At 71.4% G+C, this 56,309-nt stretch carries 55 protein-coding genes, 4 tRNA genes and 1 pseudogene (2 of these 60 only partly in view); 36 read left to right on the forward strand and 24 right to left on the reverse strand.

Features of this window, described 5'->3' with window-relative positions:
* The 7 genes and pseudogenes from AB0D29_RS03050 to fahA form a co-directional block, all read right to left on the reverse strand.
* Positions 1–39: the 5' portion of a fumarate reductase/succinate dehydrogenase flavoprotein subunit gene (locus AB0D29_RS03050; RefSeq protein WP_362851899.1), read on the reverse strand. 2,763 nt of this gene lie to the left of the window's left edge; the window shows 39 of its 2,802 coding nt (coding positions 1–39); it begins with the start codon at positions 37–39; its stop codon lies off the left edge, out of view.
* Positions 40–50: 11 nt separating this feature from the next.
* Positions 51–794 carry an ABC transporter ATP-binding protein gene (locus tag AB0D29_RS03055; RefSeq protein ID WP_362851900.1) on the reverse strand — a complete coding sequence of 248 codons (744 nt, stop codon included), beginning with the start codon at positions 792–794 and terminating at the stop codon, positions 51–53.
* Positions 791–1,661, reverse strand: a pseudogene (locus tag AB0D29_RS03060) (ABC transporter permease). Before AB0D29_RS03060 ends, AB0D29_RS03055 begins: the two are co-directional and overlap by 4 nt.
* The gene (locus AB0D29_RS03065; protein ID WP_362851901.1) at positions 1,658–3,004 is read right to left on the reverse strand and encodes an ABC transporter substrate-binding protein; all 1,347 of its coding nucleotides are present in this window, start codon (positions 3,002–3,004) and stop codon (positions 1,658–1,660) included. Before AB0D29_RS03065 ends, AB0D29_RS03060 begins: the two are co-directional and overlap by 4 nt.
* A gap of 14 nt (positions 3,005–3,018) precedes the next feature.
* A complete protein-coding gene (locus AB0D29_RS03070; RefSeq protein WP_030710222.1) occupies positions 3,019–3,246 on the reverse strand; it encodes a ferredoxin family protein in 228 nt (75 codons plus the stop codon).
* A gap of 32 nt (positions 3,247–3,278) precedes the next feature.
* Positions 3,279–4,049, reverse strand: coding sequence for a GntR family transcriptional regulator (locus AB0D29_RS03075; RefSeq protein ID WP_362851902.1), 771 nt, complete (start codon positions 4,047–4,049; stop codon positions 3,279–3,281).
* Positions 4,050–4,199: 150 nt separating this feature from the next.
* On the reverse strand, positions 4,200–5,423 hold the full coding sequence (gene fahA / locus AB0D29_RS03080; protein WP_362851903.1) for a fumarylacetoacetase: 1,224 nt from the start codon (positions 5,421–5,423) through the stop codon (positions 4,200–4,202).
* 141 nt (positions 5,424–5,564) lie between these two features.
* On the opposite strand from fahA, the gene AB0D29_RS03085 reads away from it, so the two are divergent.
* Positions 5,565–6,383 carry an HAD family hydrolase gene (locus AB0D29_RS03085; protein WP_362851904.1) on the forward strand — a complete coding sequence of 273 codons (819 nt, stop codon included), beginning with the start codon at positions 5,565–5,567 and terminating at the stop codon, positions 6,381–6,383.
* Positions 6,384–6,535: 152 nt separating this feature from the next.
* Here AB0D29_RS03085 and AB0D29_RS03090 read toward each other — a convergent pair whose 3' ends face one another.
* Together AB0D29_RS03090 and AB0D29_RS03095 are read right to left on the reverse strand one after the other, a co-directional pair.
* A complete protein-coding gene (locus tag AB0D29_RS03090) occupies positions 6,536–8,539 on the reverse strand; it encodes a CocE/NonD family hydrolase (RefSeq protein WP_362851905.1) in 2,004 nt (667 codons plus the stop codon).
* A gap of 22 nt (positions 8,540–8,561) precedes the next feature.
* Positions 8,562–10,079, reverse strand: a complete 1,518-nt coding sequence (locus tag AB0D29_RS03095) for a peptide MFS transporter (RefSeq protein ID WP_362851906.1) — start codon at positions 10,077–10,079, stop codon at positions 8,562–8,564.
* Between the two features lie 190 nt (positions 10,080–10,269).
* Here AB0D29_RS03095 and AB0D29_RS03100 point away from each other — a divergent pair, with 190 nt between their 5' ends.
* The 4 genes from AB0D29_RS03100 (at position 10,270) to AB0D29_RS03115 (ending at position 13,459) form a co-directional block, all read left to right on the forward strand.
* Complete coding sequence (locus AB0D29_RS03100; RefSeq protein WP_362851907.1) at positions 10,270–11,280, forward strand: polyprenyl synthetase family protein; 1,011 nt, start codon at positions 10,270–10,272, stop codon at positions 11,278–11,280.
* Positions 11,281–11,511: 231 nt separating this feature from the next.
* Complete coding sequence (locus AB0D29_RS03105; protein WP_362851908.1) at positions 11,512–12,726, forward strand: sigma-E factor regulatory protein RseB domain-containing protein; 1,215 nt, start codon at positions 11,512–11,514, stop codon at positions 12,724–12,726.
* Between the two features lie 116 nt (positions 12,727–12,842).
* Complete coding sequence (locus AB0D29_RS03110) at positions 12,843–13,046, forward strand: hypothetical protein (protein ID WP_234323499.1); 204 nt, start codon at positions 12,843–12,845, stop codon at positions 13,044–13,046.
* The gene (locus tag AB0D29_RS03115) at positions 13,043–13,459 is read left to right on the forward strand and encodes a hypothetical protein (RefSeq protein ID WP_362805829.1); all 417 of its coding nucleotides are present in this window, start codon (positions 13,043–13,045) and stop codon (positions 13,457–13,459) included. The genes AB0D29_RS03110 and AB0D29_RS03115 overlap by 4 nt, the downstream gene beginning before the upstream one ends.
* Positions 13,460–13,549: 90 nt before the next feature.
* Here AB0D29_RS03115 and AB0D29_RS03120 read toward each other — a convergent pair whose 3' ends face one another.
* The 7 genes from AB0D29_RS03120 to AB0D29_RS03150 form a co-directional block, all read right to left on the reverse strand.
* Positions 13,550–14,866, reverse strand: a complete 1,317-nt coding sequence (locus AB0D29_RS03120; RefSeq protein ID WP_362851909.1) for a M28 family metallopeptidase — start codon at positions 14,864–14,866, stop codon at positions 13,550–13,552.
* A 224-nt stretch (positions 14,867–15,090) separates the two neighbouring features.
* Positions 15,091–16,035 (reverse strand): EamA family transporter RarD, encoded by a 945-nt coding sequence (gene rarD / locus AB0D29_RS03125; protein WP_362851910.1) that lies wholly within the window; start codon positions 16,033–16,035, stop codon positions 15,091–15,093.
* Positions 16,036–16,333: 298 nt separating this feature from the next.
* On the reverse strand, positions 16,334–17,410 hold the full coding sequence (locus AB0D29_RS03130; protein ID WP_362851911.1) for a 2-oxoacid:ferredoxin oxidoreductase subunit beta: 1,077 nt from the start codon (positions 17,408–17,410) through the stop codon (positions 16,334–16,336).
* On the reverse strand, positions 17,403–19,346 hold the full coding sequence (locus tag AB0D29_RS03135) for a 2-oxoacid:acceptor oxidoreductase subunit alpha (RefSeq protein WP_362851912.1): 1,944 nt from the start codon (positions 19,344–19,346) through the stop codon (positions 17,403–17,405). Before AB0D29_RS03135 ends, AB0D29_RS03130 begins: the two co-directional genes overlap by 8 nt.
* 152 nt (positions 19,347–19,498) lie before the next feature.
* Complete coding sequence (locus AB0D29_RS03140; RefSeq protein ID WP_030710237.1) at positions 19,499–20,158, reverse strand: response regulator transcription factor; 660 nt, start codon at positions 20,156–20,158, stop codon at positions 19,499–19,501.
* 323 nt (positions 20,159–20,481) lie between these two features.
* Complete coding sequence (locus AB0D29_RS03145) at positions 20,482–21,792, reverse strand: sensor domain-containing protein (protein ID WP_362851913.1); 1,311 nt, start codon at positions 21,790–21,792, stop codon at positions 20,482–20,484.
* Between the two features lie 398 nt (positions 21,793–22,190).
* Entirely contained in the window at positions 22,191–23,372 is a 1,182-nt protein-coding gene (locus AB0D29_RS03150; protein ID WP_362851914.1) for a sensor domain-containing protein, read from the reverse strand.
* A 147-nt stretch (positions 23,373–23,519) separates the two neighbouring features.
* Between AB0D29_RS03150 and AB0D29_RS03155 the strand changes: the two genes are divergently transcribed.
* The 13 genes from AB0D29_RS03155 (at position 23,520) to AB0D29_RS03215 (ending at position 35,608) form a co-directional block, all read left to right on the forward strand.
* Positions 23,520–23,927 (forward strand): NADH-quinone oxidoreductase subunit A, encoded by a 408-nt coding sequence (locus tag AB0D29_RS03155; protein WP_030710243.1) that lies wholly within the window; start codon positions 23,520–23,522, stop codon positions 23,925–23,927.
* Positions 23,918–24,505: an NADH-quinone oxidoreductase subunit B family protein gene (locus AB0D29_RS03160; protein ID WP_362805843.1), complete on the forward strand. Its 588-nt coding sequence runs from the start codon at positions 23,918–23,920 to the stop codon at positions 24,503–24,505. The genes AB0D29_RS03155 and AB0D29_RS03160 overlap by 10 nt, the downstream gene beginning before the upstream one ends.
* A complete protein-coding gene (locus AB0D29_RS03165) occupies positions 24,502–25,848 on the forward strand; it encodes an NADH-quinone oxidoreductase subunit C (RefSeq protein ID WP_362851915.1) in 1,347 nt (448 codons plus the stop codon). Before AB0D29_RS03160 ends, AB0D29_RS03165 begins: the two co-directional genes overlap by 4 nt.
* Entirely contained in the window at positions 25,845–26,813 is a 969-nt protein-coding gene (locus AB0D29_RS03170) for a complex I subunit 1 family protein (RefSeq protein WP_362851916.1), read from the forward strand. Before AB0D29_RS03165 ends, AB0D29_RS03170 begins: the two co-directional genes overlap by 4 nt.
* Positions 26,810–27,418, forward strand: a complete 609-nt coding sequence (locus tag AB0D29_RS03175; protein WP_362852147.1) for an NADH-quinone oxidoreductase subunit I — start codon at positions 26,810–26,812, stop codon at positions 27,416–27,418. The genes AB0D29_RS03170 and AB0D29_RS03175 overlap by 4 nt, the downstream gene beginning before the upstream one ends.
* Positions 27,415–28,011, forward strand: a complete 597-nt coding sequence (locus AB0D29_RS03180) for an NADH-quinone oxidoreductase subunit J (RefSeq protein WP_362851917.1) — start codon at positions 27,415–27,417, stop codon at positions 28,009–28,011. Before AB0D29_RS03175 ends, AB0D29_RS03180 begins: the two co-directional genes overlap by 4 nt.
* The gene (gene nuoK, locus AB0D29_RS03185; protein ID WP_362851918.1) at positions 28,011–28,367 is read left to right on the forward strand and encodes an NADH-quinone oxidoreductase subunit NuoK; all 357 of its coding nucleotides are present in this window, start codon (positions 28,011–28,013) and stop codon (positions 28,365–28,367) included. The genes AB0D29_RS03180 and nuoK overlap by 1 nt, the downstream gene beginning before the upstream one ends.
* Entirely contained in the window at positions 28,364–30,430 is a 2,067-nt protein-coding gene (locus AB0D29_RS03190) for an NADH-quinone oxidoreductase subunit L (RefSeq protein WP_362851919.1), read from the forward strand. Before nuoK ends, AB0D29_RS03190 begins: the two co-directional genes overlap by 4 nt.
* A gap of 38 nt (positions 30,431–30,468) precedes the next feature.
* Entirely contained in the window at positions 30,469–32,022 is a 1,554-nt protein-coding gene (locus tag AB0D29_RS03195) for an NADH-quinone oxidoreductase subunit M (RefSeq protein WP_362852148.1), read from the forward strand.
* Positions 32,019–33,560 carry an NADH-quinone oxidoreductase subunit N gene (locus AB0D29_RS03200; RefSeq protein WP_362851920.1) on the forward strand — a complete coding sequence of 514 codons (1,542 nt, stop codon included), beginning with the start codon at positions 32,019–32,021 and terminating at the stop codon, positions 33,558–33,560. The genes AB0D29_RS03195 and AB0D29_RS03200 overlap by 4 nt, the downstream gene beginning before the upstream one ends.
* Before the next feature lie 216 nt (positions 33,561–33,776).
* The gene (gene htpX / locus AB0D29_RS03205) at positions 33,777–34,640 is read left to right on the forward strand and encodes a zinc metalloprotease HtpX (RefSeq protein ID WP_351290608.1); all 864 of its coding nucleotides are present in this window, start codon (positions 33,777–33,779) and stop codon (positions 34,638–34,640) included.
* A complete protein-coding gene (locus tag AB0D29_RS03210) occupies positions 34,637–35,029 on the forward strand; it encodes a YccF domain-containing protein (protein ID WP_362805857.1) in 393 nt (130 codons plus the stop codon). Before htpX ends, AB0D29_RS03210 begins: the two co-directional genes overlap by 4 nt.
* 54 nt (positions 35,030–35,083) lie before the next feature.
* Positions 35,084–35,608 carry an SMI1/KNR4 family protein gene (locus AB0D29_RS03215; protein ID WP_362851921.1) on the forward strand — a complete coding sequence of 175 codons (525 nt, stop codon included), beginning with the start codon at positions 35,084–35,086 and terminating at the stop codon, positions 35,606–35,608.
* Here the strand turns inward: AB0D29_RS03215 and AB0D29_RS03220 are convergent.
* From AB0D29_RS03220 to AB0D29_RS03230, 3 genes are all read right to left on the reverse strand, one after another.
* Positions 35,592–36,824, reverse strand: a complete 1,233-nt coding sequence (locus AB0D29_RS03220; protein ID WP_362851922.1) for an APC family permease — start codon at positions 36,822–36,824, stop codon at positions 35,592–35,594. The two genes, AB0D29_RS03215 and AB0D29_RS03220, sit on opposite strands and share 17 nt — an antisense overlap.
* A gap of 18 nt (positions 36,825–36,842) precedes the next feature.
* On the reverse strand, positions 36,843–38,270 hold the full coding sequence (locus AB0D29_RS03225; RefSeq protein WP_362851923.1) for a SulP family inorganic anion transporter: 1,428 nt from the start codon (positions 38,268–38,270) through the stop codon (positions 36,843–36,845).
* Between the two features lie 199 nt (positions 38,271–38,469).
* Positions 38,470–38,958 (reverse strand): YajQ family cyclic di-GMP-binding protein, encoded by a 489-nt coding sequence (locus AB0D29_RS03230; RefSeq protein WP_030009008.1) that lies wholly within the window; start codon positions 38,956–38,958, stop codon positions 38,470–38,472.
* Positions 38,959–39,157: 199 nt separating this feature from the next.
* Between AB0D29_RS03230 and AB0D29_RS03235 the strand changes: the two genes are divergently transcribed.
* Positions 39,158–39,239, forward strand: a tRNA-Tyr gene (locus AB0D29_RS03235).
* A 110-nt stretch (positions 39,240–39,349) separates the two neighbouring features.
* On the opposite strand, the gene AB0D29_RS03240 is transcribed toward AB0D29_RS03235, so the two are convergent.
* Complete coding sequence (locus AB0D29_RS03240) at positions 39,350–40,510, reverse strand: hypothetical protein (protein ID WP_362851924.1); 1,161 nt, start codon at positions 40,508–40,510, stop codon at positions 39,350–39,352.
* Positions 40,511–41,023: 513 nt separating this feature from the next.
* Between AB0D29_RS03240 and AB0D29_RS03245 the strand changes: the two genes are divergently transcribed.
* Both AB0D29_RS03245 and AB0D29_RS03250 read left to right on the forward strand, forming a co-directional pair.
* Entirely contained in the window at positions 41,024–41,986 is a 963-nt protein-coding gene (locus AB0D29_RS03245; RefSeq protein WP_362851925.1) for a hypothetical protein, read from the forward strand.
* A gap of 124 nt (positions 41,987–42,110) precedes the next feature.
* Positions 42,111–42,551 carry a DUF3574 domain-containing protein gene (locus AB0D29_RS03250; protein WP_362851926.1) on the forward strand — a complete coding sequence of 147 codons (441 nt, stop codon included), beginning with the start codon at positions 42,111–42,113 and terminating at the stop codon, positions 42,549–42,551.
* Between the two features lie 126 nt (positions 42,552–42,677).
* On the opposite strand, the gene AB0D29_RS03255 is transcribed toward AB0D29_RS03250, so the two are convergent.
* Complete coding sequence (locus AB0D29_RS03255) at positions 42,678–43,334, reverse strand: SDR family oxidoreductase (protein WP_362851927.1); 657 nt, start codon at positions 43,332–43,334, stop codon at positions 42,678–42,680.
* Positions 43,335–43,387: 53 nt separating this feature from the next.
* Entirely contained in the window at positions 43,388–44,656 is a 1,269-nt protein-coding gene (locus AB0D29_RS03260) for an amidohydrolase family protein (RefSeq protein WP_362851928.1), read from the reverse strand.
* A 451-nt stretch (positions 44,657–45,107) separates the two neighbouring features.
* On the opposite strand from AB0D29_RS03260, the gene AB0D29_RS03265 reads away from it, so the two are divergent.
* The 10 genes from AB0D29_RS03265 (at position 45,108) to AB0D29_RS03310 (ending at position 51,245) form a co-directional block, all read left to right on the forward strand.
* Positions 45,108–45,180, forward strand: a tRNA-Thr gene (locus AB0D29_RS03265).
* A gap of 48 nt (positions 45,181–45,228) precedes the next feature.
* Positions 45,229–45,301: transfer RNA gene (locus AB0D29_RS03270), tRNA-Met, on the forward strand.
* Between the two features lie 88 nt (positions 45,302–45,389).
* Complete coding sequence (rpmG, locus tag AB0D29_RS03275) at positions 45,390–45,554, forward strand: 50S ribosomal protein L33 (RefSeq protein ID WP_003956487.1); 165 nt, start codon at positions 45,390–45,392, stop codon at positions 45,552–45,554.
* A gap of 151 nt (positions 45,555–45,705) precedes the next feature.
* Complete coding sequence (locus AB0D29_RS03280) at positions 45,706–46,158, forward strand: MaoC family dehydratase N-terminal domain-containing protein (protein ID WP_362851929.1); 453 nt, start codon at positions 45,706–45,708, stop codon at positions 46,156–46,158.
* A gap of 1 nt (position 46,159) precedes the next feature.
* Entirely contained in the window at positions 46,160–46,588 is a 429-nt protein-coding gene (locus AB0D29_RS03285) for a MaoC family dehydratase (RefSeq protein ID WP_362851930.1), read from the forward strand.
* Positions 46,589–47,096: 508 nt separating this feature from the next.
* Positions 47,097–47,666: a TetR/AcrR family transcriptional regulator gene (locus AB0D29_RS03290; protein ID WP_362851931.1), complete on the forward strand. Its 570-nt coding sequence runs from the start codon at positions 47,097–47,099 to the stop codon at positions 47,664–47,666.
* Positions 47,667–47,742: 76 nt separating this feature from the next.
* On the forward strand, positions 47,743–49,188 hold the full coding sequence (locus AB0D29_RS03295) for a DHA2 family efflux MFS transporter permease subunit (RefSeq protein WP_362851932.1): 1,446 nt from the start codon (positions 47,743–47,745) through the stop codon (positions 49,186–49,188).
* A gap of 113 nt (positions 49,189–49,301) precedes the next feature.
* The gene (locus AB0D29_RS03300; protein WP_362851933.1) at positions 49,302–49,700 is read left to right on the forward strand and encodes a DUF3291 domain-containing protein; all 399 of its coding nucleotides are present in this window, start codon (positions 49,302–49,304) and stop codon (positions 49,698–49,700) included.
* Positions 49,697–50,812 carry a UDP-N-acetylmuramate dehydrogenase gene (locus AB0D29_RS03305; protein WP_362851934.1) on the forward strand — a complete coding sequence of 372 codons (1,116 nt, stop codon included), beginning with the start codon at positions 49,697–49,699 and terminating at the stop codon, positions 50,810–50,812. Before AB0D29_RS03300 ends, AB0D29_RS03305 begins: the two co-directional genes overlap by 4 nt.
* A 16-nt stretch (positions 50,813–50,828) precedes the next feature.
* Entirely contained in the window at positions 50,829–51,245 is a 417-nt protein-coding gene (locus tag AB0D29_RS03310; RefSeq protein WP_351295335.1) for a hypothetical protein, read from the forward strand.
* Here the strand turns inward: AB0D29_RS03310 and AB0D29_RS03315 are convergent.
* The gene (locus AB0D29_RS03315) at positions 51,235–52,254 is read right to left on the reverse strand and encodes an adenosine deaminase (RefSeq protein WP_362851935.1); all 1,020 of its coding nucleotides are present in this window, start codon (positions 52,252–52,254) and stop codon (positions 51,235–51,237) included. The two genes, AB0D29_RS03310 and AB0D29_RS03315, sit on opposite strands and share 11 nt — an antisense overlap.
* A 359-nt stretch (positions 52,255–52,613) precedes the next feature.
* Positions 52,614–53,840, reverse strand: coding sequence for a pyridoxal phosphate-dependent aminotransferase (locus tag AB0D29_RS03320; RefSeq protein WP_351295329.1), 1,227 nt, complete (start codon positions 53,838–53,840; stop codon positions 52,614–52,616).
* A 248-nt stretch (positions 53,841–54,088) separates the two neighbouring features.
* On the opposite strand from AB0D29_RS03320, the gene AB0D29_RS03325 reads away from it, so the two are divergent.
* The 5 genes from AB0D29_RS03325 to rplA all read left to right on the forward strand — a co-directional run.
* A tRNA-Trp gene (locus AB0D29_RS03325) sits at positions 54,089–54,161 on the forward strand.
* A 106-nt stretch (positions 54,162–54,267) separates the two neighbouring features.
* Positions 54,268–54,549, forward strand: coding sequence for a preprotein translocase subunit SecE (gene secE, locus AB0D29_RS03330; RefSeq protein ID WP_030825982.1), 282 nt, complete (start codon positions 54,268–54,270; stop codon positions 54,547–54,549).
* 84 nt (positions 54,550–54,633) lie between these two features.
* Positions 54,634–55,548: a transcription termination/antitermination protein NusG gene (gene nusG, locus AB0D29_RS03335; protein WP_362851936.1), complete on the forward strand. Its 915-nt coding sequence runs from the start codon at positions 54,634–54,636 to the stop codon at positions 55,546–55,548.
* 164 nt (positions 55,549–55,712) lie between these two features.
* Entirely contained in the window at positions 55,713–56,147 is a 435-nt protein-coding gene (rplK, locus tag AB0D29_RS03340) for a 50S ribosomal protein L11 (RefSeq protein WP_030710298.1), read from the forward strand.
* Positions 56,148–56,236: 89 nt separating this feature from the next.
* A protein-coding gene (gene rplA, locus AB0D29_RS03345; protein WP_030710300.1) for a 50S ribosomal protein L1 crosses the window boundary here: on the forward strand, positions 56,237–56,309 show its 5' end (the start). Its footprint extends 656 nt past the window's final position; the window shows 73 of its 729 coding nt (coding positions 1–73); its start codon is at positions 56,237–56,239; its stop codon lies beyond the right edge, outside the window.

The following is a 56,309-nucleotide window of genomic DNA, read 5'->3' on the forward strand; positions in this document are numbered from 1 at the left end:
GGAGAGTTCCTCGGCGTCGCCGATCGCGGGGATGTCCACGGTGCTGCCTTTCAGAGAGAGTCGATGATCTGCTGCCGCAGGGCGGCGTGGGCCGGCGCGCGCCCGCGGTCCCGGGGATGCGGTACGGAGACCACCTCACCGGTGCCGAGCAGGGCGACGCGGTCCCCGACGAACAGGGCCTCGTCCACGTCGTGGGTGACGAAGACGACGCTCGCGCCGGTGCCGGCGAGGACGTCCACGAGGAGGTCCTGCATCTCGGCCCGGGTCTGGGCGTCGAGCGCCCCGAACGGCTCGTCCATCAGGACGGCGCGCGGGCGCGCGGCGAGGGCGCGGGCCAGTTGCACGCGCTGGCGTTGCCCGCCGGAGAGCTGGTGCGGTAGCCGGTGGGCGTGGCCGTCGAGACCGACGCGCTCCAGCCACTGCCCGGCGGCCAGCCGCCGCTCGGCGCGCGACAGCCGGCCGGAGCGCCGGATGGCGAGGGGGAGTTCGACGTTGGCGCGGACCGTGCGCCAGGGGAGCAGGGCGTCGTCCTGGAAGACCAGGGCGCGGTCGGCGTCCGGGCCGGTCAGCGGCCGCGCGTCCTGTTCGACCGTGCCGCCCAGCGGGGGCAGCAGGCCGGCCAGGGTGCGCAGCAGCGTGGACTTCCCGCATCCGGACGGGCCCACGACGGCCAGCACCTCCCCGGCCTCGACCGTCAGGTCGACCCCGTCGAGGACCACGTTCCCGCGGTGGCCGAGCCGTACGCCGCGCAGCGCGAGGGTGGCGCCGCCTTCTCGGGTGGTCAGGGTGGTCACTTCGGTGTCCCTCCGGTGGTCGTGGCCTGCGGGCCGGTACGCCGCGCGGGCTGGATCGGGAAGCGGGAGGTCCGGGGTGCGGTGGCGGGGGACGAGGACACGGCGGTGCGGGGGAGCCAGGACGTCAGGCGGCGGCCCGCGCGTTCCACGGCCGTGGACGTCAGCCAGCCCAGGGCGCCGATGGTGACCATGCCGACGAAGACGCCGGGGTAGTCGACCACCGTGTAGTCCTGCCAGGTGCGGTAGCCGACCCCGTACTCGCCGGAGATCATCTCGGCCGAGATCACGCAGATCCACGACACGCCGATGCCGACCGACAGGCCCCCGAAGATGCCCGGCAGGGCCCCCGGCAGGACCACGGAGAACAGCACCCGCGCCCGCCCGCCGCCCATCGTCAGGACGGCCTCCTCCCAGACCGGGGCCAGCGCCCGCACCGCGTGCCGCGTCGAGACCAGCACCGGGAAGAAGGCGGCCGCGCAGGTGATGAAGACGATCCCCTGCTCGTTGGAGGGGGAACATCAGGATCGCCACCGGGACCAGGGCGATGGCCGGGATCGGACGCAGCACCTCCAGCAGCGGGCCGAGGACGTCGGCCGCGATCCGGGACCGGGCGACGGCCGTGCCCGCCGCCACGCCCAGGACGGCGGCGAGCAGGAAGCCCGACACGATCCGGCGCAGGCTGGAGGCCAGGTCCTGCCAGTAGTCCGCGGTCAGGGCCCGCTCCGCGAACGTCGACGCGATCTCGCCCACGGTCGGGAACTGCTCGAAGCGCAGCCACAGGTTCACGTCGAGCGAGGTCAGCCCCTGCCACAGCAGGAGCGCCGCCCCGAGCGAAGCCGCCCGCAGCAGCCGGCGGCCGCCCGTCATGACGCCAGGGCTCCGGCCTCGGCGAAGCTCAGGATCCGCGCCCCGGACCCCTGGTGCTGATCGACGTACGACTTCGCGCCCGCCGGCGTGACGAAGGCGCGCAGCTCCGGCCCCTCCGCCACCCACACCGCCTTGTCCGCGAACCACAGCGTGCCGGTCACCGCGTCCGGCACGTACGCCGCCCGGACGTCCGCGCCGCGCGCCGCCTTCAGCAGCTCGCGCGGGGAGTCGAAGGACTGCGTGCGGGTCTGGCCCTTCAGCCACAGTTCGGCGCGGGGGGCCGCCGCCTTCGGGTACTCCGGCGCGCCGGCCGCCACCCGCTCCAGGGGCTCGGGGTCCACGAAGGCGTCCACGTCCACGTCGCCGACCAGCTTGCCCGCCTGCAGCACCGGCACGTCCTGCTTCAGCGCGTCGATCAGCTCGGGGCGCAGGGCCGGGTCGAAGGTGGCGATGCCGTTCGCGCCGTTGTAGAGGTACACCACCTCCGCCGGCAGGCCCGTCTCCTTCGCCACCGACTCGGCGGCCGCCACCGGCTCCGCGCGCAGGTGGTCGGTGGCCTTGCGCTGCGCCTTCAGGAAGTCGTCCAGTACGCCCGGCCGCTCCTTCGCGAACTTCTCGCGCACGGTGACCCCGTGGAAGGTCGGCAGGTTCAGCTCGGCGCCGTCGTACAGGGCCTTCGCCCGGCCCTCGTACGCCAGCTGCCCCGGCCACGCCACGAACTGCGACAGCGCGTCCGCGCTGCCCGCCTGGAGGGCCGAAGCTCCCACGCTGGGCTGCTGGTTGAGCTTCTGGATGCCGCTCTCCGGGTCGATCCCGGCGCGCTGCAGGGCCCGTACGAGGGTTCCGTCGGCGGCGGAGCCCACGCTGGTCGACACCTTCTTGCCGCGCAGGTCGGCGAGGGACCCCAGCTTCGAATCCGGCGCGGTGACCACGGTGTTGAGGCCGCCGCGCAGGTTGTAGCCGGTCACGGAGACGAGGTGGGTGGGCTGCTTGAGTTCCCTGCCGCGCGCCGCGTTGATGAGGAGCGGGAAATCGCCCATCGAGCCGATGTCGATCTTCCCGGCGGTCATCTGCGCGGTGATCGGGGCGCCGGTGGCGTAGTCCTGCCAGTCCACCTTGTACGTGACTCCGTCCTGCTTGCCGCGCGCGGCGAGTTCCTGCTCGAAGTAGCCGAGGGAGCGCAGCAGGGTGCCGGCGGTGACGGTGTTGATGGTCTTGGACTGGTAGCCGACGGTCACGGTGACCGTCCTGGAGCCGGACGCCCCGGAGGCGTCGCCTCCGCAGGCCGTGGCGAGCGGGGCGAGCAGCAGGGCGAGCGCGGGCGCGAGGGCCTTCGTACGCATGGGGGTGGAGCCTTTCACCGGAGCAGATAGGGCATGTTGACGGTGACCGCGCCGGTGGGGCAGCGGGCCGCGCACGGGCCGCAGTACCAGCACTCGTCCACGTGCATGTAGGCCTTGCCGTTGTCCTCGCGGATCGCGAGCGAGTCGAGCGGACACATGTCGACGCAGAGGGTGCAGCCGTCGATGCACAGGGACTCGTCGATGGTCACGGGCACGTCGCCGCGCTGGGGGACCAGAGGCATGGCTGTCTCCAGGGAAGGGGTGTGGCGGTGGTTTACAGGGAGCGGCGCAGCAGGCCGCTCATGGTGATCCGGTCGCCGCGGAAGCGGATGAACTCCAGGTCCACGGGCCGGCCGTCGCGCAGGTGGGTGAGCCGTTCCAGCATCAGGACGGCGGCCCCGCGCGGGGCCTGCAGGACGGCGGCGGAGTGCGCGTCGGCGTTGACGGCCTCGAGGGTGATCTCGGCGTGGCCGAGCGGCTGCCCGGTCAGCTGTTCCAGGAGCCGGAAGACGTCCGTGTTCTCCAGGTCGCAGCCGAGCAGTTCGGCGCCGATGTCCATCGGTACGTAGGTGAGGTCGAGGGAGAGCGGCAGGCCGTTCAGGCGCCGCAGTCGTTCGATGTAGAGCACGTCGGCGTGCTCGGGCAGGCCGAGGCGTCCGGCGACGGGGGCGGGGGCGCGGACGGGCCCGACGGTGCGGACCTCGTTGGTGACCCGGCCGTGCTCGTGCAGGGTCTCGGCCAGGCCCTGCAGGCGGTCCAGGCCGTGCGGGTACTTCTCGCAGACGACGACCGTGCCGACGCCCGGCCGGCGCTCCACCAACCGCTCGCCGCGCAGCAGGTCGAGGGCCTGGCGGACGGTGTTGCGGCCGGCGCCGTAGTCGGCGGCGAGGGTGCCCTCCAGGGGGAGGACCCCGCCGGGGTAGCCGCCCGTCAGGATCTGGTGGCGGAGCAGGTCGGCGAGCTGTCGCGCCTGGTCCGCGCGCAGCCGCCGGCGGCGCGCGGCGGCGACCGGGACGGTGTGCGTGGCGGTGCGTTCGGCTGGCATGGCAGGGAACGTACCGGGGGAGCGGGGGTGGTGGTGTTGCCGCAGTGTTGCGCCACCTGACGGCGCATTCACAAGGCTCTGAGCTGCGGTTTCGGCGGGGTGGCGGAAAGATCCGCCACCCCGCCGACCGCGTGTGCCGCCGGCTTCGGGCTAGCGCCGTCCCACGATGCGGCCGGTGACCTCGCCGAGGCCGACGCGCGTGCCGTCCGGACCGGGGGCCCAGGCGGTGAGGGTGACGGTGTCCCCGTCCTCCAGGAAGGTGCGCTTGCCGTCGGCGAGCTCGATCGCGTCGCGGCCGTTCCAGGTCAGCTCCAGCAGCGAGCCGCGCTGGCCGGTCTCGGGGCCGCTGACGGTGCCGGAGCCGTACACGTCGCCGGTGCGCAGGGAGGCGCCGTTGACGGTCATGTGCGCGAGCTGCTGGGCGGCGGTCCAGTACATCGACGCGAACGGCGGCCGCGCCACCTCCTGCCCGTTGATGGAGACGGTGATGTGCAGGTCGAAGCCGCCCGGGCGGTCGAGCTCGGCGTCGTCCAGGTAGGGCAGGAGCGGGAAGTCCCGGGCCGGCGGGGCGACGCGGGCCGCGTCCAGGGCCTCCAGCGGGGTGACCCACGCGGAGACGGAGGTGGCGAAGGACTTGCCGAGGAAGGGGCCCAGCGGCACGTACTCCCAGGCCTGGATGTCGCGCGCGGACCAGTCGTTGAGCAGGAACAGCCCGAAGACGTGGTCCTCGAAGTCGGCCAGCGGCACCGGGCGGCCCAGCTCGGAGGGGGCGCCGACGACGAAACCGACCTCCGCCTCGATGTCGAGCTTGACGGACGGGCCGAAGACGGGCGCCGGGTCGGTGGGCGCCTTGCGCTGCCCGGAAGGGCGTACGACGTCGGTCCCGGAGACCACGATCGTGCCGGAACGGCCGTGGTAACCGATGGGCAGGTGCTTCCAGTTGGGGGTCAGCGCGTCGCCGTCCGGGCGGAACATCTTCCCGACGTTGGTGGCGTGGTGCTCGCTCGCGTAGAAGTCGACGTAGTCGGCGACCTCGTACGGCAGGTGCAGCGTGACCTCGTCGAGCGGCAGCAGGTGCGGCTCGACCGTGGCCCGGTGGCCGGGGTCGGTCACCCAGGCGGTGAGCGCGCGGCGCACGTCGCGCCAGGCGGTGCGCCCGGCGGCCAGCAGCGGGTTGAGGGAGGACTGCCCGAGCAGCCCGGAGTACGGGGAACCGAGCGAGGCGGCGGCCGCCCCCGCGTCGAGCACGTGCCCGCCGATCCGCACGCCGATGCGGCGGCGGTCCTCCGCGGAGGTCGAGAAGACGCCGTACGGGAGGTTGTGCGGCCCGAACGGGTCGCCCTCGGGGAGATCGAGGGGGCTCTGCTGGGGCATGGGGTGCTGCCTCGCTTTCGACGCGGTCCGGGGGTGTCCCGGGAGCTGGTTGACACGTTACGTGGCTGACGGGACGTGTGGGAGGCCGGATTCGGGCTCTATTTGTAGGACTTGTCCAAAGGGGTCCGTATCCTTGGCGCCGTGACTTCCGCCCCGCCTCCGGCCCTCCCCTATGCCTTGATCGCCACTGACCTGGACGGGACTCTGCTGCGCGCCGGGGACACCGTCTCGGCCCGCTCGTACACGGCTCTCGCGACGGCCCGCGCGGCCGGCGCCCGGCACATCATCGTCACCGGCCGCCCCGTCCCACAGGTCCGACACGTCCTCGACGACCTCGGGTACGGGGGGCTCGCGGTGTGCGGGCAGGGCGCGCAGGTGTACGACGCGGCGCGCGGGCGCCTGCTGCACTCCGTGGCCATGGACCGGGAACTGGCCGAGGTGGCCCTCGGCAAGATCGAGGCGGAGATCGGCGAGGTCTACGCGGCGGTCAACCAGGAGGGACTGGACGCGGAGATGCTGATAGGGCCGGGCTACCGGATGTGGCACCCGCACCTGCCGACGGTGTCGGTGCCGCGGCGGTCGGACCTGTGGGCCGCCCCGATCAACAAGGTGCTGCTCCAGCACCCGGAGCTGGACGACGACGAGCTGACGCGGGTGGCGCGGGCGGTGGTCGGCGACCTGGTGAACGTCACGATGGCGGGGGAGCACACGGTGGAACTCCAGCCGCCGGGCATCGACAAGGCCAGTGGGCTCGCGCGGGCGGCGGACGTCCTGGGGGCGTCCCCGGCCGCGACGATCGCCTTCGGGGACATGCCGAACGACGTCCCGATGTTCGCGTGGGCCGCGCACGGGGTGGCCATGGCCAACTCCCACCCCGAGCTGGTGGCCGTGGCCGACGAGATCACCTTGTCCAACGAGGACGACGGCATCGCGGTGGTCCTGGAGCGCCTGTACGGCTGACCGCCGCCTCCGGGGGCTCCGCCCCCGCACCCCCGCGCCTCAAACGCCGGCGGGGCTGGATTCTGCCGGCGTCAGCCCTCAAACGCGGCCGCGCGATTTCAGCCTCGCCGGCGTTTGAGCCCCGGGGCCGCCCGCCAGGGCGGTTGGACCGCTCAGCCCGCCGCCCGAGGCAACCGGCGTTCCCACGTCCGGTGGAACACCACCTCGCCCCCCTCCCGGCACACCACCTCGTTCGACGTCACGAAGCCGCCCTCGTCGCACGAGATCTCCGACCGGGTCTCCACCCGCACGTCCCAGCCCAGTTCGGGCCGGTGGAGCCGGATCCGCCACTCGGACCGGGCCCGCGCGGACAGCGCGTCGGCGTCCTGGATCTCGTACACCTCCTGCGCGTCCTCGCTGAACTCCAGGCCGTCCGGGTACACCCGCGTGCCCCCGTACCGCGGGTCCACCTCCAGCCGCCACGTCCCGCGCGCGACGTCCCGTACGACCAGCCGTTCCGGGCGCGGTTCGTCCAGCGTGGCCGGGAAGGCGACCCCCAGCGGCGGCGCCTGCTCCGGCGGCTCGAAGACGATCCCGCCCTCCGCGCCGGAGGCGGCCCGCACCGGCAGGGTCAGCGCGCTGCCCGCCGGGTCCAGGGTCCAGCCGGCCTCCGACCCGGCCCGCGGCCAGATCCACGGCCAGTACGCGGAGGACACGGCGAGCCGGATCCGGTGCCCGGGCGGGAAGGCGTGGCCGATGCCGTTCAGCTCGAAGGTGACGTCCTCGTAGGAGCCCACCTGCCACGGCACGGCCCGGTCCCGGCCCTGGCGGGCCGACAGGTTCAGCGCGCCCCGCGTGACCAGCGTCGAGGTCCCGTCCGGGGCGACGTCGCACAGCCGGGCCACGACCTGTCCGTACGGCACGTCGAGCCGCAGCCGCAGGGTCACCGAGGGCCGGCCCAGGATCTCCACCGGCTCCCCGCCCCCCACCGGGAACTCGAAGCAGGCCGACTTCGCGTCCTCCTCCCGCTGGTCCGGCGGCAGGTCGGCGTCGTTGCCGAAGGGGAAGAAGCGGCCCGCGTCCATCCCGGTGTGCTGCGGGGAGGCGACGTCCACCGGCGCGCCCTGGAACACGTACGGGACGGGGATCACGGACGCCGACGGCCAGGCCTTCTCGCCGACCCAGCGGCCCGGCAGCTCCTCGTACACCGTCGCCGGCGGGTGCGAGTCGCTGATCCAGGCGCGCAGCAGCGGCTCGTCCATCACCCCGTTGTCGGTGCCCCGCAGCCAGTGGTCCCACCAGCGCAGGGTCTCCTGGAGGAAGCCGATCGCAGGTCCCGGCGGCAGTCCGCGGTCCGGGTACTGGTGCGACCAGGGCCCGATCAGACCCCGTACCCGCCCGGACGGCAGGTGTTCGACCAGCCGCAGCACGGTGTCCCGGTAGGGGTCGTGCCAGCCGCCCACCGCGAGCACCGCCGCGCCGATCGCCCCGTAGTCCTCGCAGACGCTGCCGTGGCGCCAGTACGCGTCGCGGGTCTGGTGCGAGAGCCAGGTGTGGACCAGCGGTTCGACCGCCTCCAGCCGGTCCAGCCACTGCCGGCGCCAGCCGTCGCCGACGAACAGCGGGTCCGGCGGCCGGGAGGCGAAGGCCAGCATGGTCGCCGCCCAGGCGTGCATGTCCACGGCCAGCACCGAGCCGCCCATGTAGTGGACGTCGTTGTCGAACCGGTCGTCCGTCGAGCAGACGGTGACGACCGCCTTCAGCGCCTCCGGGGCGAGGGCGGCGATCTGGAGGGAGTTGAAGCCGCCCCAGGAGATCCCGAACATCCCCACCGCGCCCGTGCACCACGGCTGCGCCGCCAGCCACTCCACCACCGCGACCCCGTCGGCCAGCTCCCGGGCGTCGTACTCGTCGCCGGGACGGCCGCCGCTGCAGCCGTGGCCGCGCACGTCCACCCGTACGGAGGCGTAGCCGTGGCCCGCGTACCAGGGGTGGCGCTGCCAGTCGCGCGGCGCGGTCCAGTCGGTGAGCCGGTACGGGAGGTACTCCAGCAGTGCCGGAACCGGCTCGTCCGTCACCGGGCGCCAGACGCGCGCGTACAGCTCCACGCCGTCGGCCATCGGGATCCGGACATCCTCGTGGGTGGTCTCGTACGGGAAAGCGGTACGGATGATCATGCGTGAACCACCTCAATGGACCTCAGTGGACGGGGTGCATCGTGCGCCGCAGCCACGGGGCCAGCGCGATCACGGCGAGGCCCACCGCCACCGCCACGGCGCCGTTGAGGCCGAAGTACACGGGGTTCGACACCTGGCCGTAGACCTTGACCACCTGGGCCTGGATGCCGTTGGCGAGCGCGAGGGAGAGGAACCACAGCGCCATCGTCTGGCTGCGATAGGCCCTCGGGGCGAGCTTCGTGGTGGCCGACATGCCCGAGGTCTCCAGCAGGACGTCGCCGAGGCCGAGCAGCAGGTACGAGCCGACGATCCACCAGGCGGCCATCTCGTAGGCGTCCCCCTCGTGCCCCGAGGTCGGGATCACCATCAGCAGGAAGGACAGACCGCCCAGGATCACCCCGATCGCGATCTTGTTCGAGGCGTGCGGCTGGCGGTGGCCCATCCGGGCCCACAGCGCGGCGACGACCGGGGCGAGGGCCACCTCGAAGGCGCCGAGCGCGGAGGCGTACCAGCTCGCCGGGAAGTCGAAGCCCAGGATCGTGGTGCGGGCGTTGGTCGAGGCCAGCAGCATCATCGTCGAGTAGGCCTGGAAGAGGATGAAGTTGAAGGCGACCGAGGCCAGGAAGAGGACCACGTACGGGCGCAGCCGCCCGCGCTCCTCGCTCGTCACCCGCGGGCTGCGGAACATCACCATGAAGTAGACGACGGGCGCGATCACCGAGACGAGGGTGAGCAGGTCCACGAAGCGGTCCATCGTCAGCCAGCCGGCGGCCGCCAGAAGGGTGGCGAGCGCGGCGAAGGCGAGGCAGCCGCCGACGATCCGCCACACGGCCCTGCGCATCGCGTCGGGCGCCAGGGCGTACTCGGCGGAGTGCTTGCGTCCGGCCAGGTGGCGGCGGCCGAGGACGTACTGGACCAGGCCCGCGGTCATGCCGAGGGCGGCGGCGGAGAAGCCCCAGTGCCAGCCCTCGTGCTCGCCGAGCCAGCCGGTGATCAGCGGTCCGGCGAAGGCGCCGATGTTGATGGCCATGTAGTAGAGGGCGAAGCCGGCGTCGCGCCGGTCGTCGTCCGTCCGGTACAGCTTGCCGACCATGGTGGCCACGTTCGGCTTGAGCAGGCCGGTGCCCGCGCTGATCAGGCCGAGGCCGACCCAGGTCATGGCGGCGGTCGGCACGGCCATCGCGTAGTGGCCGCAGGCGATCAGGATGCCGCCCCACAGGACGGCCCGGTACGAACCGAGGATGCGGTCGGCGAGCCATCCGCCGGCGACGGAGACGAGGTAGACCATGGTCCCGTACGCCGCCGAGACCGAGGCCGCGGCGGCCGGGGACATGCCCAGGCCGCCGTCGGCCACCGCGTCCGCGAAGTAGAGGACGAGGATCGCCTGCATGCCGAGGAAGGAGAAGCGCTCCCAGACCTCCAGGCCGGAGAGCGTGGCGAGGCCGCGCGGGTGGCCGAGGAAGGCATGGTCGTCGCGGTGCGGCGGCTGGTCGTCCGCCGGATCCGCGGGCTCGTCCCTGTCGGTCGCAGTTCTGGACAAAACGTATGCTCCGGTTGTTTCGGCTCCTCCAGAACATACCGGTGTGCATCGGACAGTGCTCGGGTGGTGGCCGGGAAGGCGCTCTCGGTGATCGAAAACAGACCCGATACGCTGGCTTGAGTGATGGCAGCGACACATCGACAATCCATGTGATCGTCAGCGTGATCGTCAGCAGACAGGAGTACCCCTCGTGACCGTCGTCGGGCCGTTCGGACTGAGCGTGCGGGACCAGGCTCTTGAGACCGATGTCCAGGCCGGACTGGCCGCCGTCGAGGCGGGTCTGCTGGAGGCCACCAAGAGCGAAGTCCCCTTCATCACCGAGGCCGCACAGCACCTGGTCCGGGCCGGAGGCAAGCGGTTCCGGCCGCTGCTGGTGATGCTCGCGTCCCGGTTCGGGGATCCCTACGCGCCCGGAATCGTTCCGTCCGCCGTGGTGGTCGAGCTCACCCACCTGGCGACCCTCTACCACGACGACGTCATGGACGAGGCGGACGTGCGCCGCGGCGTGGAGAGCGCCAACACCCGCTGGGGCAACTCGGTCGCCGTACTGACCGGTGACTTCCTCTTCGCCCGCGCCTCGCACATCCTGGCCGACCTCGGACCCGAGGCCGTGCGCATCCAGGCCGAGGCCTTCGAGCGGCTGGTGACGGGTCAGATCCTGGAGACGGCCGGTCCGCGCGACGGCCGCGACCCCGTCGCCCACTACCTCGACGTCATCGCCGGCAAGACCGGCTCGCTGATCGCCGTCTCCGGCCGCTTCGGCGCGCTCATGGCCGGCGCCGACGAGTCGGTCGTCGACATCCTCACCCAGTACGGCGAGCGGCTCGGCACCGCCTTCCAGCTCGCCGACGACGTCCTCGACATCGCCTCCGACGCGCACGAGTCCGGCAAGACCCCGGGCACCGACCTGCGCGAGGGCATTCCCACGCTGCCCGTGCTGCGGCTGCGCGAGATGGCCGAGCGCGACGGACGCCCCGAGGACCTGGAGCTCGTACGCCTCCTGGACGGCGACCTGACGGACGACGCCCGCCACGCCGAGGTGCTGACCCGACTGCGGGCGCACCCCGCCCTGGAGCAGGCCCGCCGCGACACCGTCCGGTACGCGGAGGAGGCGCGGGCCACGCTCGCTCCGCTGCCCGAGTGCTTCGCGAAGTCGGCGCTCGAAGAGCTCTGCGACGCCGTGGTGCACCGCGCCGGCTAGCCCCCGGGCACGCGCAGCATCGGAACGGGCCCTTCCGCCCCGGCGACCCCTACGGGTCCGGGCAGGAGGGCCCTTCCCGTGTCATCCCACGGTCGTACGCACAGTTGCGTCCGGGGACTGACGCCCCGGCGCCGGTGATTTGGTCAGATGGAGTCATCAAACCCCACCAGATCGGGTGAGCGCGGCGACACGGCGGTCGCCGCCGTCGACACAAGAGGGCAGGGCACTGACATGGCAGCGAACACGAAGACTTCTCGCAAGGTCGCCCGGTACGCCGTACCGGTGGCGGTGGCGGGTGTGGCCGCGGCGACCGTGGCGATGGTCCCGGCCTTCGCCAACGCCGGCGGGCCCGACCTGCCGAAGGTGACGGCGCAGCAGCTCATCGAGAAGGTCGCCGCCTCCGACGTACAGCAGCTGTCGGGCACGGCCAAGATCAGCACCGACCTGGGTCTCCCGAAGATCGCGAGCGGGCTGCTCGGCGGCGGTGGGGTCGCCGGCGGCTCCGCCAACCCGGAGGACAAGGTCGCGCAGCTGGCCAACGGCACGCACACCTTCCGCGTCGCGGCCGACGGCCCGGACCGCCAGAAGCTCACGTTCCTGGACGGCAAGGACGAGTACAGCCTCATCCACAACGGCGACGACGTGTGGGGCTACGACTCCAAGTCGAACGAGGTCTTCCACGAGAAGAACCCGCAGTCGGGCAAGGACGCCGGCAAGGACGCGGGCAAGGACCACAAGACGGCCGACCGGATGGCCCCCTCCCCCCAGAAGATCGCCGAGGAGCTCCTGAAGGCCGCCGGACCGACCACCGACGTCAGCGTGGGCGACACCGCGCAGGTGGCCGGCCGGGACGCCTACCAGCTGGTGCTCAAGCCCAAGCAGAGCGGCTCCACCGTCGGCTCGGTCCAGATCGCGGTGGACGCCAAGACCGGCGTGCCGCTGCGCGTGCAGCTGCTCTCCTCCCAGGGCGGCAAGCCGATCGTGGACGCCGGCTTCACCAAGGTGGACTTCGCCAAGCCGGCGGCCGACACCTTCGCCTTCACCCCGCCCAAGGGCGCCAAGCTGACCGAGGGCGTGGACGGGGCGGGCAAGGGCGACAAGGGCGAGGGGTTCAAGGCGCTGGAGTCCTTCCCGGGCCTGGACGGCCTGCTGGGCGGCCCGAACGGCCAGGGCGACGTGAAGGTGCTCGGCGAGGGCTGGGCGACGGTCGCTCGGATCGACTCGGGCGCCGGCAAGGGCCTCAAGGATCTGGAGAACGACAAGAACGCCCCGAAGGAGGCCAAGCAGTTCCTCGACTCCCTCGGGGACAAGGTCACCGGGAAGTTCGGTGAGGGCCGCGTCCTGTCGACCCGCCTGGTCAACGCCCTGGTCACCGACGACGGCAAGGTCTACGTCGGCGCGGTCACCAAGGACGCGCTGGTGAAGGCGGCCGACGCCAACAAGTAGTCGATCGAGCGTCACCGCGCACGAGAGCGCCGCGAGGGTGGGCCGGGACTGTGTCCCTGCCCACCCTTGCGGCGTTCCGGCTGCCCGTACAGCACGGCCGCTGTACGGTGTTGGACATGTCGAGACACGTCACCATCCGCCTGGACGAAGAGTTCCACGAACGCCTGAAGGCGCGCGCGGCGGCGCTGGGGACGACGGTCACCGCGCTGATCACCGAGGTCACCGAACGCGAACTCGACGAGGACCGGAAGAAGTTCCTGTCCGGCATAGAGGAGTTCGCCGACCACTGGAGCTACTTCCAGGAGCGGTTCGGGCATTGAAGATCACCATGGAGTGGGCCTGGACCGCTCTGGCCCACCATCTCCCGTCCGATCCCGCGGTGTGGGACCCCTCCGGGGTGGCCGCCGCGGTCGCCCGGCACCAGAACGACCTCGTCCTCGTGCCCGAACAGCCCGCCCCGGACACCGCGTGGCGGGCCGCCGCGTTTCTGCACACCCTCGCGGTGTGCCCGGCGCTGGAATCCCCGATGAACGAGTTCTACGCGGCCGCCGCCACCCGCTCGTACCTGCGCGTGGCCGGTGCCCGGCAGCTGCCCTCGCCGGAGGAGCTCGGCGACCTCGTGGAGGCGGCGAAGCTCGGGCGCGCGGACATCGCGGCCGTCGCCGAGGAGCTGCGCGCCCGGATCCAGGAACCGCTGCCCGCCTCGCTGCAGGGCCGCGCCGAGGACGCGTAGCCGGGGCGGCGACGAGCCCCGGCACGATCGGGTCGGATCGTGCCGGGGCTCTTGGGGCTCAGCGCGTGTGCGGCGGGGCCGGCGGTGCGCCTAGAAGGTGATCTTCCAGCTGTTGACGTAGCCGACGTCCTGCGCGGCCGCGTCCTTGACCCGGAGGTTCCAGACCCCGTTCGCGACCTCGCTGGAGGCGTTGACGGTGTACGACTGCACGAGGTTGTCGGCGCTGCCGCCGGTGCGGTTGTGCAGGTTGTAGACCGTGCCGTCCGGGGCGACCAGGTCGACGATCAGGTCACCGCGGTACGTGTGGACGATGTTCACGTCCACCTTGGTGGTGGCCGGGGCGTTGCCCGTGACGCCCGAGACCGTGATCGGCGAGTTGACCGCGGCGGCGGGGGAGTCGGGGATGTTCACGTCCGTCGTGCTCTCGAAGGACTGGCCCGGCGGGACCGGGGTGGCCGCCCCGAGGTTCCAGATCGCGTACGCGATGGCGTCGGCGTTGCGGTCCAGGGCCGTGTCGTTGATGTTCGACAGGCTGTCGCAGGAGGAGTGGTAGCAGCGGTCGAAGGCCTGACCGGAGGTGCCGCCCCACTTCTGCGCCTGGGCCGCCGTCTTGGTGTAGTCGGCGCCGGAGAACAGGCCGCCGACCGGGATGCCCGCGTTCTTGAACGGCGCGTGGTCGGAGCGGCCGTCGCCCTCGGTCTCGATCTCGGTCGGGATGCCGAGGCCCGCGTAGTAGTTCTTGAAGGTCTGCTCGATGGTCGGGTCGTCGTCGTAGACGAAGTAGCCCGGGTTCGGCGAGCCGATCATGTCGAAGTTCAGGTAGCCGGAGATCTTCGCCTTCTCGGCGGCCGGCAGGTTGTTGACGTAGTACTTCGAGCCGATCAGGCCCAGCTCCTCCGCGCCCCACCAGCCGAAGCGCAGGTGCTTCGTCGGCTGCAGGCCCGCACGGGAGACGGCGAGCGCGGCCTCCAGGACGGCGGCGCTGCCGGAGCCGTTGTCGTTGATGCCGGCGCCCGCGGTCACCGAGTCCAGGTGCGAGCCGGACATCAGCACCGAGTTGGGGTCGCCGCCCGGCCAGTCGGCGATCAGGTTGTAGCCGGTGGCACCGCTGGAGGTGAAGGTCTGCAGCGTCGTCGTGAAGCCGGCCGCGTCGAGCTTGCCCTTCACGTAGTCGATCGAGGCCTTGTAGCCGGCCCTGCCGTGGGCGCGGTTGCCGCCGTTGTTCGCGGCGATCGTGGAGAGCTGCGACAGGTGGGCCTTGACGTTGGCCAGCGGTATGTCGGGCGGGGTCGGCGCCGCGGTGACCGCCGTGGGGGCGGCGAGGGCGGCGGGTGCGGTGGAGGCGATCAGGCCCGCGACCGCGAAAGCGGTCACGGCAGCAAGGCGCCGGGAGACGGACAGGCTCATGTGGGGGCTCCGGGATTCCGCGGGGATATGACGGAACGAGCGGGATAGAGCAGGTGAGCGTTAGTGCGTCAGTGCGAGCCTGATGTTCAGCGAGAGTATGACTGTCCGTCAAGACCATAATTCGGTCAGGGCAGTTCGGAAAACGGACGATCCCCGGTACGGGTGACTCGTACCGGGGATCGTGAGGATGGGGCGTTTGCCGGTGCGTACCCGGCGGCGGTCGGTTACGCGGGCTCGCGGGCCGGAGCCGCCACGACGACGGGGGCTGCCGCGAGGGCCGCCCGGGAGCGCCGTGCAGTGCGCAGCGCGTCCCAGGTCAGGAGGGCGAGCGCGGCCCACACCAGCGAGAAGCCGGCCCAGCGCTCGGGCGGCATGGCCTCGTGGAAGTACAGGACGCCCAGCCCGAACTGGAAGACGGGGGCCATGTACTGGAGCAGCCCGAGGGTGGACAGCGGGACGCGGATGGCGGCCGCTCCGAAGAGCACCAGCGGGATCGCGGTGACCAGTCCGGTCGCGGCCAGCAGCAGCGCGTGCCCGACGCCCTGCGCGGCGAAGGTGGACCGGCCCTGCGCGGTCAGCCACAGCAGGTAGCCCAGGGCCGGCAGGAACAGCATGGCCGTCTCGGCGGCCAGCGACTCCAGCCCGCCCATGTTGAGCTTCTTCTTGATCAGGCCGTACGTCGCGAAGGAGCAGGCCAGGACCAGCGAGATCCACGGAGGCCGGCCGTAGCCGATGGCGAGCACGAGGACGGCGACGAAGCTGAGGCCGACCGCCACCCACTGCACGCGGCGCAGCCGCTCGCCCAGGACGAGCACGCCCATCGCGATGCTGACCAGCGGGTTGATGAAGTAGCCGAGGCTCGATTCGACGACGTGGCCGTTGTTGACCGACCAGATGTACAGGCCCCAGTTCACGCTGATCACCGATGCGGCCAGCGCGGTCAGGCCGAGCTTGCGCGGCTGGCGCAGCAGCTCCCGTATCCAGCCCCAGCGGCGCACCGCGAGGAGCGCCAGCCCGACCACGGCCAGGGACCACGTCATGCGGTGGGCGAGGATCTCGACGGCCCCCGCGGGCATCAGGAGCGGCCAGAAGAGGGGGACCAGCCCCCACATCCCGTATGCGCCGAATCCGTAGAGCAAACCCGTGCGCTGCTCGTTCTCCGCCTTCACGGGGCCTCCTGTACGACTTCCAGCCAACTTCACGACCGTAGCGCCGCGCGGCCCGGATGTCATGCCCGTAATCGCGAGATACTCATGACATCTTCAGGGGCTTGCGCGGCCGGGCCTCCCGCGCACCCCCGGAAGCCCCCTCCCTGGCCGCTAACTTTTCGAAAGTGCTTTCCGCGGGATGGTGTGCGCGGCACGGGCGAGGGCGGGCGATTTTTCGGGGCGAACGTGCCGAAGCCCGGATCTTCCGCGAGATCCGGGCTTCGTGCGGCTCCGTACGGCCGGGTCCGTGCCGTGCGGGTCAGCCGACCACGGTCCAGGTGTCGTTGCCGGTCAGCAGCGCGCCGAGGTCGCCCTTGCCGCTGCGGTCGATGGCCGTGTCGAGCTGGTCGGCCATGAGGGTGTCGTAGACGGGCCGTTCGACGCTGCGGAAGACCCCGATGGGGGTGTGGTGCAGGGTGTCGGGGTCGGCCAGGCGGGACAGCGCGAACGCCGTCGTGGGGCTGGTGGTCTTCGCGTCGTGGACCAGGATCCGCGACTCGTTGGCCGGGGTGACGTCGACGACCTCCAGGTCGCCGGTGGCCGGGTTGCGCACGACGCCCTTCGCGCCGTCCGCGCCGAAGCGGATCGGCCGGCCGTCCTCCAGCCGGATCACGGCCTCCAGCGCCTGGTCCCTGTCCTTGAGGACCTCGAAGGCGCCGTCGTTGAAGATGTTGCAGTTCTGGTAGATCTCGACGAGCGCCGTGCCCTGGTGGTCGGCCGCCGCGCGCAGCACCTCGGTGAGGTGCTTGCGGTCGGAGTCGACCGTGCGGGCGACGAAGGAGGCCTCGGCGCCGATCGCCAGCGACACCGGGTTGAACGGCGAGTCCAGCGAGCCCATCGGCGTGGACTTGGTGATCTTGCCGACCTCGGAGGTGGGGGAGTACTGCCCCTTGGTCAGCCCGTAGATCCGATTGTTGAACAGCAGGATCTTGAGGTTGACGTTGCGGCGCAGGGCGTGGATCAGGTGGTTGCCGCCGATGGACAGCGCGTCGCCGTCGCCCGTGACCACCCATACGGACAGGTCGCGTCGGGAGGTGGCGAGGCCGGTGGCGATGGCGGGCGCGCGGCCGTGGATGGAGTGCATCCCGTACGTGTTCATGTAGTACGGGAAGCGGGAGGAGCAGCCGATGCCGGAGACGAAGACGATGTTCTCCTTCGCCAGCCCCAGTTCGGGCATGAAGCCCTGAACGGCGGCGAGCACGGCGTAGTCACCGCAGCCGGGGCACCAGCGGACCTCCTGGTCCGACTTGAAGTCCTTCATCGACTGCTTGGACTCGGCCTTGGGCACCAGCGAGAGCAGTGTGCGGGACCCTTCGGTCACGGTCACCTCAGTCATTGATGGCCTCCTCGAGGACCTTTGCGAGCTGCTCCGCCTTGAACGGCATTCCGTTGACCTGGGTGTACGACTGCGCGTCGACCAGGTATTTCGCCCGGACCAGGGTGGCGAGCTGCCCGAGGTTCATCTCCGGCACCACTACCTTCTCGTAACGCTCCAGGACCTCGCCGAGATTCCTGGGGAAGGGGTTCAGGTGGCGCAGGTGGGCCTGCGCGACGGGGAGTCCGGCGTTCCGCAGCCGGCGCACGGCCGCGGTGATGGGGCCGTACGTGGAACCCCAGCCCAGGACCAGGGTGGTTGCCCCGTCCGGGTCGTCGACGTCCAGGTCCGGTACCCGGATGCCGTCGATCTTCGCCTGACGGGTGCGGACCATGAGGTCGTGGTTGGCGGGGTCGTAGGAGATGTTGCCGGTGCCGTCCTGCTTCTCGATGCCGCCGATGCGGTGTTCGAGGCCGGGCGTGCCGGGAACGGCCCACGGCCGGGCGAGGGTCTCCGGGTCCCGCTTGTACGGCCAGAACACCTCGGTGCCGTCGGCGAGGGTGTGGTTCGCACCCGTGGCGAACTTGACCTTCAGGTCGGGCAGGTCCGTGACCTCCGGGACCCGCCAGGGCTCGGACCCGTTGGCGAGGTAGCCGTCGGAGAGCAGGAAGACCGGAGTGCGGTAGGTGAGCGCGATCCGGGCCGCGTCCAGGGCGGCGTCGAAGCAGTCCGCGGGGGTCCGGGGGGCCACGATCGGGACGGGCGCCTCGCCGTTGCGGCCGAACATGGCCTGCAGGAGGTCCGCCTGCTCCGTCTTCGTCGGCAGACCGGTGGAGGGGCCGCCGCGCTGGATGTCCACGATGAGCAGCGGAAGCTCCAGCGACACCGCGAGACCGATGGTCTCCGACTTGAGCGCCACACCGGGCCCGGAGGTGGTGGTCACCCCGAGCGCCCCGCCGAAGGCCGCCCCGAGCGCCGCGCCGATGCCGGCGATCTCGTCCTCGGCCTGGAAGGTCCGTACGCCGAAGTTCTTGTGCTTCGACAGCTCGTGCAGGATGTCCGAGGCCGGGGTGATCGGGTAGGAGCCCAGGTAGAGGGGCAGATCGGCCTGCTGGGACGCGGCGATCAGCCCGTAGGAGAGGGCCAGGTTCCCGGAGATGTTCCGGTAGGTGCCGGTCGGGAAGGCCCTGGTCGCCGGCGCGACCTCGTAGGAGACCGCGAAGTCCTCCGTCGTCTCCCCGAAGTTCCAGCCGGCCCGGAAGGCGACGATGTTCGCCTCGGCGATCTCCGGCTTCTTCGCGAACTTCTGCCGCAGGAACTTCTCGGTGCCCTCGGTGGGCCGGTGGTACATCCACGACAGCAGGCCCAGCGCGAACATGTTCTTGCTGCGCTCGGCCTCCTTGCGGGAGAGCCCGAAGTCCTTCAGCGCCTCGACCGTCAGCGTGGTCAGCGGCACCGGGTGGAGGTTGTACGCGTCCAGGGAGCCGTCTTCCAGCGGCGAGGTCTCGTAGCCGACCTTGGCCATCGGGCGCTTGGTGAACTCATCCGTGTTGATGATGATCTCCGCGCCGCGCGGCACGTCCGCGATGTTCGCCTTCAGCGCCGCCGGATTCATCGCCACCAGCACGTTCGGGGCGTCGCCCGGCGTGAGGATGTCGTGGTCGGCGAAGTGGAGCTGGAAGGAGGAGACACCCGGGAGGGTCCCGGCGGGGGCGCGGATCTCGGCGGGGAAGTTCGGCAGCGTCGACAGGTCGTTCCCGAACGACGCCGTCTCCGAGGTGAACCGGTCACCGGTGAGCTGCATACCGTCACCGGAGTCACCCGCGAACCGGATGATCACACGATCGAGACGGCGTACTTCCTTGCTGCCCGGGCTCGCCGGGATGCGTTGTCCACCGACAACCGCATCCCCGGCCCCGTCGGCCTGCTCGGCTGGGCTGCTGACCTGGCTGGTCACTGAACTGGACCTCCTTCGAGGCGTGAGCACCCCCAGAACCCACCCTACGTCCGTAGGGATCAGGCTCCCCGGAGGCGACCACATTCTGGACCGTAGGGCCGCCCCTTGAGACGGCCCGACCGGTATGCCGTATCTGACAGAGTGTCAGTCGATCAAGATTTCAGATAGGTGAGAACGGCCAGTACACGCCGGTGATCCCCGTCACTCGGCGAGAGGCCCAGCTTCATGAAGATGTTGCTGACGTGCTTTTCCACCGCTCCGTCGCTCACGACCAGTTGTTTCGCCACGGCGGAATTGGTGCGTCCCTCGGCCATCAGCCCGAGCACCTCGCGCTCGCGCGGGGTCAGACCCGCCAGGACGTCCTGCTTGCGGCTGCGGCCGAGCAGCTGGGCGACGACCTCGGGGTCCAGGGCCGTACCGCCCCGGGCCACGCGGACCACCGCGTCCAGGAACTCCCGTACCTCGGCCACCCGGTCCTTGAGCAGGTACCCCACCCCGGTGCTCGACCCTGCCAGGAGTTCGGTGGCGTACTGCTCCTCCACGTACTGCGACAACACGAGCACGCCTATCCCGGGATAGTCCCGGCGCAGCCGTACGGCCGCCCGTACGCCCTCGTCGGTGTGCGTCGGCGGCATCCGTACGTCGGCCACCACCACATCCGGCAGCGCGTCCTCGGCCGCCAGCTCCGCGATCGTCTTGAGCAGGGCCTCAGCGTCCCCGACGCCCGCCACGACGTCATGCCCCCGGTCGGTCAGCAGCCGGGTCAGGCCCTCACGCAGCAGCACTGAATCCTCGGCGATGACCACCCGCACCCTGTCTTCCACGACTCAGCAGCTCCCGCGTCCACTCGTTCCCGCACTACACGACTCAGCCAAGCATCCCAGCCTTAAGTCCTGGTGAAGGCAGAGCCGGAACAACACGTGGGCGTCCGGCGGCAGTTTTCCCGAACCGGAAGGTCACATGCCGGGGCGCTCGAAGCCTCAGCCGCGCCAAATCCAGCCCCGCCGGCGTTTGAGGCGCGGGGTCTGGGGCGGCGCCCCAGGAAGCGCACCCGCACCCGACACACGAACGGGACCCCCGCCCACCCCGGACGGGAGTCCCACTCACCAGCAGCAAAGAAAAGGGGGCCCGGGGGCTACCCCCGCTCACGCCACGGCAGCTCCGCCGTGACAGTGGTCCCGACACCGTCGGGGGAGTCCACCACCAGCACCCCATCCACCGCATCCAGCCGCCCCGTCAACCCCGCCAACCCGCTCCCCCCGCCGGAGGCCCCCGCTCCGCCCCGCCCGTCATCCGCGACCTGGATCAGCAGCCGCTCCCCGGACTTCCACACGTCCACCGAGGCCGACCGGGCCCCCGCGTGCTTGCTGATGTTCTGCAGCAGCTCCGAGACCGTGAAGTACGCGATCCCCTCGATCGCCGCCACCGGCCGGGCCGGGAGATCCACGGCCACCCGCACCGGCACCGCACACCGCGCGGCCACCGACGACAGCGCCGCGTCCAGCCCCCGGTCCGTCAGCACGGCCGGATGGATCCCCCGCGCGAGGTCCCGCAGCTCCTGCAAGGCGATCTTCACCTCGCCGTGCGCCTCGTCCACCATGCGCGCCGCGGCCTGCGGATCCTCGGTGAGCTTCTCCTTCGCCAGCCCCAGGTCCATCGCGAGCGACACCAGCCGGGCCTGCGCCCCGTCGTGCAGGTCGCGCTCGATGCGCCGCAGGTCAGCGGCCGCGGTGTCCACCACCACGCCCCGGTCCGACTCCAGCTCGGTGACGCGGCTCGCCAGACGGGAGCGCCCGAGCAGCCCGCCGACCATGACCCGGTCGACGGTGGTCAGGGCCCGGATCACCCAGGGGGTGGCGAGGGTGAGAGCCAGCCCGGCGAGGCAGGCGACGGCGATCTCGAGGGGCGAATCGAGGGAGGAGGAGTAGTCACCGTTCTGGAAGATCAGCAACCCGGGCTGGTCGGTGTAGGTCGGGATGACCCAGAACCAGAGCGGGTACAGCAGGAGCGCCCAACCCGACGCCCAGAACGTCAGTGCCAGGCAGAACCCGAACACCGCCCACGGGAAGTGGATCACGGAGTACAGCACGTGCCGCCAGGCGCTCCCGCTCTTGAGCAGCGCACCCATCGCGGCGAGCGGCCCGGCCTTCTTGGCCCGGATCGGCGCGGGGTCGGCGATGTCCGCCCCGAGCAGTACGCGCACCCGGGCCCGCTCCACCGCCCCGAACCCGCGGCACATCGCGAGCACGCCGGCGAGGACGGGCACGCCGAGGAAGGTGACGAGCAACCCGGCGCCGAGGCTCACGCCGGTGATGGCGAGCGAGAAGTACAGCGTGCTCAGCGGCAGCCCGATCAGCAGGTACCCGAATTCCCGCCAGGTCCGCCCCTCGACCGGAGCCCGCAGCACCGCGCCGACACCACCGCCCGTGCCCTTGCCGTTGTCCATGATCCCGACCCGCCCTTCCGCTCCTCGGCTACACCCCCACCCTGCCGCCCCACCCCACCCCCGAACCATGCAGCGAGTCGGCCTCTCGACCGGGGGGTTAACCCCACCGCCCCATTCCAGCCCGGCGGCGTTCGCAGCCTCGGCCGCTTCCAACCCAGCCCCTCCGGTGTTTGAGGAGCGGGGTGCGGGGCGGAGCCCCGGTCTTTCGGCGAAGTCCGAGGCGACGCCCACGAAGCTTGAGCCGCGCCAAATCCAGCCCCGCCGGCGTTTGAGGCGCGGGGTCCGGGGCGGCGCCCCAGGAAGCGCACGCGCACCCGCACCCGACACACAAACGGGACCCCCGCCCACCCGGGCGGGAGTCCCACTCACCAGCAACAACAAAAGGGGGCCCGGGGGGGCTACCCCCGATCACGCCACGGCAGCTCCGCCGTCACCGTCGTCCCGACACCCGCCGGCGAGTCCACCACCAGCACCCCATCCACCGCCCCCAACCGCTCCGCCAACCCGGCCAACCCGCTCCCCCCGCCGGAGGCATCCGCTCCGCCCCGACCGTCGTCCGACACCCGTATCAGCAGCCGCGCCCCCGCCCGCCACACCTCCACGCTCGCGCCCCGCGCCCCCGGCCCCGCGTGCTTGCTCACGTTCTGCAGCAGCTCGGACACCACGAAGTACGCGATCCCCTCGATCGCCTCCGCCGGCCGCGCCCCCGGCAGGTCCACCGCCACCTTCACCGGCACCACGCACCGCGAAGCCACCGACGACAGCGCCGCGTCCAGCCCCCGGTCCGTCAGCACGGCCGGATGGATCCCGCGCGCGAGGTCCCGCAGCTCCTGGAGCGCCAGCTTCACCTCCCCGTGGGCCTCGTCGACCATCGCGGCCGCGCCCTCCGGGTCCTCCAGCAGCTTCTCCTTCGCCAAGCCCAGCCCCATCGCCAGCGCCACCAGCCGTGCCTGCGCCCCGTCGTGCAGGTCCCGCTCGATGCGCCGCAGGTCAGCGGCCGCGGTGTCCACCACCACGCCGCGGTCGGATTCCAGCTCCGCGATCCGCCGCTCCAGGTCGTCGGAGGGCGACAGCAGCCCCCGTACCATCGCCCGGTCCGCGTTCGCCATCAGCCGCGCCAGGTACGGCAGCACCGGCCACAGCACGAACAGGCCGGTCAGGGCTACCGTGAAGGTGAGCACCCCCCAGGGCAGCCGGATCAGCTGGTACAGCACGGTCCGCCAGCCCACCGGGTCCTTGATGCTCGTCCACAACCAGGGGAAGAATCCGCCGGACCGCTTCGGACCGGGGATCGGGGTCGGCTCGTCCACCCGTACGCCGAGCAGCACGCGGGCGCGTGCCCGGTCCAGCCGTCCCATTTGCCGAGACAGATAGAGACCACATGCGAGCAGGGGAATTCCGATCGCGGTCACGGAAAGACCGCCCGTGACGGAAACCATGACAACCGCGTAAACGAATCCGACGATCGCCAACGGCAGATTGGTCAGCAGATAGGCGAGTTCCTTCCACGTCACGGCGCTGAAGGCGGCGCGTACGGGAGGAGGCCGATCGTTGTCGGGGATGGCGTGGCTCGTGGTCATGGGCCACAGCCTGTCAAGAGCGACCCGCTGATGCCATGGGGTGTCCGGGGTGCTGTGAACGGGGGATAACCCCACCCCGTGTGAGGCAGGCCCTAGACTCCCGTCCGTACCAGATCGTCGACAGTGACCGAGGAGCGAGGAACGGACGTGCCCGAACCAACGGTATCGACCGTAACCGTGCTCGCGGCGGACTACTTCCGGAGTTATTCGGTCGTCGGTCTGCTGGCCGCCCTCGGTGTGCTCTTCGTGGCCGTGGCCTTCGGCGCCGGCCGCCTGCTGCGGCCCGTGGTCCCGACCCACGAGAAGCTGCTGACGTACGAGTGCGGCGTGGACCCGGTCGGCGAGGGCTGGGCGCACACCCAGGTCCGCTACTACGTCTACGCGTTCCTCTACGTCATCTTCGCCGTCGACTCGATCTTCCTGTTCCCGTGGGCGACGGTGTTCGCCGCCGCCGGTTACGGCGCCACGACGCTGGTGGAGATGTTCATCTTCCTGGGCTTCCTGGCCGTCGGCCTGCTCTATGCGTACAAGAAGGGCGTCCTCGAATGGACGTGACACCTCAGCCGGAGCTGCTCCCGGAGCCCAAGCGCCTGGGAGTCCTCTCCCGCCTCGCCCCGGAACCCATGAAGGTGGTCCTGAACTGGGGCCGCCGGTACAGCCTGTGGGTCTTCAACTTCGGTCTGGCCTGCTGCGCGATCGAGTTCATCGCCGCGTCCATGGCCCGGCACGACTTCATCCGCCTCGGTGTGATCCCCTTCGCGCCCGGGCCGCGCCAGGCCGACCTCATGATCGTCTCGGGCACGGTCACGGACAAGATGGCCCCGGCCGTGAAGCGGCTCTACGAGCAGATGCCGGAGCCGAAGTACGTCATCTCCTTCGGAGCCTGCTCCAACTGCGGCGGCCCGTACTGGGACTCGTACTCGGTGACGAAGGGCGTCGACCAGATCATCCCCGTCGACGTCTACGTCCCGGGCTGCCCGCCGCGCCCGGAGGCGCTCCTCCAGGGCATCCTCAAGCTCCAGGAGAAGATCGCCCGCGAGTCGCTGGCCGACCGCTACGCGGCCGGGCCGTCCGTCTCCCAGCTCACGAGCGGCCTGGTCACGGCCCCGCCGGCCCCCGGGAGCGGTACGTGAACCTCTACGACTCCCTCCCCGACGCGGCGCCGACGGTCTTCGGAGCCGAGGCCGTCGCCGAGTTCTCGTACGACGTCCTCACCGTGGACGTGCCCGTCGGCAGCTGGATCGCCGCCCTCGAAATCGCCCGGGACAAGCTGGGCTGCACCTACTTCGACTGGCTGAGCGCGGTCGACGAGCCCGGCACCGGCTTCCGGATCTGCGCGCACGTCGCCTCGCTGGAGAACCACCGCGTACGCCGCCTGCTGCTGCGCACGACCGTCCCGCACAGCGCCCCCTCCCTGCCGTCGGCGATCGCCGTCTACGCCGGAGCGGAATGGCACGAGCGCGAGACGTACGAGATGTTCGGGGTCGTCTTCACCGACCACCCGCACCTCGTCCACCTCCTCCTTCCGGAGAACTTCGAAGGGCACCCGCTGCGCAAGGACTTCGTCCTGGCCGCGCGCGTCGCCAAGGCCTGGCCCGGCGCCAAGGAACCGGGCGAGGCCCACGACCCGGACGCGCCCAAGCGCCGTCAGATGCTCCCGCCGGGCGTCCCGGACCCCAACGACTGGGGCCCGATGAAGGGCCAGCTCCCGCCGGCCCCCGCCCGCCCGGCCCGCACCGCGCGCGCCGCCGGCACCCCGCGCGAGGGCGCCCCGGTCCGCCGCACCCGCTCGGTCGCCGAAGGCTCGGCCACCCAGCCCCCGACAGCCGAGGCCCGCCCGCCCCGCCGCACCCGCCCGGTCGCCGAAGGCCCGGCCGGCCAGGCGCCCGCGGAGCCGGCGGAGCCCCCGACGACCGAAGCCCGCCCACCCCGCCGCACCCGCGCGGCATCGGAAGGCTCAGCCAGCCAGGCCTCCCCGGCAACCCCGTCGAGCGAGGCCGCTCCGGCGACCCCGGACACCGAAGCTCCCGTCCGTCCGCCGCGCCGTACCCGGAGCGCGAGCGACGGTTCCGCGAGCCAGGCCCCGACCGCCCCGGAGCCGGGGGAGACCCCGGCGTCCGAAGCCCCCGAGGCCCGCCCGGCGACGGAGGGCTCCGCGAGCCAGACCCCGGCCCTGCCGCAGCCCGCACCCGCGCCCCGCAGGGTCGCGCCCCGCAGCTCGGACGCCCCCTGGCACGACCCGAAGCCCGCCTTCGAGGAGCCGGCACCCCCGACGAAGCCAAAGCCGACCGCGCCGGAGGCAACCGGCCCGCAAGCCACGGCCCGCCGGCCCGAAACCCCGCCGCCCCCGCCGGAGGCAGACGCGGACACGGCGAAGCCGCAGGCCGAGACCCCGCCGCCCCCGCCGGAGGCGGCCCGGCCTGAGGCAGACGCCACCCGGACCCACCCCACCACCGACAACGGAGGCGACGCGTGAACGACGTCCTCGACGTCGCCCTGCGGCTGATCGTCGTCTTCGCCGTCTTCCTCGTGCTCCCGCTCGTCGTCGGGCAGACCGAGCACAAGGTGATGGCCCACATGCAGGGCCGCCTCGGCCCCATGTACGCCGGCGGCTTCCACGGCTGGGCCCAGCTCGTCGCCGACGGCGTGAAGTTCGCGCAGAAGGAAGACATCGTCCCGGCCAACGCCGACCGGCGGATCTTCCAGCTGGCCCCCGCCGTCGCCCTGCTGCCGTACCTCCTCGTCCTCCTCGCCATCCCCATCGGCCCGGGCGAGGGCGCGGTGGGCCAGGTCATCGACGCGGGCCTGTTCTTCGTGCTCGCCGTCATGGGCGTCGGAGTCCTCGGCTCCCTCATGGCCGGCTGGGCCTCCGCGAACAAGTTCTCCCTGCTCGGCGGCCTGCGCACCGCCGCCCAGCTGCTCGCCTACGAGCTCCCCATGCTGCTCGCCGCCGCCTCCGTCGCGATGGCCGCCGGGACGGTCTCCCTCCCCGGCATCGTGGAGAGCTTCCAGTGGTGGTGGCTGCCCTGGCAGATCGTCGGCGCGCTCGTCTTCTTCACCGCCGGCCTCGCCGAACTGCAGCGGCCCCCCTTCGACATGCCCGTCGCCGACTCCGAGATCATCTTCGGCGCGTACACCGAGTACACCGGCCTCCGCTTCGCGCTGTTCCTCCTCGCCGAGTACGCAGGCATCGTCGTCCTCTGCGCCCTCACCACCGTCCTCTTCCTCGGCGGCTGGCAGGGCCCCTTCGGCACCGACGGCCTCGGCTGGGTCTGGACCCTGCTCAAGACCGGGATCCTCGCCTTCGTCGTGATCTGGCTCCGCGTGAGCTACCCGCGCCTGCGCGAGGACCAGCTCCAGAAGCTCGCCTGGACCGTACTCATCCCGCTCGCGCTCGCCCAGATCGCGCTCACCGGCATCGTGAAGGTGGCGATGAACTGATGCCCATCCCCGGATCCGGCCTCGCCAAGGGCCTGGCCGTCACGCTGCGCACGATGACGAAGCGCTCGCACACGGCCCAGTACCCCGAGGTCCAGCCCGAACTCCCGCCCCGCTCCCGCGGGGTCATCGGCCTGTTCGAGGAGAACTGCACGGTGTGCATGCTGTGCGCCCGTGAGTGCCCCGACTGGTGCATCTACATCGACTCGCACAAGGAGACGGTCCCCGCCTCCACCCCCGGTGGCCGCGAGCGCAGCCGCAACGTCCTCGACCGCTTCGCCATCGACTTCTCCCTCTGCATGTACTGCGGCATCTGCATCGAGGTGTGCCCCTTCGACGCCCTCTTCTGGTCGCCGGAGTTCGAGTACGCGGAGACCGACATCCACGAGCTGACCCACGAGCGCGACAAGCTCCGCGAGTGGATGTGGACCGTCCCGGCCCCGCCCGCGCTGGACCCGGCCGCCGAGGAGCCCAAGGAGATCGCCGCCGCCCGCAAGGCAGTGGAGAAGGCCGAAGCCGCAGCCGCGGCGGCCGCCGCCGCCGAAGTCGCCGCCCGGGCGGCCGAGAGCGAACCCCCGACCACCCCGACCCCGGAGGGAGACGCGTGACCCCCGCCGCCACCCTGGCCGCAGCCCAGGCCGCCACCACCGGGCCCGGTTTCCTCTCCCCGACCGGCGTCGAGATCGCCTTCGTGCTCGTCGGACTCGCCACCCTCGGCGCGGCCCTCGTCACGGTCACCACCAAGCAGCTGGTGCACGCCGCCCTGTGGCTGGTCGTCGCGCTCGGCGGCATCGCCGTCGAGTACCTGCTGCTGACCGCCGAGTTCATCGCCTGGGTCCAGGTCCTCATCTACCTCGGATCCGTCGTCGTCCTCCTCCTCTTCGGGCTGATGCTCACCAAGGCGCCCATCGGCCGCTCCCCGGACGCCGATTCCGGCAACCGCTGGATCGCCCTCGGTGTCGCCGCCGTCGCCGGCGTGGCACTGGTCTGGGTCGTCGTCGACGCCTTCCGCACGACCTGGATCGACCTTGACGGGCCGGTCCAGGGCTCGACGAAGGTCTCCGGCGAGATCCTCTTCCAGCACTGGGTGCTGCCCTTCGAGGCGCTCTCCGTCCTCCTCCTCGCGGCCCTGATCGGCGCCATCGTGCTGTCCCGCAGGACCGACCCCGCCGACGACGCCAGCGACAAGGGGCAGCGCTGATGCACCTCGCCTACCCCGCCGTACTCGCGGCGCTCCTCTTCTGCACGGGCCTGTACGGCGTACTCGCACGCCGCAACGCCATCCTGGTCCTGATGTCCGTCGAGCTGATGCTCAACGCCGTCAACCTCAACCTGGTGGCCTTCGACGTCTGGCTCCGCGACGCCCTCCACGCCGGCCAGGCCCTGACCCTCTTCACCATCGCCATCGCCGCCGCCGAGATCGGCATCGGCCTCGCGATCGTGCTGATGGTCTACCGCAACCGCGGCACCTCGGACGTCGACCGGCTGCGCGACACCGCCGAAGGCCACGAGCCCGCCCAGAACTCCCCGAACACCCAGAGCGAGGTCACCGCGTGAGCACCACGACCCTCGCCGTCCTCGTCCCGCTGCTCCCCTTCCTGGGCGCGGTGGCGGGACTGCTCTTCGGCCGCACCGCCCCCGGGTTCGTCAGGCCGCTCGCGATCCTGCCGACGCTCGGCGCCGCCGTACTGGCCGTGATCGTCGCCGTCCGCCAGGGCGGCGGCCCGGCGATCAGCACGGCGACCGAGCTGACCCCGACCGGCTCGGTGCCGATCGACCTCTCGCTCTACCTGGACGGCTTCGCCGTTCTGGTCGCCGTCCTGGTCGGGCTCGTCGCCACCTGCGTACAGCTCTACTCGACGGCGTACCTCCGTGAGGACCCGCGCTACCCGTCGTATGCCGCTCTCGTCTCACTGTTCACCTCCGCGATGCTGCTCGTCGTCTACTCCGGCGACCTGATGGTGCTGCTGGTCGGCTGGGAGGTCATGGGCATCTGCTCGTACTTCCTGGTGGGCCACTACTGGGAGACCGAGGCCGCCCGCTCCGCCTCCCTGAAGGCCTTCCTCGTCACCAAGCTCGGTGACGTCCCCTTCCTGATCGGCCTGTTCGCGCTCGCCGCCGACTCCGGCTCCTTCCAGATCACGAAGATCCTGGGCACCGTCGCCGCCGGCGGCCTCGACCACCCGACGCTGATCGCGCTGCTCCTGCTCGCCGGAGTCGCGGGCAAGTCCGCGCAGTTCCCGCTGCACACCTGGCTCCCCGACGCCATGGCGGGCCCCACCCCGGTCTCCGCGCTGATCCACGCCGCGACGATGGTCGCCGCCGGTGTCTACTTCATCGCCCGCCTCCTCCCCGTCTTCGCGGCCTCCCGCGCCGCACTGGTGGTCATGGCCGTCATGGCGGCCGTCACGATGGTCGGCTCCGCCCTCGCCGCCCTCGCCCAGGACGACATCAAGCGGGTGCTCGCCTACTCCACGATCGGCCAGCTCGGCTACATGACCGGCGCCCTGGCCGTCGGCGACCGTGGCGCCGCCGTCTTCCACCTCCTGTCCCACGGTGTCTTCAAGGCGCTCCTCTTCCTCGGTGCGGGCGTGATCATCCACGCCGCCGGTACGAACTCCCTGGCCGCCATGTCCCGGATGGACGGCCTGACCAAGCGCATCCCCGACGCCTTCTGGACGATGACGATCGCGCTGCTCGCGCTCGCCGCGATCCCGCCCTTCGCCGGCTTCTTCTCCAAGGAAGCCGTCCTCGTCGCCGCCGAGCAGACCGCCACCGGCCACTCGGACTTCGCCCCCACCAGCGCCGGCTGGCTGGTGCTCGTCGCCGGCGTGCTGACCGCCCTGCTCACCGCCGCCTACGCCACCCGGCTGTGGCTGATGGCCTTCCGCGGCCGGGGCGCGGCCGCCCCCGACCACGGCAAGGAACCCGTCGCCATGACCGGCGTGCTGTGGCTGCTCGCGATCCCGTCGGTGGGCTTCGGCCTCGCGGCGAGCCCCATCGCCGACTGGTTCGACGGCGGAGAGCTCACCCCGACCCTGGTCACCTCGGTCCTCGGCACGGGCGCCGCGGTCATCGGCGTGATGCTCACCTACGCCCTCTGGCAGCGCGCCGAGGCCCGCACGGCCACGACCCCCGCCACGGCCGCCGCCGTCCCCGGAGGCGTCCCCGGCACCGGAGCGGGCGCCCCGCAGCCCGCCGCCGTGGCCGCCGCCGCATCCGCGGCCACCGCCGCCGCCGAGTCCGCGGCCGAGACCCCCGAGGTCGCCGAGGTGACCCACGACCACCCCGCCGTCCCGGCCGGGCCCGCCCCCGACCCCGGACGAGCGCTCCTCGGCCCGCTGCACCGCCACGCCGCCGACGGCTTCCACCTCGACGCCGTCTACGACAGGCTCTTCGTCCGCCCCGTCCGGGCGGCGGCAAGCCTCGTCCGCTTCCTCGACCGCGAGGTCGTGGACACGTACGTCCGCGGCGCGGGCGCCGGCCCCCGGCTGCTCGGCAGCCTCGTACGCCGCGCCCAGACCGGCAACGTGCAGAGCTACCTGAGCGCCCTGCTCGCCGGCGCCGTGGTCCTGGCGATCGCCACCGCCGTCCTCGCCAACGTCAACGCCGGATCGTGAGCCGTGAGTCAGCCGTGATTGATATCAGCCCGTCCGTGATGCAGTTCCTTCTGGCGTTCATCGTGGCCGCACCGCTCCTCGGCGCTCTCGCCGCGCTCCTGCCGGCCCCGCCCGGCCTCAAGGGCCGCAGCCCCGAACAGGCCGTGCTCCGCCACGGGGTGACCGTGACCGGCGTGATCCTCGCCGCGGCGATCGCCCTCACCCTGGGCTTCGACCACGACGCCCCGTCCCGCTTCCAGGCGACGACGGACATCAGCTGGATCCCGGCGCTGGACGTCCGGATCCACCTCGGTGTCGACGGCATTTCGCTCCCCCTCCTCCTGATGACCGCGCTGCTGTTCTTCCTCTGCGCGCTCTACAGCTACTTCAAGCTCCCCGCGGGCCCCTCCCCGAAGGCCTTCGTCGCGCTGCTCCTCGTCCTCGAGTCCGGCACCCTCGCGACCTTCGCCGTCCTCGACCTGCTGCTCTTCTTCCTCGCCTTCGAGATGGTCCTCATCCCGATGTACTTCCTCATCGCCCGCTGGGGCGGTGCTCAGCGGCAGGCCGCCGCCTGGAAGTTCATCCTCTACACCCTCCTCGGCTCCGTGGTCATGCTGCTCGGTCTGCTGCTGATCGGTGTGACGAGCGGCACATTCGACATGGTGGCACTCGCCACTGACAACGGCCGCGAACTGACCCACACCACCCAGCTGCTGGCCGTCCTCGCCATCGGCATCGGCCTCGCCGTGAAGACCCCGATGTGGCCGCTGCACAGCTGGCTCCCGGACGCGCACACGGCCGCCCCCACCGTCGGATCCGTCCTGCTGGCCGGCGTCCTGCTCAAGATGGGCACGTACGGGTTCGTCCGCATCCTGCTGCCCATCACCCCCGACGGCATGGCCACCTTCGCCCCCTACCTGGGCGCCTTCGCCGCCGTCGGCATCGTCTACGGATCGCTCGCCTGCCTCGCGCTGGCCCGCAAGGGCAACAAGGGCGACCTCAAGCGCCTCATCGCGTACTCCTCCGTCGGCCACATGGGCTTCGTCCTCCTCGGGATCGCGTCCATGACCCCCACCGGAGTCAACGGCGCCCTCTTCGCCAACATCGCCCACGGCCTGATCACCGGCCTCCTCTTCTTCCTGGTCGGCGCCCTCAAGGACCGCTACGGCACCGCGGACCTGGACACCCTCGCCGGGGCCACCGGCGCCGCCCTCTACGGCCGCGCCCCCCGCATGGGCGCCTTCCTCGCCTTCGCCGCCGTCGCCTCCCTCGGCCTGCCCGGCCTGGCCGGCTTCTGGGGCGAGATGCTGGCCCTCTTCGGCGCCTTCGACCCCGCAGAGGGCCTCTCCCGCCGCGCCTTCCTCACCTACGTGGCCATCGGGGCGTTCGGCACCCTGCTCACCGCCGCCTACCTGCTGATCGTCGTACGACGCGTCTGCATGGGAGACCCCAAGGCCGGCCCCGAGCTCGCCGTCGCGGACATCCAGCACTACGAGTTCGCCGCCTGGACCCCCCTCGTCGCCCTCACCGTCCTCGCCGGCCTGTGGCCCGCGGTCCTCCTCGGCCTCACCGACCCGGCCGTCCAGAAGCTCCTCGCAGGAGGCAACTCATGACGGCCCTGACGGTCCTCGCCGCCGAGCCCCCCAGCCTGGTCCAGTCCGTCGACTGGCTCGCCATCGCGCCCGTGGTGATCACGGCCGCCGTCGGCCTGCTCGTCCTCGTCGCCGACCTCTTCGTGCCCGAGCACCGCAAGCCGGTCCTCGGCTGGATCTCGGTCGCCGGCCTGGCCGCCGCGACCGCCACCCTGCTGCCGCTGCGCGCCGGCGACCGCACCACCTTCTGCCTCACCGGCGACCCGGCGGCCTGCAGCTACGTCGCCGACCACTTCGCGCTGGTCATCCAGTTCCTGGTGCTGGGCGGAGCCCTCCTCACCGCGCTGCTGTCGGTCACCGCCGTCCGCGACCTCCGCATGCCCGCCGGCGAGTACTGGTTCCTGCTGCTCTCCTCCGCCGCCGGCGCGGCCCTGCTGCCCGCCTCCCGCGACCTCGCCACCCTGATCGTCGCCCTGGAAGTCGCCTCGCTGCCCGCCTTCGCCCTCGTCGGCATGCGCCGCGGCGACAGGCTCTCCTCCGAGGCCGCCCTCAAGTTCTTCCTCTCCTCCGTCACCGCCACCGCCGTGTCGCTGATGGGCGTCAGCTTCGTCTACGCCGCCACCGGCTCCCTGCACCTCACCCAGGTCGCCGACCGCCTCGAAGACGTCCCCGGGCAGCTCGACACCCTCGCCATGGCCGGCGTCGCGCTCACCCTCGTCGGCTTCGCCTTCAAGACCGCCGCCGTCCCCTTCCACTTCTGGGTCCCCGACACCTACGTCGGCGCCCCCCTGCCCATCGCCGGATACCTCTCGGTGATCGGGAAGGCCGTCGGCTTCACCGGCCTCATCCTCGTCACCGTGATCGCCTTCCCGGCGTACTCCGACATCTGGGGCCCGGCCCTCGCCGTCCTCGCCGCGCTCACCATGACCGTGGGCAACGCCGGCGCGCTGCGCCAGTCCGCCGACCGCCCGAACAGCGCCGTACGGCTGCTCGCCTGGTCCTCGGTCGGCCAGGCCGGCTACCTGCTGGTCCCGATCGCCGCGGCCGCGTACTCCGGCCGCGACCAGATCGGCTCCACCGTCGCCTACGCCCTCATGTACGCCGCCGTGAACCTCGGCGCCTTCGCCGTGGCCGCCCTCGTCGCCCGTACGAAGCCGCTCCACCGGATCAGCGACTACCGGGGCCTGTACGCCGAGCGCCCGCTGGCCGCCCTCTCGCTGGCCTTCTTCCTGCTCTGCCTGGCGGGCCTGCCGCCGGGCATCATCGGGCTCTTCGCCAAGGTCACCGTCTTCCGGTCCGCGGTCGACGCGGGCCTGGGCTGGCTCGCCGTGGTCATGGCGGTCAACGTCGTCATCGCCCTCTACTACTACCTGCGGTGGACCGCGCTGCTCTTCCGCGGGCCGGAGGGCGCCGAGGCCGCCGAGGGCGCGCGGACCCGTACGAAGGCCCCCTGGCCGGTGACGGCGGCCATCGTCGTCACCGCGATCACCGCGATCGTCCTCTCGGGCGCCCCGCAGCTGGTCCTGCGCGTCGCGTCGGGCAGCCTCTTCGCCCAGTAATCCGTAGGCCGCCGGACCCGTACTCACCCGTACGGAGCAAGGCCCGCCGCGGTCCCGCCGCCCCTCGGGAAGGGGCGGCGGCGGGCGGCCGCCCCCGTGCGCCCTGGGAACCAGACGCCCTCACCTCGCGTTGACCAGGAAGGGAGGGTCCACTGGACCGTAGACCCTCAGACCCATGACGGGGCTCCCCCTGCCGCACCACTTGGAGGGCGTACCGTGCACCGCCGGCACAACGGGCTCAAGACCGCCGTACTCCTCGGCGGGCTGTCCGCACTCATCATCCTCATCGGAAGCTTCTTCGGACGGACCGGCTTGATCGTCGCCGTCGTCATCGCCCTGGGGACGAACGCCTACGCGTACTGGAACAGCGACAAGCTGGCTCTACGCGCGATGCGCGCCCGCCCCGTCAGCGAGTTCGAGGCCCCCCAGCTCTACCGCATGGTGCGCGAGCTCTCCACGTCCGCGCGCCAGCCCATGCCACGCCTCTACATCTCACCCACCGAGGCCCCGAACGCCTTCGCCACCGGACGCAACCCGCGCAACGCCGCGGTCTGCTGCACCGAGGGCATCCTGCGCATCCTCGACGAACGCGAGCTGCGCGGGGTCATCGGCCACGAGCTCAGCCACGTCTACAACCGCGACATCCTGATCTCGTCGGTCGCCGGCGCCCTCGCCTCGGTGATCATGTTCCTGGTGAACTTCGCCTGGCTGATCCCCATCGGCCGGTCCAACGACGACGAGGGCCCCGGACTCCTCGGCATGCTGCTGATCATGATCCTGGGACCGCTGGCCGCCTCGGTGATCCAGCTGGCCATCAGCCGCTCGCGCGAGTACGAGGCCGACGCCTCCGGCGCCCAGCTCACAGGGGACCCGCTCGCCCTGGCCAGCGCCCTGCGCAAGCTGGACGCGGGCACCAAGCAGCTCCCGCTGCCGGCGGAGCCCCGGCTGGAGACGGCGAGCCACATGATGATCGCCAACCCGTTCCGTCCAGGTGAGGGCCTTTCTAAGATGTTCTCCACACACCCTCCGATGGCCGAGCGCATCGCCCGGCTCGAACAGATGGCAGGCCGCCGCCAATGAAGACAATCCTGAACGTCATCTGGCTCATCCTGAGCGGCATCTGGCTGTTCCTGGGGTACCTCCTCGCGGGCGTGCTGCTCTGCATCACCATCATCGGCATCCCCTTCGGCATCGCCGCCTTCCGCATCGCCGTCTACGCCCTCTGGCCCTTCGGCTACACCACCGTCGAGCGCCACGACGCCGGCGCCGGATCCTGCATAGGCAACGTCCTGTGGCTGATCCTGGCGGGCTGGTGGCTGGCCCTGGGCCACATCGTCACGGGCATCGCCCTCTGCATCACGCTCATCGGCATCCCCTTCGGCATCGCCAACTTCAAGATGGTCCCGCTCTCGCTGTTCCCCCTGGGCCGCGAAATCGTCCCGACGGACGCCCCGTTCGCCTCCCGCTGACCGGGTTATCCACAGGCCGGGCGGGCTGTCGGTGGGGTGCGTCACCATGAACGCATGAACGAGACCGAGCAGTTGCTGGAGCAAGTCACGGACCGTGCGCACAACTCCGCGCACGGGAACGGAAGGCCCCTGCCCGCGCCGTTGGGCACGGGGGAGATCACCCGGGCCGAGGGAATACTCGGCTTCGCCCTGCCACCGCTGCTCACCGCGCTGTACACCCGCGTCGGCGACGGCGGATTCGGCCCCGAATGCGGGCTGCTGCCGCTGAGCCAGACCGTCCGCACTTACGAGGCGCACCGCGCGTCCGGCTGGCGCTGGCCCGAGGGCGTGCTGCCCATAGCCGACTTCGGCTGCACCATGTACGCCTGTGTGGACTGCCGCTCCGAGACCGCCCAAGTACTGCTGTTCGACCCGAGCCTCGGCGAGCCGGACCTGGCCTGGTCCATCGACACCCCGAGCCTGGCCGGCTGGCTGCGCGGCTGGCTCGACGGCACCGCCTGGTTCTGCGAGGAGTCCGGCCTGGGGGAGGAGTGCGACCTGGAGCTGCAGCCCTGGGCCGAGTTCAGATCGCGGATCTGAGCCCGCTGCGCACCCCGTAGACCAGCGCGCCGAGCGCCAGCACCGCCGCCCCCGCGATCGCCGACGCGAAGGGCAGCGCGCACGCCAGCACCACACAGCCGGACAGCCCGACCGCTGCCACGGCCCGCCCCTTGACACCTGAATCGAGAGTCCACGCGGAGGCGTTCGCGATCGCGTAGTAGACAAGCACCCCGAAGGAGGAGAATCCGATCGCGCCCCGCAGATCGGCGGTGGCCGCGAGCACCGCCACGACCGCACCCACTGCCAGCTCCGCATGGTGCGGCACCTGATGCCGGGGATGTACGGCGGCCAGCGCGCGCGGGAGATGACCGTCCCGGGCCATCGCCAGCACGGTCCGCGAAACCCCGAGCACGAGGGCCAGCAGCGAGCCCAGCGCGGCCAGGGCCGCGCCCACCCGGACGACAGGGGCCAGTTCCGGCCGACCGGCCGCCCGGACCGCGTCGGCGAGCGGGGCAGCCGACCGTGCCAGCCCGTCGGCGCCGAGCACCGACAGCGCCGCCACCGCCACCGCGGCGTACACCAGCAGCGCGATCCCCAGCGCGAGCGGCACCGCCCGCGGGATCGTCCGTTCCGGGTCGCGCACCTCCTCGCCCAGGGTGGTGATCCGGGCGTAGCCCGCGAAGGCGAAGAACAGCAGACCGGCACCCTGCAACAGCCCGGCCGCGTCCCCGTCCGAGCCGCTCAGCCGCCCCGCTCCGGCCGCGCCGGAGGTCAGGCACACCACAACCACCCCGGCCAGCACCGCCAGCACCACCGCCACGATCAGCCGGGCGATCCGGGCGGACTTCTGCACACCGCCGTAGCTCGCGGCGGTCAGCGCCACCACCGCCGCGACGGCCACGGCATGCTGGCGCCCGGGCCAGACGTACGCGCCCACGGTGAGGGCCATCGCCGCACAGGACGCCGTCTTGCCGACCACGAACCCCCAGCCGGCCAGATGACCCCAGAAGGGCCCGAGCCGCTCGCGCCCGTAGACGTACGTGCCGCCCGAAGCCGGGTAGCGGGCGGCGAGCCGCGCCGAGGAGTGCGCGTTGCAGTAGGCCACGAGGGCCGCCAGGGCGAGCGCGGCGAGCAGCGCACCGCCCGCAGCCCGCGCCGCGGGGGCGAGGGCCGCGAAAATGCCGGCGCCGACCATCGCGCCGAGCCCGACGACGACGGCGTCGGAAACGCCCAGGGTTCGCTTCAGCTGCTCCACGGGCGGAGGGTAACCCGGCTAGATGACGCCCTCCCGGCCGGGCAGCGGCGTCCGCATCCGCTCCCAGCCCTCCAGGGCGGTCAGACAGGCGTGGTCGAGGTGGCGCAGCCCGCTCAGGTCGAGCCGTACCGGCTGCCCGTGCGGCAACGCGTCCAGTGAGTCGAGCAGTTTGGGCAGCCGCAGGAAGCTGGCGTTCCCCACGATCCGCACGCACAGTGCCTCGTCCTCCCACACCTCCTCGATGTGCACGTGGGAGGTCTCCCAGGCCGCCTTGGCGACGGCCAGCCCCAGCCCGACCAGCACCCCCTCGAAGAGGTTGGTGACCACGATCGCGGAGGCCGTGGCCAGCAGCACCACCGCCTCGCCCCGGTGCGTACGCCACAGCGCGGCCACCGCCTTGGCCGGCAGCAGCTTCCATCCCGCGTGCAGCAGCACCCCGGCCAGCGCGGCGAGCGGCACGATCTCCAGCAGCTGCGGGAACGCCACGGCGAAGAGCAGCAGCCAGCCGCCGTGCATCACCCTGGCCGCCCGCGTGCGCGCGCCGGCCTCCACATTGGCGGCGCTGCGCACGATCACGGCGGTCATCGGCAGCGCCCCGAGCAGCCCGCACACGCTGTTGCCGACGCCCTGGGCGATGAGCTCCCGGTCGTACTCGGTCCTCGGTCCGTCGTGCATGCGGTCCACGGCGGCGGCGCTGAACAGCGTCTCGGCGGAGGCGATCAGCGCCAGCGCGATCACGGTCCCGGCCGCCCCGAAGGAAACCAGCACATGGAAATCGCCCCAGGCGGGCGGGGACACGGCCGCGAGCACCCCCGTCACCCGCACCTTCTCGACGGGCAGCCGCAGCAGGGCGGCCGCGGCGGTGGCGGCGGCCACCCCGACGAGCGCTCCGGGCACGAGCCGCAGCCGGGCGGGCATCCGGCGCCAGGCGACCATGGCGGCGATCGTCCCGACCCCGAGCAGTACGGCGGCCCAGTCGGCCTGCGCCCCGAGCTCGTGCACCCCGGCCAGCTTCGCCAGGGTGTGCCCCGGAGCCGCCACGCCGCCCAGGGCGTACAACTGTCCGGAGATCAGGACCAGCCCGATCCCCGCCAGCATCCCGTGGACGACGGCCACCGAGATCGCCCGGAACCACTGACCGAGCCGCAGCACCCCCATGCCCAGCTGCACCACCCCCGCGGCCAGCACCAGCACCCCGAGCGCGGGCAGCCCGTGGGTCTGCACCGCCTCGTAGACGAGCACGGTGAGCCCGGCCGCGGGCCCGCTCACCTGGAGCGAGCTCCCGCGGAACCACCCCGTGACCAGGCCGCCGATCACCCCGGTGACGATCCCCAGCTCGGCCGGCACCCCGGAGGCGACCGCCACCCCCACGCACAGCGGCAACGCCACCAGCGCGACGACGACGGACGCCCCGAAGTCTTCGCGAAACGTGCCGGCCCCAGACATGCGAGAACCCCCTGCCGCGAGACGATGAGACGCCCTCAGCCTGGTGGGCGCACCCACCGCCGCCCAAGTGCCCACAGAAGGCCACGGTGGCGCGTGCGCCGCACACGCCCCGCACACACCTCCGCACCCCCGCACACGCCGCGGCCCGGCGGTCGGTGAGGACCGCCGGGCCGGCGTGGTGGCAGGTCTCGGACCTGGGTCAGCGGTAGTTCACGAACTGGATCGCGAAGTCCAGGTCCTTGCCCTTGAGCAGTGCCTGGACCTCCTGCAGGTCGTCACGGCTCTTGGAGCTGACGCGCAGCTCCTCGCCCTGGACCTGGGCCTTGACGCCCTTGGGACCCTCGTCCCGGATGATCTTCGCGACCTTCTTGGCGTTCTCCTGGGAGATGCCTTCCTCGATCGTGGCGAAGATCTTGTACTCCTTGCCGGACAGCTGGGGCTCGCCGGCGTCCAGCGCCTTGAGCGAGATCCCGCGCTTGACCAGCTTGGTCTCGAAGACGTCGAGGACGGCCTTCACGCGCTCCTCGGAGTTCGCCTCCATCAGGATCTTCTCGCCGGACCAGGCGATCGTGGCGCCGGTGCCCTTGAAGTCGTAGCGCTGCGAGAGCTCCTTGGCGGCCTGGTTGAGGGCGTTGTCGACCTCCTGCCGCTCGACCTTCGAGACGATGTCGAAACTGGAGTCGGCCATGTGCTGTGGCTCCTTGAAGTCGGTTTGATCACCCCGGAGGGCGCGGCCGGACATCCCCGGCCCGCTCGGCAAAGCCTAGCCACCGCACCCACCCGCATCGCTGATCAATCCGGTGGCGAAGCACCCCCGGTCATCAGGTATCGTTTACGTCGTTGCCAGGGAGCGCCGCCGCGAGGCGGAAAAAATGGCAGCGTCTCTTGGCGGTGTGCCCGAGTGGCCAAAGGGAGCAGACTGTAAATCTGCCGGCTCAGCCTACCCAGGTTCGAACCCTGGCGCCGCCACGCGAAAGAAGCCCCTCTGATCTGCGGAAACGCAGATCAGAGGGGCTTCCTCGTTAACGCCGGGACCACGGGGCTACGGCCGGGTCGGCCTCAGCGCCGCGGCGGGGGTTTCAGGAGCAGCCTGCGACCGTGCCGGCACAGTTCGCGGGCAGGTTCTTGATGATCTTGCTCTCCTTGAGGGTCACGACCGCGCCGGCCTGGTTGTTGATGCCGCCGCCGACGCCGGCGGCGCGGTTCTCCGCCACCGTCGAGTGCTCCAGGGTCAGCTGGGTGGTGTCGCCGCCCGCCTCCTCCGCGTTGTTGATGCCGCCGCCGTCGTGCCCGGCCGAGTTCGACTCGACCTTCGTCTTCTTCAGCGTCGCGGTGCCCGCGTTGTTGACGGCGCCGCCGTCGTTGCCCGCCTTGTTGTTGGCGAGGGCGGACTGCTCGATCTCCAGGGTCCCGCCCTCGGCGTTGTTGACGGCCCCGCCGTTGAGACCGGCCCAGTTCTCGATGAGCTTGCTGTGCTTGATCTTCGTGGAGCCCAGGTTGTTGACGGCGCCGCCGTTGCCGTCGCGAGCCTCGTTGTTCGTGAGGAGGCCGTGCTCGACGGTCAGGGTGCCCTCGTTCTGGATGCCGCCGCCGTCCTCGTCGGCGGTGTTGCCCGCAACGGTGCTCTTTTGGAGCGTGAGGGTGCCGGTCGAGCTGTTGCTGAGGCCGCCGCCGTCACCGGCGTCGTCCGTGGCCGACGTGGCCACGTTGGTCAGGATCTCGGTGTCGACGAGGGTGACGTCCCCGCCCTCGTTGGAGATGCCTCCACCGACCCCGCCCGCCTGGTTGCCGGCGACCTTGCTGTCCTCCAGGCGCAGGGTGCCCGCGTTGGCGATACCGGCGCCGTTCCCGTCGGTGCGCCCACCGGTCACGGTGATGCCCTTGAGGGTGAGGGTGCCGCCCTCCTCCACCGAGAGCAGGCGGAAGAGCGGGCTGCCGCCGCTGACGGAGCGGATCAGGGTCGAGTTGTGGCCGACGATCGCGACGTTCCCGGCGATGGGCGGCAGGGCATTGCCCGAACTGGTGCCGTAGTCGATGTCGAAGCGGTAGGCACAATCCTTGGCCAGGGTGATCGTGCCGCCGTTCGTATTCGCCTGCTCCACGGCGGTGATGAGTGCGGCTACATCGCCACAGGCGATGCTCACCTTGGTCGGCGCCTGCGCCATGGCCGGCGAAGCCGCCATGCACATGCCCACGCTCGCCACCACGGCACATCCAGCGAGTACGAGACGATTCTTCATCGAAGCCCTTCCTCTCGGTTACAAGCCGGGCAGCCCTCCCGCTCCTCTCCCTGCACGTGGAGAGGAGGGGGAACCTGATCATGGAGCCCGGCAAGACGGTACGAGTGGTATCGCTCGCGTCGGGTCATCTCCCGCACCCTGGTTCGGACGCTCTGAGATTGCATTCGAATGGCGGTCGCCCGTTCGCCCACCGGCCCCGCGCACGCAAGCCCCGCCCGCGTCGATTCCGCGGGCCGGAGGCCGAGGACGCCGACATGGACGCCGGCACACACCTCATCCCTGTCGGCCCCCGATGCGGTGGAAACGATTCCCACCCTCGAATTGCTCCGGTCAGATGAACTACTCACCTGCCTGGGCCACAGCCTCGGCCCTGCCAGCGCCGACGCGGCGGCGGCGGCGGGTCGGATGGGCGGCGCGTGAAGAACTCACAGGGCCACAGGGCGACACCCATGGCCCACGCACCCTCCCATCGCACTCCCGCGGCAGCCCTCGGCGTCGGCGGGTAAGGAAGCCATGAACCTGAAGCATCAGACGGCGACGATTCAACGGCCCCGGGGGCGTTCCCGGGTTCTGCTCGCCTCCATCGCCGCAGCGGCGGCCTTGACCGGCCAGCTGATCGCGGTGGCACCGGCCGCGTCCGCGAACGATCCCAAGCCGGCGGACCAGCACGACGCCAAGGTGGCCGAGGCCAAGAAGCACGGCCATGAAGAACTCAAGAAGCTCCCCGAGGTCCTCCACGGTCTGCAGCAGTTCACCTCGGACAACACCTTCACGGCCCCGCCGGGTGTCACCTCGGTGTTCGTCCAGGCGTGGGGCGCCGGCGGTGGCGGCGGCGGTGGCGGCGGCTCCGCCCGCAACAACGGGAACCCCAACGGCGGCAACCCCAACGGCGGGAACCCCAACGGCGGTAACCCCAACGGCGGCGGCCTGGCCGCGGACGGAGACGGCGCCGCGGCCGAAGCCCCGCGCAACAACACCGGCGGCACCGGTGGTGGCGGTGGTGGCGGCGGCTTCACCTGGTGCGTCATCCCGGTCACTCCCGGAACGAACTACGGGGTGGACATCGGCACCGGCGGCGCCAACGGCCTCGGCGGCGCACCGGGCGTGAACGGCACCGCGGGCGGCGCCGGCACCACCACGTCCCTGACGGTGGCCTCCACCGCCACCGCGCTCCTCACCGCGACCGGGGGCACCGGAGGCGGGGGCGGCGGCGCCGCGGACCGCGGTCCGGGCGACCCCGGCACGCCGGGCCAGGGCGGCAGCGGATGGTGCTCCGCGGGCGGCGTCAACGTGTCCGGCGACCCGGGCAGCAGCGACGGCACCGGCGGCGGCACCGCCGACGGCATCGTCGAGCTCCCGGCAGGTGCCGCGGTCGGCGGCGACGGCGGCCGCGGCGGCGGCGCCAACCGGGCCATCGGCCACTCCGGCTCCCGCGGCAAGGACGGCGGCGACGGGTACGCGGTCATCTACTGGTAGCCCCCGGTAGCCCACCCGCTCATCGCCCCACCGGCCAGAAGCCCGCCCCGAGCCCGACGACCCGGGCCGGGCGGGCTTCTCGCCGTCGCCCGCATCGTCTCGGGCTCCTGTTCGTTCACCGGGGGTGAAATGGACATCTGACACACGGGGGAAGGTCGGCGGCGGGGTGCTCGTCGCCCTGCTCGGCGCGGGGATTCCGGCCCTGATGGGAGCGGCCCTGCACACGGACGTGGGGGAGCCGTACCAGGAGACCCGGCTGTACTTCGGCACCGAACGCCCCGACGGCCGCGGGCCCATCGAGGAGCGGGAGTTCATGCGGTTCCTCGACCAGGAGATCACCCCCGCCTTCCCCGAGGGGCTGACCCTCCACGACGGGTACGGCCAGTGGCGCGGCAAGGACGGCAAGGCCGTCCGCGAGACCTCGTACGAAGTGGTCCTGCTGTACCCCGAGAAGGAGGCCGACGAGCGCAGCACGCGCATCGAGCGGATCCGGCAGGCCTACGAGGACCAGTACCAGCAGGATTCGGTCGGGCGGTCCGACGACAAGGTCAACGCCGGGTTCTGAGGCGCCGCCTGAAGCACCCTGGCTGAAGCACCCTGGCTGAAGCCCCTGTTTGAACCAGCCTGTCTGAGCCACTCCGTCCGAACCACCCCGCCCGAACCGCCGTCCGGGTGGCCGTCGGAGCGGCCGTCAGTTGCCCGCCACGTCCTTGACGGCCACCTGGACCGGGGTCGAACCGGAGATCAGCTCCAGCGTCAGGCCCGCGGTCGCCGGGGTCTCGACCAGCTCGGCCAGCACCGCCGCCACGTCGTCGCGCGGGACGGCCCCACGGCCCGTCTGAGCCTCCAGTCGGACCAGCCCCGTCCCCGCGTCGTCGATCAGCGAGCCGGGGCGCAGGATCGTCCACTCCAGGCCCAGCCGGGTCCGTACGTGGTCGTCGGCCTCGCCCTTGGCCCGCAGGTAGGCGTCGAAGACCTCGTCACCCTCGTGGTACGCGTCCGCGCCCATCGAAGAAACCATCAGGAAGCGGCGCACACGGGCCCGTTCGGCGGCGTCGGAGAACAGCACCGCCGCGCCCCGGTCCACGGTGTCCTTGCGCCCGATGCCGCTGCCGGGCCCCGCGCCGGCGGCGAACACCGCCACGTCCGCGCCCTGCAGGATCCCCGCCACGTGCTCCACCGAGGCCGACTCCAGGTCGCAGAGCACCGGCTCGGCACCCGCCTCCCTCAGGTCGTCGCCCTGTGCCGGATCGCGGATGATGCCCGCGACCTCGTACCCGCGCGCGGCGAGCAGGCGCTCCAGCCGCAGCGCGATCTGACCGTGTCCACCCGCGATGACGATGCGCATGCCCCGACCGTACGACGAGCCGGGCGCCCACGCCCGCGAACGCACGGCGAACTTCAGGGACCGGGCTCCGTACGGCCCTGCCGGGGCAGGTCGAGCGCCACCGCGACCGCGGAGTCGCAGTACTCCCGTACGGCACTCGTACGGGCTACCACCCGCCCGCGGTGGATCACGATCCGGCTGTAGGCGAGGGACAGCACGCCCGCGATCCGGTCCCCGCGCACGGCGAGCAGCTCCGCCGGGAACCCGGCCTCCACCCGCACCTCCGGCAGGCCCATGGCCTCGCGGGCGCAGGCGCTCACCGAGTCGTAGGCCTCGCCCGCCCGCAACCCGCCCTGGGAGGCCAGCAGGTACGCGGCCTCCAGCGGATCGCCTCGGCCGACCGGGTTCCCGGCGTCCCGCAGGGCTCCGCTGCCGGCGGCGACCCGCACCCCGGCCGTGCGCAGGAGCCGTACGGGGGCGGTGCGCAGGCCGCGGCGCTCCAGGGCCGCGCAGTCGCCCTGGGGCAGGCAGGTCACCCGTACGCCGGCCGCCGCCAGTTGGTCGGCGGCGCGGGCCGCCGCGTCCAGCGGGAGCCGGGACAGGCCGCCGCAGGGGCCGATGGTCACCCCGGGGCGCAGCCCGCCCGCCATCGCGGCGAGCCGGGAGAGGCGGCCGGGGTCGTCACCGTCCGTGTGCAGGTCCACGGGGCAGCCGTGCTCGGCGGCGAGTTCCAGGACGGCTTCGAGGAAGCCCGTCGGGTCCGGGTCCAGGTCCGGGCAGCCGCCGATCACGGAGGCGCCCATCTTGACCGCGTCCCGCAGCATCGCGAGCCCGTCCGCGCCGGCCACCCCTGTGAGCAGCCGGGGTACGGCCACGGCGGTGAGGTCGGTGAGCCCGCGCAGGGAGCGGCGGGCCTGGAGGACGGCCTCCATGGGGCCGAGGCCGTGCACGTCGCCGATCCGTACGTGGGAGCGCACGGCGGTGGCGCCGTGGCCGAGCTGGAGCAGGGCCGCCTCGGTGGCTCGGCGCTGGACCTCGTCGGGGGTGTACGAGACGGGGCCTTCGCCGTCGGCGGTCAGTGCGGTGTCCCCGTGGGCGTGGGGCTCGGCGGGGGCGGGGAGCAGCAGGTAGCCGCCCAGGTCGACCCGGGAGAGCGCGGGGGAGGGGAGGCTGCCCGCGGTGCCGACGGCCTGGATCCGGCCGCCGCTGAGGCGGACGTCGACGGTCCGGCCGTCGGTGAGGCGGGCTCCGGCGAGCAGCAGGGTGGTCGCCTCGGCTGCGGCCGCGTTGCCGTTGCCAGGACGGGGGGCTTGGAACGGCTGCTGCGGCTGGCTGTCGGACATCGCGCTCCTGCGGTGGCTCGGGCGGTTCCTGGGCCCTGGCCGCGGCCCACGGCCCAAGATCACGCAGCGTGCTCAGAGCCTAGGGCGCGGCGCACCCCGCTTCACGGAAGAGCGCAATAGTCGTACTGGTGTGGTGCCCGTGCGTCTTGGTGTGGTGCTGCGCGCTGGGGTGCGGTGCCCTGCGCTGGGGTGCGGTGCCCTGTGCTGTGGTGTGGTGCCGCACGCTGGGGTGCTGTGCCTCTGCGCTGTGGAGCCCGCGCGTGCGCTCCGCCGGCCGGGCCGGCGCCCGTTCGGAGCCTGCGGAGATGTGAGCCCGCACACATTCCGGCCTAAAAGTGGGGTGGGAGTGGTCGGTGGGTTGATCGAGAAGGGCCGCGCGACCCCCTCGGAGCCCGGTCCCCGCAAAGGATTTGGGCGATCGGCGGGCAACCGTGTAATGTCTTCATCGCTCGCCCCAATAGCTCAGTCGGTAGAGCGTCTCCATGGTAAGGAGAAGGTCTGCGGTTCGATTCCGCATTGGGGCTCTGGTGAGAGAGGTTCCCCACCCTCGGGTGGGGAGCTGATCACATCAAAGCGGCGTAGCTCAGTCGGTAGAGCAAGCGGCTCATAATCGCTGTGTCACCGGTTCAAGTCCGGTCGCCGCTACACACAGTAGCCGATTGCGGGGTCGGTCTCCCGGTCGGCTACTCTTGTATGCGTTCATCCGTCCCAATTTCCGTCAAGGAGCACTCACGTGGCTGCCACCGACGTCCGCCCGAAGATCACGCTGGCCTGCGTGGAGTGCAAGGAGCGGAACTACATCACCAAGAAGAACCGGCGTAACAACCCGGACCGTCTTGAGATGAAGAAGCACTGCCCGCGCTGCAACTCGCACACCGCGCACCGCGAGACCCGCTGACCCCAGCGAAGTCTCGAATAACAGGCACCGTCATGAGGTCGTCCCCTTCATTGGGGGGCGGCCTTGTGTCGTTTCCGTGCCCGTCTTTGTCTTTCTTCTTGCCTTGCCTGTGTGTCTGTCTTTCGTGTCCCTTCAACAGGAGGTAGTGAGCATGGCTCTCGACCAGTCCTTCGTGGGGCGGAGCTACCCGCCCACCGATCCGTACGAGGTCGGCCGGGAGAAGATCCGCGAATTCGCGGTTGCGGTGGGTGACGCCAATCCCGTCTACACCGACCCCGAAGCTGCCAAGTCGTACGGCTACTCCGATGTGATCGCGCCGCCGACTTTTGTGTTCGCCATCACCTTCAAGGCGGCCGGCCAGGTCGTCGAGGACCCGCAGTTGGGGCTGGACTACAGCCGCGTCGTGCACGGCGACCAGAAGTTCGCGTACTCCCGCCCGGTGCGGGCGGGTGACCGGCTCTCCGTGACCTCCACCATCGAGGCCGTGAAGTCGTTGGCGGGCAACGACATCATCGACATCCGCGGTGAGGTCCACGACGAGACCGGCGAGCACGTGGTGACGGCGTGGACGAAGCTCGTCTCCCGCGCCCCCGAGGAGGCCTGACATGGCAGCGCAGATCCAGTACGCCGACGTCGAGGTCGGCACCCAGCTGCCGGCGGCGTCCTTCCCCGTGACGCGCGCCACGCTCGTCCAGTACGCCGGCGCCTCGGGCGACTTCAACCCGATTCACTGGAACGAGAAGTTCGCCAAGGAGGTCGGACTGCCGGACGTGATCGCGCACGGCATGTTCACCATGGCCGAGGCGATCCGCGTGGTCACCGACTGGGTGGGCGACCCGGGTGCGGTCGTCGAATACGGCGTGCGCTTCACCAAGCCCGTCGTGGTCCCGAACGACGGCCGGGGCGGCGTGATCGAGGTCACCGCCAAGGTCGCCGCGAAGCTGGACGACAACCGCGTCCGCGTCGACCTGACGGCCATGAGTGAGGGTCAGAAGGTCCTGGGCATGTCCCGCGCGGTGGTCGAACTGGCCTGAGGTGGGGCTTGGGGTTGGGGGTGAGGCTGGGGGTTTCCCGTCAGTCTCATCGTCTTCCGTGGCGGGACGGTCCCTCAAGGGCGCTCCTTCGTCGCGTCGCTGCGCGATGGCCTTCGGCCACCCTTGACCGACCGTCCCGCCACGGAAAATCGAAGACAGCCGGGAAACCCCCGAAGGGGCGGGCTGGGTCCTGCTTTCAGGGACGGCCTCGTCGCAGATATACGGGCGGGGCTCCCGGTGCGCGTCGGATCGCTACGTGCTCCCTCTCGTCTCGGCGTCTGCCGGCCGTCCTGGGCTGGGCATGAGCCGCCGTCGATCGCTACGCGCTTCGCGTGTTCTGGCGTCTGCCGACCGTCCTGGTGGGCGTACGCCGCAGCTGATCGCTACGTGCTTCCCATGTCTCAGCGTCTGCCGGCCGTCCTGGGGCGGTGCCCCCTGCCGGGGCTCCCTTTCGGGGCCTACCCGGCGGGCCTTGACTTGGTTAGTGATTGAGCACTAACTTTGGGGCATGGCAAGGATGAGTGCAGATGAGCGGCGGGAGAGCGTTATTCGTGCGGCGATGCACGAGTTCGCGCGCGGGGGTTACTACGGGACCTCCACCGAGGCGATCGCCAAGCGGGTGGGTGTCTCGCAGCCGTATCTCTTCCGGCTCTTCCCGAACAAGCCCGCCATCTTCCTCGCCGCGGCCGAGCGCTGCATGCGGGATACGCGGGCGGTCTTCGCCGAGGCCGCCGAAGGGCTGCACGGCGACGAGGCCACCCATGCCATGGCGGAGGCCTACACCCGGCTGATCGCCGAGGATCCCGACAAGCTCCAGATGCAGCTCCAGATGTACGTCACCGTCGCCGCTGCCGAGGCGGCCGGGGACCACGAGCTCGGCGAGCTCGTGCGCAAGGGCTGGATGGAGCTCTGGGACACGGTCCACGTGCCCTTCGGTGGGGACGTCGGCGAGACCACGACCTTCATGGCGTACGGGATGTTGATCAACACCCTCGCCGCCATGGGGTTCCCGCCCGGGCACCGGGTCTGGGAGGGTCTCTACCCGTCGGTCCGGGCCGGGGTTCACCCGGAGAAGTGAGGGCGCGCGAGATTCGCTCGCGCGCGTTTTCATGGCCGCAAAAGTTAGTCAGCAATAACTAACAACAGGGGGAACAGTGAACACGCAGGACACCAAGCTCCGGGGGCCCGCCGTCTGGGCCCTCATCCTCACCGGCGTGGCCAGCTTCATGGCCGCACTCGACAACCTGGTCGTCACCACCGCCCTCCCCGCCATCCGCGAGGACCTCGGCGGCCGGCTGGAGGACCTGGAGTGGACGGTGAACGCGTACACGCTCACCTTCGCCGTCCTCCTGATGTTCGGCGCCGCCCTCGGCGACCGCTTCGGCCGCCGCCGGCTCTTCATCGCCGGCCTCGCGGTCTTCACCGGTGCCTCCGCCGCGGCCGCCCTCTCGCCCGGCATCGACGCGCTCATCGCCGCCCGCGCCGTCCAGGGCGTAGGCGCCGCGGTCATGATGCCGCTCACCCTCACCCTGCTCACCGCCGCCGTCCCGGCCGCCCGCCGCGGCATGGCCCTCGGCATCTACGGAGCCGTCACCGGCCTCGCCGTCGCCAGCGGGCCGCTGATCGGCGGCAGCCTCACCGAGCACATCTCCTGGCAGTGGATCTTCTGGCTGAACGTCCCGATCGGGCTGGCGCTGATACCGCTCGCCCGCCTGCGGCTCACCGAGTCCACCGCCCCCGGCGCCCGGCTCGACATCCCCGGCACCCTGCTCATCAGCGGCGGCCTCTTCGGCATCGTCTACGCCCTGGTCAACGCCAACTCTGAGGGCTGGACCAGCGCCCCGGTCCTCACCTGCCTGATCGTCGGCGCCGCGCTCGTCGGCGGGTTCATCTACCACGGCTTCAACAACGCCAACCCCATGCTCCCCATGCGGCTCTTCCAGAACCGCGGCTTCCTCGGGATCAACATCGCCAGCCTGCTGATGTTCCTGGGCATGTTCGGCTCGATCTTCCTGCTCAGCCAGTTCCTCCAGGGCGTCGCCGGCTACTCGCCCACCGAGGCCGGCCTGCGCATGCTCCCCTGGACCGGCATGCCGATGATCGTCGCCCCGCTGGCCGGCATCCTCTCCGACCGCATCGGCGGCCGCCCCGTCGTCGCCGCCGGGCTCGCCTTCCAGGCCCTCGGCCTCGGCTGGTTCGCGGCGGTCCTGAGCACGGACGTCTCGTACGCCGCCCAGCTGCCGCCGCTGATCCTCAGCGGGATCGGCATGGCCCTCTACTTCGCCCCCTCCGCGAACGTCCTGATGTCCACCGTGGCCCCCGCCGACCAGGGCAGGGCCTCCGGCACCAACAGCGCCCTGCGCGAGGTCGGCGGAGCGCTCGGCGTCGCCGTCCTGGCCTCGGTCTTCTCCGCCCAGGGCGGCTACGAATCCCCGCAGGCCTTCACCGACGGCACCGTCCCCGCCCTGTGGATCGGCGCCGGAGCCGTCGCCCTGGCCGCCGCCTTCGCCCTGCTCGTGCCGCGCCGGCCGAAGCCCGCCCCGGTCCCCGCCGCCGTCGACGGGGTCGCAACCGGTGTGAAGGTGCCCGCCGCTCGCTGACCGGCCCCCCGACCTCGCTCGCCGGGCGGGGGCCGCGCGGGAGGTGGCCGGGAGAACCGCAGCGCCGCCCGCGCACGAAGATCCGTACGCATCATCGTGAAGGAGAGCCCGCCATGCCCGACATCCCCTGGTCCACCCCGACCCAGGCGGCCCCCGACGCCGAGGTCTACGTCATGGCGTCCCGCTTCGAGACCGCCACCCTCGCCGGCGCCGTCAGGTTCTTCCTCAAGACCCCCGGCATCGTCCTGCAGATCCGCAAGGCTCCCGGCGCCCACGGCGTCGCCCTGCGGGCCCGGGTCCTCCGGCGCACCTTCCTGACCCTCTCCGCCTGGGAGGACCGGGACGCGCTCTACCGGTTCGCGCGGAGCGAGCCGCACCGGTCCAGTTCCCGCAAGGCCGCCGCGTTCATGAAGGAATCGGCCTTCACCTTCTGGACCGTGCGCCCCGACGAACTGCCCATCGGCTGGGAGGAGGCCGAGTGCCGGCTGGCCGAACAGAAGGCCGCCTCGTGAGTCACGGTCCGTGGCCCCGCAGGGATGCGAGGGGCACGGACCGTACTCTTGTCCACGTGCAGGAACTCCACGACGCCCCCCTCGCCCCGCTGACCACCTTCCGTCTCGGCGGCCCCGCTGCCCGCCTGGTCACCGCGACCACCGACGCCGAGGTCGTCGCCGCCGTGCGCGCCGCGGACGAGAGCGGCACTCCGCTCCTGGTCATCGGCGGCGGCAGCAACCTGGTCATCGGCGACGAGGGCTTCGACGGCACCGCCCTGCGCATCGCCACCACCGGCTTCGTCCTGGACGGCACCACCCTGGAGCTCGCGGCCGGCGAGAACTGGAGCGACGCCGTCGCCCGCACCGTCGAGGCCGGCCTCGCCGGCATCGAGTGCCTCGCCGGGATCCCCGGCTCGGCCGGTGCCACGCCCATCCAGAACGTCGGGGCGTACGGCCAGGAGGTCTGCGACACGATCACCGAGGTCGTCGCCTACGACCGCACCAGCGGCGAGACGGTCACCCTGACCGCCGCCGAGTGCGCCTTCCGGTACCGCAACAGCACCTTCAAGGACCAGCCCGAGCGCTACGTCGTCCTGCGCGTGCGCTTCGCCCTGGAGGACGCGGGCGGCCTCTCCGCGCCGATCAAGTACCCCGAGACCGCCCGCGCCCTCGGCGTCGAGGCGGGAGACCGGGTCCCGGCCGCCACCGCCCGCGAGACCGTGCTGCGCCTGCGCGCCGGTAAGGGCATGGTCCTCGACCCCGCCGACCACGACACCTGGTCGGCCGGCTCCTTCTTCCACAACCCGATCCTGACGGACGAGGCGTACGCCGCCTTCCTCGCCCGAGCCCAGGACCGCCTCGGCCCCGACACCGCCCCGCCGGCCTACCCCGCGGGCGACGGCCGTACGAAGACCAGCGCGGCCTGGCTGATCGACAAGGCCGGTTTCACCAAGGGCTACGGCACCGGCCCCGCGCGCATCTCCACCAAGCACACCCTCGCCCTCACCAACCGCGGCGAGGCCACCACCGAGGACCTCCTCGCCCTGGCCCGCGAGGTCGTCGCGGGCGTCCACGCGGCCTTCGGCGTCACCCTGGTCAACGAGCCGGTGACGGTCGGCGTCAGCATCTGAGGAGTCCCGGCCGCCCATGCTCTGTCCCCTGCACGGGGCCGGTACGGACCCCACCCGCCTCGTGGGCCGCACGCTCAGCAGAGTCGTCGCGTCCTGGCACATCAGCGACGGGGAACGCTCCGAGGCGCCCCTCGACGTCTGGCTGATCGACAGCGTCGGCGACTCGATCCGGATCACCACCGGGTCCGACCAGTGCCTCATCGTCGAGTCCGCCTCGCCCCACGAGCCCTACGACATGGGGGAGTGGGGCCGCATCGAGGTCGGCGAGGACCTCGGCGACCACCCCTTCCTGCGCCACCTCGGCGAGACCGTCGCCTCGGTCGCCGAGTTCGCGCTGCCCGAGCAGGGCCGCACCCACCTGGAGATCGGCTTCCAGGACGGGCACCGGGTGCGGGCCGACTGCTACGAGGGGGACCTGCGGCTCACCCGGTGAGCCAGTGGTCGATCCCGGCCAGCAGCTTCTCCTGTACGTCGGCGGGCGCGGCCGAGCCGCGGACGGACTGGCGGGCCAGCTCGGCGAGCTCCGGGTCCGTGAATCCGTGGTGGCTGCGGGCGATCTCGTACTGGGCGGCGAGCCGGGACCCGAACAGCAGCGGGTCGTCCGCGCCCAGCGCCAACGGCACCCCGGCCTCGAAGAGCGTGCGCAGCGGGACGTCCTCGGGCCGCTCGTACACGCCGAGGGCGACGTTGGAGGCCGGGCAGACCTCGCAGGTGATCTGCCGGTCGGCGAGCCGCTTCAGCAGCCGGGGGTCCTCGGCGGCCCGTACGCCGTGCCCGATGCGGGCGGCGTGCAGATCGTCGAGGCAGTCGCGGACCGAGGACGGACCGGTGAGCTCGCCACCGTGCGGGGCGGCGAGGAGGCCGCCCTCGCGGGCGATGGCGAAGGCCCGGTCGAAGTCACGGGCCATGCCGCGGCGCTCGTCGTTGGAGAGCCCGAAGCCGACGACACCGCGGTCGGCGTAGCGGACGGCGAGGCGGGCCAGGGTGCGGGCGTCGAGGGGGTGCTTCATGCGGTTCGCGGCGATGAGGACCCGCATGCCGAGGCCGGTCTCGCGGGAGGCCGCGTCGACGGCGTCGAGGATGATCTCGACGGCCGGGATCATGCCGCCGAGCAGGGGGGCGTAGGAGGTGGGATCCACCTGGATCTCCAGCCAGCCGCTGCCGTCCCGTACGTCCTCCTCCGCGGCCTCGCGGACGAGGCGGCGGATGTCGTCGGGCTCGCGGAGGCAGGACCGGGCGGCGTCGTAGAGCCGCTGGAAGCGGAACCAGCCGCGCTCGTCGGTGGCGCGGAGCTTCGGGGGCTCGCCGGCGGTGAGGGCGTCCGGGAGGCGCACGCCGTACTTGTCGGCTAGCTCCAGGAGGGTCGATGGTCGCATCGACCCGGTGAAGTGCAGGTGGAGGTGGGCTTTCGGCAGAAGCGTGAGATCGCGTGCGTGCTCCATTTGTTGATCCTGCCGTACCGCTGCGCTTGGCGGGAGGGGGTTTTACCTTTTGGGGGCTTGCCCGAACGGGAGGGCGGGCTCGGAGGTGCCGCCGGGCGCTGCCCGGGCCCGCGCCTCAATCGCCGGCGGGGCTTGAAGATCGGGGCTCCGCCCCGGACCCCGCGCCTCAAACGCCGGCGGGGCTGGATGGTGCGGCGGGGCTGCGAGATCGGGGCTCCGCCCCGGACCCCGGTCCTCAAACGCCGGACGGGCTGAAATGCAGCCCCGGCGGGGCTGGATGGTGCGCGGGGCTGAAATGCCGAGCGGCGCCGCCCCCGTGGGGTGGCGCCGCTCAGGTCTGGCTGCGGGCCGCTCTAGGCCTAGGCCTTGGCCTCGGCCAGGAGCTTCTGGACGCGGGAGACGCCCTCGACCAGGTCCTCGTCGCCCAGGGCGTAGGACAGGCGCAGGTAGCCCGGGGTGCCGAAGGCCTCGCCGGGGACGACCGCGACCTCGACCTCGTCGAGGATCAGGGCGGCGAGCTCGACGGAGGTCTGCGGGCGCTTGCCGCGGATCTCCTTGCCGAGGAGCGCCTTGACCGAGGGGTACACGTAGAACGCGCCCTCGGGGGTCGGGCAGACCACGCCCTCGATCTCGTTCAGCATCCGCACGATCGTCTGGCGGCGGCGGTCGAAGGCGGTGCGCATCTCGTGCACGGCGTCCAGGTTGCCGGAGACGGCGGCCAGCGCCGCGACCTGGGCCACGTTGGAGACGTTCGAGGTGGCGTGCGACTGGAGGTTGGTCGCGGCCTTGACCACGTCCTTGGGGCCGATGATCCAGCCCACGCGCCAGCCCGTCATCGCGTACGTCTTGGCGACGCCGTTGACGACGATGCACTTGTCGGCGAGCTCGGGGACGATCGCCGGGAGGGAGACGAACTTCGCGTCGCCGTAGACGAGGTGCTCGTAGATCTCGTCGGTCAGGACCCACAGGCCCTTGTCGGCGGCCCAGCGGCCGATGGCCTCGGCGTCGGCCTCGCTGTAGACCGCGCCCGTCGGGTTGGACGGGGAGACGAAGAGGACGACCTTGGTGCGCTCGGTGCGGGCCGCTTCGAGCTGCTCGACGGAGACGCGGTAGCCCGTCGTCTCGTCGGCGACGACCTCCACCGGGACACCGCCGGCGAGACGGATGGACTCCGGGTAGGTGGTCCAGTACGGAGCCGGGACGATGACCTCGTCACCCGGGTCCAGGATGGCCGCGAAGGCCTCGTAGATCGCCTGCTTGCCGCCGTTGGTCACCAGGACCTGCGACGCGTCGACCTCGTAGCCGGAGTCGCGGAGCGTCTTGGCGGCGATCGCGGCCTTCAGCTCGGGCAGGCCGCCGGCCGGCGTGTAGCGGTGGTACTTCGGGTTGCGGCAGGCCTCGACCGCGGCCTCGACGATGTAGTCCGGGGTCGGGAAGTCGGGCTCGCCGGCACCGAAGCCGATCACCGGACGCCCGGCGGCCTTGAGGGCCTTGGCCTTGGCGTCGACGGCGAGGGTGGCGGACTCGGAAATGGCGCCGATACGGGCGGACACCCGGCGCTCGGAGGAAGGCGTTGCAGAGGTCATGCGAGCAATCGTCCCAGACGGCAAAGAAGCGCCGCACACCGTTTCAGTCATCGGACCGGACCCGCACGGGACATGGGACGGACAGCCGCCGACACCCCACCGGACGGCGACCGGAGCATGTCAGGCCGGGTGCTGTTCGACGTCGGGTCCCAGTTCACGTACACTCACCTGTCGTTGGACCTCGCCAGCCGCTGCAAAGCGTGAGCACTCCGTGCACTCGCCCGGATGCGGTAGGTTGGGGGACGCAAAGGGTCGTAGCTCAATTGGTAGAGCACTGGTCTCCAAAACCAGCGGTTGGGGGTTCGAGTCCCTCCGGCCCTGCTCCACACTCCTTCTCGGATGTGTGTGCGCAGGTACGTACTTAGATGCAACGCCGTGCGGCGCAACCGGGCGCGGTACGGCCACGACCCGGATTCAGGTGAGAGACGTGACGGACGCCCTGGGCTCCATCGACATGCCTGACGCCGAGGACGAGACGCGCGAGAAGAAGGCCCGCAAGGGCGGCAAGCGTGGCAAGAAGGGTCCTCTGGGCCGGCTCGCGCTTTTCTACCGCCAGATCGTCGCGGAACTCCGCAAGGTTGTCTGGCCCACTCGCAACCAGCTCACGACGTACACCACCGTGGTGATTGTCTTCGTCGTCATCATGATCGGTCTGGTGACCGTGATTGACTATGGGTTCCAGGAAGCCATCAAGTTCGTCTTCGGCTGATCCCCGCGGAGGGCGGCGCCTTGATGGGTGCCGCCCGTTTTCGCATGTTCCACCACCTTTTGTATCCAGGAAGAAGCAGCCACCGTGTCTGACCCGAACCTGAACGCGAGCCACGACTCCGTCGAGTCCGTCGAGGACGAGCTCGACATCGTCGAGGCGGCAGACGCTGTGGACCCCGATGAGGCCGAGCACGCCGACGCCAAGGCGGGTGTCGCCGCCGAAGAGGCCGCGCTGCACGTCGAGGGCGAGATCGAGGACGACGCCGAGATCGAGGACGACGCCGAGTTCGAAGAGGCCGCCGACGAGGTCGAGGCTGACGCCGAGGTCGAGGCTGACGAGGAAGAGGCCGAAGAGGCCGCTCCGGTCGAGCCCGCCGAGCCCGTGGACCCCGTCCAGGCCCTGCGCGACGAGCTCCGTCTGCTTCCCGGCGAGTGGTACGTGATCCACACCTACGCCGGCTACGAGAAGCGCGTGAAGGCCAACCTGGAGCAGCGCGCCGTCTCGCTGAACGTCGAGGAGTTCATCTACCAGGCCGAGGTGCCCGAGGAAGAGATCGTCCAGATCAAGAACGGCGAGCGCAAGAACGTCCGGCAGAACAAGCTGCCCGGTTACGTTCTCGTCCGCATGGATCTGACGAACGAGTCCTGGGGCGTCGTCCGCAACACGCCTGGCGTCACCGGCTTCGTCGGCAACGCGTACGACCCGTACCCGCTGACCCTGGACGAGATCGTCAAGATGCTCGCGCCGGAGGCCAAGGAGAAGGCCGACAAGGCCGCCGCGGAGGCCGCCGGTCTGCCGGCGCCCGCCGTCAAGCGCACCATCGAGGTCCTGGACTTCGAGGTCGGCGACTCGGTCACCGTCACCGACGGCCCGTTCGCGACGCTGCAGGCGACGATCAACGAGATCAACCCCGACTCGAAGAAGGTCAAGGGCCTCGTCGAGATCTTCGGTCGCGAGACCCCGGTCGAGCTCAGCTTCGACCAGATCCAGAAGAACTGATCTTCTGAGACAACGCTTCCGGACAGGTCAGATCGCCCCGTAAAGGGCGGTCTGACCTGCTCGGTTTTTAGCCCCGCACCGATACCCGTTATCGTGGTGCGGTATGCCTCCATCCGGATGACCGGTTGGCGGCGAAAAACTCTCACTAGGACCCGGAGAGAGCAATGCCTCCCAAGAAGAAGAAGATCACGGGGCTCATCAAGCTCCAGATCAAGGCCGGTGCGGCCAACCCGGCTCCGCCGGTCGGCCCCGCGCTCGGTCAGCACGGCGTCAACATCATGGAGTTCTGCAAGGCCTACAACGCCGCGACCGAGTCGCAGCGTGGCATGGTCGTGCCGGTGGAGATCACGGTCTACGACGACCGCTCCTTCACCTTCATCACCAAGACTCCGCCGGCCGCGCGCCTCATCCTGAAGCACGCGGGCGTGGAGAAGGGCTCCGGCGAGCCCCACAAGACCAAGGTCGCCAAGCTCACGGCTGCCCAGGTCAAGGAGATCGCCGAGCTGAAGATGCCCGACCTGAACGCCAACGACATCGACGCCGCCGTGAAGATCATTTCCGGCACCGCGCGCTCGATGGGCATCACCGTCGAAGGCTGATCAAGCCCCCCTCCAGCACCACCAGTGGTAGGACCAAGCGCTGGTCCGCACCACGACTCCACGCCTGAAGAAAACAAACAGGAGCAGAAGTGAAGCGCAGCAAGACTCTCCGCGCTGCGGACGCCAAGGTCGACCGGGAGAAGCTGTACGCCCCGCTCGAGG

Source organism: Streptomyces sp. NPDC048424, from assembly GCF_040651555.1.
In the GTDB taxonomy this organism is placed as follows: Bacteria; Actinomycetota; Actinomycetes; order Streptomycetales; family Streptomycetaceae; genus Streptomyces.

Bases quoted from the DNA above. Each gene is read 5' to 3' on its own strand.
- nuoK (WP_362851918.1), top strand. From the start codon at position 28,011: ATGCACCTCGCCTACCCCGCCGTACTCGCGGCGCTCCTCTTCTGCACG.
- AB0D29_RS03120 (WP_362851909.1), bottom strand. From the start codon at position 14,866: ATGAGCCTGTCCGTCTCCCGGCGCCTTGCTGCCGTGACCGCTTTCGCG.
- AB0D29_RS03225 (WP_362851923.1), bottom strand. From the start codon at position 38,270: ATGTCTGGGGCCGGCACGTTTCGCGAAGACTTCGGGGCGTCCGTCGTC.
- AB0D29_RS03200 (WP_362851920.1), top strand. From the start codon at position 32,019: ATGACGGCCCTGACGGTCCTCGCCGCCGAGCCCCCCAGCCTGGTCCAG.
- AB0D29_RS03130 (WP_362851911.1), bottom strand. From the start codon at position 17,410: ATGACTGAGGTGACCGTGACCGAAGGGTCCCGCACACTGCTCTCGCTG.
- AB0D29_RS03320 (WP_351295329.1), bottom strand. From the start codon at position 53,840: ATGACCTCTGCAACGCCTTCCTCCGAGCGCCGGGTGTCCGCCCGTATC.
- AB0D29_RS03075 (WP_362851902.1), bottom strand. From the start codon at position 4,049: ATGCCAGCCGAACGCACCGCCACGCACACCGTCCCGGTCGCCGCCGCG.
- fahA (WP_362851903.1), bottom strand. From the start codon at position 5,423: ATGCCCCAGCAGAGCCCCCTCGATCTCCCCGAGGGCGACCCGTTCGGG.
- AB0D29_RS03240 (WP_362851924.1), bottom strand. From the start codon at position 40,510: ATGAAGAATCGTCTCGTACTCGCTGGATGTGCCGTGGTGGCGAGCGTG.
- AB0D29_RS03230 (WP_030009008.1), bottom strand. From the start codon at position 38,958: ATGGCCGACTCCAGTTTCGACATCGTCTCGAAGGTCGAGCGGCAGGAG.
- AB0D29_RS03210 (WP_362805857.1), top strand. From the start codon at position 34,637: ATGAAGACAATCCTGAACGTCATCTGGCTCATCCTGAGCGGCATCTGG.
- AB0D29_RS03090 (WP_362851905.1), bottom strand. From the start codon at position 8,539: ATGATCATCCGTACCGCTTTCCCGTACGAGACCACCCACGAGGATGTC.
- AB0D29_RS03260 (WP_362851928.1), bottom strand. From the start codon at position 44,656: ATGTCCGACAGCCAGCCGCAGCAGCCGTTCCAAGCCCCCCGTCCTGGC.
- AB0D29_RS03290 (WP_362851931.1), top strand. From the start codon at position 47,097: ATGGCAAGGATGAGTGCAGATGAGCGGCGGGAGAGCGTTATTCGTGCG.
- AB0D29_RS03110 (WP_234323499.1), top strand. From the start codon at position 12,843: ATGTCGAGACACGTCACCATCCGCCTGGACGAAGAGTTCCACGAACGC.
- AB0D29_RS03150 (WP_362851914.1), bottom strand. From the start codon at position 23,372: ATGACCACGAGCCACGCCATCCCCGACAACGATCGGCCTCCTCCCGTA.
- AB0D29_RS03105 (WP_362851908.1), top strand. From the start codon at position 11,512: ATGGCAGCGAACACGAAGACTTCTCGCAAGGTCGCCCGGTACGCCGTA.
- AB0D29_RS03245 (WP_362851925.1), top strand. From the start codon at position 41,024: ATGAACCTGAAGCATCAGACGGCGACGATTCAACGGCCCCGGGGGCGT.
- AB0D29_RS03300 (WP_362851933.1), top strand. From the start codon at position 49,302: ATGCCCGACATCCCCTGGTCCACCCCGACCCAGGCGGCCCCCGACGCC.
- AB0D29_RS03160 (WP_362805843.1), top strand. From the start codon at position 23,918: ATGGACGTGACACCTCAGCCGGAGCTGCTCCCGGAGCCCAAGCGCCTG.
- AB0D29_RS03285 (WP_362851930.1), top strand. From the start codon at position 46,160: ATGGCAGCGCAGATCCAGTACGCCGACGTCGAGGTCGGCACCCAGCTG.
- AB0D29_RS03215 (WP_362851921.1), top strand. From the start codon at position 35,084: ATGAACGAGACCGAGCAGTTGCTGGAGCAAGTCACGGACCGTGCGCAC.
- AB0D29_RS03255 (WP_362851927.1), bottom strand. From the start codon at position 43,334: ATGCGCATCGTCATCGCGGGTGGACACGGTCAGATCGCGCTGCGGCTG.
- AB0D29_RS03195 (WP_362852148.1), top strand. From the start codon at position 30,469: ATGCAGTTCCTTCTGGCGTTCATCGTGGCCGCACCGCTCCTCGGCGCT.
- rplK (WP_030710298.1), top strand. From the start codon at position 55,713: ATGCCTCCCAAGAAGAAGAAGATCACGGGGCTCATCAAGCTCCAGATC.
- AB0D29_RS03070 (WP_030710222.1), bottom strand. From the start codon at position 3,246: ATGCCTCTGGTCCCCCAGCGCGGCGACGTGCCCGTGACCATCGACGAG.
- AB0D29_RS03065 (WP_362851901.1), bottom strand. From the start codon at position 3,004: ATGCGTACGAAGGCCCTCGCGCCCGCGCTCGCCCTGCTGCTCGCCCCG.
- AB0D29_RS03145 (WP_362851913.1), bottom strand. From the start codon at position 21,792: ATGGACAACGGCAAGGGCACGGGCGGTGGTGTCGGCGCGGTGCTGCGG.
- AB0D29_RS03310 (WP_351295335.1), top strand. From the start codon at position 50,829: ATGCTCTGTCCCCTGCACGGGGCCGGTACGGACCCCACCCGCCTCGTG.
- AB0D29_RS03280 (WP_362851929.1), top strand. From the start codon at position 45,706: ATGGCTCTCGACCAGTCCTTCGTGGGGCGGAGCTACCCGCCCACCGAT.
- AB0D29_RS03315 (WP_362851935.1), bottom strand. From the start codon at position 52,254: ATGGAGCACGCACGCGATCTCACGCTTCTGCCGAAAGCCCACCTCCAC.